This is a genomic window from Pseudomonas sp. Pme6b, from assembly GCF_058129925.1.
This window is the reverse complement of the sequence record NZ_CM176704.1, coordinates 5,327,501-5,383,402: the sequence shown is the minus strand read 5'-3', so window position 1 is coordinate 5,383,402 and position 55,902 is coordinate 5,327,501. Positions and strand designations below refer to the sequence as shown.

The following is a 55,902-nucleotide window of genomic DNA, read 5'->3' as shown; positions in this document are numbered from 1 at the left end:
CCCAGGCTGTTGAAGTCGAACTTCAGTGCATCACCCTGATGCAGGTTGAAATTTGGCTTGTTGCCGAACTGGCCGGTGAGGATCGGGATCAGGTCCTTGTCCAGCTCGACCACATCCAGCTGTGCGCCGCTGTTGAGCAGCCCTTCGGTCAGCGCGCCCTGGCCCGGTCCGATTTCCAGCAGCCGGTCTTCAGGTTTGGCACGAATGGCGCGCAGGATTTTGTCGATAACGCCTGCGTCGTGCAGGAAGTTCTGCCCGAAACGCTTGCGCGCCCGGTGTTGGTATTGCTCGGTCATGAATGGGTCTCGGCCATCTGGTAGGCGGTTTGCAGTGCAACGTGCAGGCTGCCGGTGTCAATGTTCGCGCTGCCAGCCAGATCCAGCGCCGTGCCGTGATCGACAGAAGTGCGGATAATCGGCAGGCCGAGCGTCACATTGACTGCTGCGCCGAAACCTTTGTATTTCAGCACGGGCAAGCCTTGATCGTGGTACATCGCCAGCACTGCGTCGCAGTGCTCCAGATATTTGGGGGTAAACAGAGTGTCGGCAGGCAGTGGGCCGCGTAAGTCCAGGCCCTCGCTGCGCAGGCGCTCCAGAGTCGGTTCGATGATGTCGATTTCTTCACGGCCCAGATGCCCGCCTTCGCCTGCATGAGGGTTGAGGCCGCAGACCAGAATACGCGGGCGGGCAATGCCGAACTTGTTCACCAGATCGGCATGCAGGATGCGTGTCACGCGCTCCAGTCGGTCTGGCGTGATGGCATCTGCCACTTCGCGCAACGGCAGGTGCGTGGTCACCAGCGCCACGCGCAGGTCGCCGGTCGCCAGCATCATCACCACCTGTTCGGTGTGAGTCAGTTCAGCGAGAAATTCGGTGTGTCCGGAAAACGCGATACCGCCGTCGTTGATCACGCCTTTGTGCACCGGGGCGGTGATCATGCCGCTGAACAGCCCATCCAGGCAGCCCTGGCCCGCGCGAATCAGGGTTTCCAGGACGAATGCAGCATTGGCCTTGTTCAGCACGCCGGTTTCCACCGGAGCGGCCAGTGGCGTATCCCAGACGTACAAACTGCCGGCAGGCGCAGGCAGGTCGGGAAGCGTATCAGGGGTGACGTCAAGCAGACTGACCGCCACACCCAGTTGCGCGGCCCGCTTAAGGAGCAGGTCACGGCTGGTGATGGCGATCAGGGGGTATGGCTGAGGCTGCGTGGCGAGCAGCAGGCAAAGGTCAGGGCCTATGCCGGCCGGCTCACCGGGTGTCAGGGCGAAACGCTTGGGTTTCACTGCGCAGCCTGGGTCGCGCCAGGGAGTTTGATTTCAACGTAGGCTTCGTCACGGATCTGACGCAGCCAGGTTTGCAGCTCTTCGTCGTACTTGCGGTTACGCAGTACGTTCAACGCCTGCTGTTCACGCGCCTGATCGGTAGCATCCGTGGAACGACGACCGAGAACTTCCAGAACGTGCCAGCCATAAGCGGTCTTGAACGGTTTGGACAATTCGCCTTGTGGCGTCTCGTTCATGACCTGACGGAATTCCGGAACCAGAGAGTTCGGATCAACCCAGTTCAGATCGCCGCCATTGAGTGCCGAGCCTGGATCTTCCGAAAAGCTTTTCGCCAGTTCGGCGAAGTCTTCGCCATTCTGGATGCGGTCGTAGATTTTCTCGGCAAGACGCTTGGTCTCTTCTTCGTTACGGATTTCGCTTGGTTTGATCAGGATATGACGCACATGCACTTCATCACGCATTTGTGCCTGCCCCTGGCCGCCACGTTTTTCCAGTAACTTGAGGATGATGAAACCGCCCGGCGTGCGCGCTGGAGGCGTCACGTCGCCGACAGGCATTGCGCTGAGCATGTCACCGAATGGCGGTGGCAGTTGCGCAGCCTTGCGCCAGCCCATGTCGCCGCCTTCCAGTGCGTTTTCGCTGGAGGAGGTGGTGGCTGCGAGTCGGGTGAAGTCAGCACCTTTCTTCAGCTGGTCATAAATGCCCTTGGCTTTGACCGCAGCAGCCTGGATGGCATCCGAAGAGGCGCTGTCAGGCGTTGCGATCAGAATGTTGGCCAGGTGGAACTCTTCAGACAACTGAGCCTTGCCCTGATCGGAGGCGAGGAAGTTTTTCACTTCCTGCTGGGATACCTGGATACGTTCGGCCACCCGGCGCTGACGCACACGGCTGATGATCATTTCCCGGCGCACCTGCTCGCGTGCATCGTTATAGGACAAGCCGTCATGAGCCAGTGCGGCGCGGAATTGCTCTACGCTCATGTTGTTGCGCTGGGCAATGGTGCCAATGGCCTGATTCAGCTCGTCGTCGGAGACACGAATACCGGACCGTTCGCCCATCTGCAACTGCAGGTTTTCCAGGATCAGACGATCCAGAACCTGTGGTTGCAGGGCTTCTGCAGGCGGCACACCAGAGCCACGCTTGGCAATGGTCTGCTGAACTTCACGTACACGCTGGTCCATCTGGCTTTTCATGATCACATCGTTGTCGACGATAGCCACGACACTGTCCAGAGGTTGAACCGCAGCATGCACTGCACCGCTCAGGAGTAACGCGCCCAGCATCAGCGGGCGCAGACAATCAGAAAGCTTGGTCTTCACGTTCACGATAACCTTGAATGCCTTTGTCGAGGAAGCTGTCTACCTTGGCGCCAGTTACACCGCCGAGCCCCTTCAACACGATTTGTAGGAATATGCCGCGGTCGCCTTTCTCGTTCTGAGGCGCTGCCTGACTGAACTCGTCGTAGTCGACCCAATAGCGGTTGACCAGACGCATTTTCCAGCAGCAGTTGTCGTACTCGAACCCGCCGAAAGCTTCGATGGTGCGCTCACGGTTGTAGTCATACTGCCAGCGGCTGATCAGGCTCCACTGCGGCACGATTGGCCAGATGACCGAGAAATCGTGCTGCTGGATCTTGTAGTAGTCCTTCACGTAGTTGGCATCGCCCGGACGTCCGTAGTCGCCACCGCCCACGATCCAGCGGCCAGTGCTTTCGTCGTAACGAATCTGGTCGTTGCGATAGCGATAGCCGAGGTTGACGATCTTGTTCGGGTTGTCTTCAGGCTGGTAATGGAACATTGCGCTGCCCGAACGGGTGCTCTTGCTGTCCGGATCCCAGTTGAAATCGGAGTTGAAGCGCCAGTCGCGGTTGAAGCGGTATTCGTATTCCAGCGCGTAAGGCGAAACGTTGGCGCGCGCATCATCACGATCAGCGAACACTACGCCAGGCAACTGCACCTTACGGTCTTCGAAATACAGCGCCTGACCGATGCTGAAGCGTTGACGTTCAAAGCCGTTGCTTTCAATCCAGCGGTTGGTGATACCCAGCGACAGCTTGTTCTCGTCGCCGATGCGGTCGGAACCGGTGAAGCGGTTGTCACGGAATAGCGAGGCATAATTGAATGTACTTTCGCTGGTGTCGAATACCGGGATGTCGGTCTGGTCTTTCTCGGGTACATAGAGATAGAACAGGCGCGGTTCCAGGGTTTGACGGTAATCCTTGCCGAACCAGTTGGTGTTGCGGTCGAAGTACAGGCCGCTGTCGACGCTGAAGATCGGCACGCTGCGGCTTTGACTACTGCTGTATTCCTCGCCAGCCAGAAGCGAGCTTTTGCCCTGACTGTCCAGGTCCAACGCGTACTGGGTGTAGACGTACTTAAGCTTCGGTGTCAGGAAACCATAGGTCCAGTTCATTGGCAGGCTGACGGACGGCGCCAGATTCAGGCGGTCCCCGTTTGCCCGGGCAAGGCCGGTGATGTTGTTGTCCAGGCGTGTCTCGGAGTTGCCATCTTCATCGATGAACGCGCCGCTGCGCAGATCACGTTCGAAGCGAACGGCTTCAGTCTGATAATCAAACTTCAGACCACCCGGGTTGTAAGGCAACGTACCGTTGAGCGTCAACTGTGGCAGGCGGTTGTAAGGCGTAACGTTCGCAACCGTAGCCAGCTTGTAAGCCTGAGCGTTGAGCACTGCCGAGTAGCTGTCGCCACGGTAGGTCAAAGAGCCCTGCTGGTTGAGGAAGTCCGTCCGTTTAACGCCGATCTGATCGGTTTCCAGATCCTGGAAGTAATACGGGTCGCTGATGTCGGTGTAATCAACCTGGGTCAGCCAGCGCGTATCAAGCCCGCCCTTGTGCTGCCAGTTGATCATCCAGCGAGTCTTGTCGTAGTCCGACTGCAGCTTGCGGTCGTCGTTCTCGTCGTTCAGGTACGCGCCGCCAAACTGGCCTTCGCTGCCTTTGGTCAGGTAGCGGAACTCGCCTTCCATCAGCAGGCCGCGGTCGGCCATGTAACGCGGGTACAACGTGGCGTCGTAGTTCGGTGCCAGGTTGAAGTAGTACGGAGTAACGAGTGTGAAACCGTTATCGCCGCCTGCCGCAATGGTCGGCGGCAGGAAGCCGGACTGGCGACGGTCGTCGATCGGGAAGTAGATATACGGCGTGTACAGAACCGGTATGTCCTTGACCCGCAGGGTAACGTTGGTCGCTGTACCAAAGCCGGTGGCCGGGTTCAGCGTGATGTTGTTGCCCTTGAGCGTCCATGCGTTACTGTTCGGCTCGCACGAGGTGTAGGTACCGTCCTTGAGCCGGATGATCGCGTTTTCTGCACGCTTGGCATACAGGGCGTTACCGCGAATGTTCGACTTGTGCAGGACGTACTCGGCATTGTCGACACGGGCTTCGCCGGTATCGAGTTGCAGCTCGGCCTTGTCACCGACGATCAGCGCGCCGTTGTCGCGCAGACGGACATCGCCGTTCAGCTCGCCACGGTTTTCGGCCTGATGCAGTGCTGCCTCTTGAGCCTGTACCTGCATGCTGCCCTGGCGCAACACGACATCACCTGCCAGCGTCGCGACCTGCGCTTCCTGTTCGTAACGCGAAGCCTTGGCTCCGACGAACATAGGCGCGTCTTTCATCGGCGTCTTGTCGTCCATGCCTGGGCGGATCGGCTCGACGTAGGCACCCGAGCAATACGGACCGGTCTCGGCCAGTTGTGCTGCGGTGAGCTTTTCGCGAGGAACCCAATCAAGGTGGCTGTAGTCAGCACTACGCGACCTGAGACCTTTGCCCTTGGCTTCGGTAACCAGTTGCGTACCTGCAACCTGCTCACCCGAAGAGGTGCCTTGCGAGGTAACTGTGCCGTTGGAACTGACCGACGTCGTGTCATGCACGGGGCGCGGAGGCAGATCCACTGCAGCAGCATTGGATTTCGGCGCACAGTTCCAGGCACCCGAAGCAGAGACTGAGCAGTCATACTGTTCCGCGGCGACCACGAACTGAGTGGCCAGAGGTTGCATCGCCAGCAGACTGCCGGTTACGAGCAACGGAAATTTTTTACGAAACGCGGGGGATTTCAATGCCATCTTATTAGTCCGGGCTTCCTGCGCGCCATCTGCCCGCGGGGGGGCCGCACGCCTCTCGATGGGCTGAAAAAGATTCCGGATAATAAAGCATGACCCGCTTGACGGCTAGCGCCGTCGGAGACCCTTGTAATGTCAGATCAAGATATACGCCTGCAATCCCTGAAAGTTTGGCTCGATGAGCAGTTGCCAGCGCTGTTTGCGGCACAAAATTGGGGCGCTGTACCCCCGGCCACATTGACTGCGGCCAGTAGTGACGCAAGTTTTCGTCGTTATTTTCGCTGGGAGGGCGCTGGCCGAACTTTTATTGTGATGGACGCTCCGCCACCGCAGGAAAACTGCAAACCGTTTGTGGATATCGCTCATTTACTGAAAAAGTCGGGCATTAATGTTCCAGAAATTTATGCCGAAGACCTGAAGCAAGGCTTTTTGCTGCTCAATGATCTTGGCCGTCAGACATATCTGGATGTGATTGACGCTGACAATGCCGATGCCTTGTTCGCCGATGCAATCCAGGCGCTGCTGGCCTATCAGCAATTGCCGATGGACGCGCCGCTGCCCAGCTATGACGTCGCGTTGCTGCGCCGTGAACTGGAGCTTTTCCCCGAGTGGTACGTGAAGCGCCACCTGGGTATCGAGATGGACGAGGCGCAACTGAGCGATTGGCAGCAGGCCTGCGAGTTGTTGATCAACAGCGCTCTGGCGCAGCCCAAAGTGCTGGTGCATCGCGACTACATGCCGCGAAACCTGATGATCAGCGAGCCCAATCCAGGCGTGCTGGATTTTCAGGACGCTGTCTACGGCCCGGTCACCTATGACGTGACCTGTCTGTTCAAGGACGCGTTCCTGAGCTGGCCACAAGAACGCGTCAGCGACTGGCTCAGAATCTACTGGGATCAGGCGCGTGCCGTTGGTATCCCGGTGCAGGAAGATTTTGCCGCCTTTGAGCGCGCCAGTGATCTGATGGGTATTCAGCGCCATTTGAAGGTGATCGGTATTTTTGCCCGCATCTGCCACCGCGATGGAAAACCGCGTTATCTGCAAGACGTCCCGCGCTTTTTCGCTTATATAGAGGCAGTTTTGTCGCGTCGCCCCGAGCTGGCTCAACTCGGGCAGTTGCTCACCAGTCTGCAGCAACCGGTAGAGACCGCTGTCTGATACGCCAGCGACGGCCTGAAAATGGCTATTTTGAAAGAAACCTGATTGTGTTGAAGAGGACTGCATGAAAGCCATGATTCTCGCCGCCGGTAAAGGCGAGCGAATGCGCCCGTTGACCCTGCACACGCCCAAACCGTTGGTGCGTGCCGGGGGGATGCCGTTGATCGAGTACCACCTGAACGCCTTGCGCGCAGCCGGGTTTCACCAGCTGGTCATCAACCATGCCTGGCTGGGGCAGCAGATCGAGGATTATCTGGGCGACGGTCAGCGTTTCGACCTGAGCATCCGTTATTCTCCCGAAGGCCAGCCGCTGGAAACAGGCGGCGGGATTCATCGGGCCTTGCCATTGCTGGGCGTTGAGCCGTTTGTGGTGATCAATGGGGATATCTGGACGGACTATGACTTCAGCGCTTTGCGCGTGCCGCTAGCCGGTCTCGCGCATCTGGTGCTGGTCGATAACCCGGCACATCACCCCACTGGCGATTTCTCGTTGGTCGACGGTCAGGTACGCGATGACGATTCGGCAGGTCAGCGGCTCACCTACAGCGGTATCGCTATCCTGCATCCACAGTTGTTTGCCAACTGTGAGCCCGGTGCGTTCAAGCTTGCGCCGTTGTTGCGTGAGGCCATGCATCAAGGCCTGGTAACGGGAGAGCACCACAGAGGGCGGTGGGTCGATGTCGGCACGCACGAGCGTCTGGCTGAAGTCGAGCAGTTGCTTGCGGAGACCCGCTGAATGCTTTGGCCTGGCACGTTGATCGGCGCGGGTGTCGGCTATGCAATTGCCAGCATCCCGGGCGCAATGCTGGGTGCTCTATTGGGGCAGGCGCTGGACCGGCGCCTGAAGCTGCAGAGCTGGGCGCACCTGCGCGAGCGTCTGGGAGGGCGGGCGGCGATACCCGCCGATGGGCTGCTGTTTGTGTTGCTGGGCCGTCTGGCCAAGAGTGACGGACGTGTCCTGGCCAGTCATATTAATCAGGCCCGTACCGAAATGCGCCGTCTGAACCTGAACGAGGCGGATCAGTTGCGCGCCATCAACGCCTTCAAACGCGGTCGTGACGGTGCCGACGGCCTGCGCAGTTATTTGCGCGGTCTGCACGGGCAGCCGGACACCGCCGAGGAGTTGTTGTGTGCCTGCTGGCGCATGGCCTGGGCGGATGGCAAGGCTTCCCGGGTCGAGCGTGAGTTGATCGGGGTATGGGGCATGTGGCTGGGTTGGACAGGCCCACAAGTCGAAGCGCTGGCTGCCGATCACGACCCGATGAAGCGTTCGCCGGTCAGTAGTGGTGATGACTACAAAAGCGCGATGACGCTTCTGGGAATAAAACCGGACACCGATCCTTTAAGCATCAAGCGCGCCTACCGTCGGCTGCTCAGTCGGCATCATCCTGACAAGGTTGCCGGTTCGGGTGCCAACCCTCAGCAAGTGCGGGTGGCTGCCGACAAGACCAGCCAGCTGCATAACGCCTATCGGGTGGTAAAGGCCCGACGCGGGTTCAACTGAGCCTGCTGTGCGTCGGGCGCTCGGGGTGAAGCTTATTTTTCTTCCTTGGCGTCTATCCAGCCACGAACCCTGCGGAACAGTTGTTCTTGCTCGGTATCTTCATTGCCCACGATATTGATCAGACCAATCTGCGTAAAACCGGGGCCTTTGGCGCGTTTGCTGGCCTGCAGACGTGCTTTGGCGGCCTGGTCCGGCGAGTTTTTGTAGATGAAGTCGGCGGTCTTTATTTTCAGCTGAGGCACCATGTCCAGCAGCGAAGGCGCAGCATTGACCGGCTCGCGCGCAGCAAGCATCACCAGCTTTTGCACGGCAGGCGATGTGCGTTCATTGAGGAATCTGGCTGCCCAATAGGCACCGCTGCTATTGCCGATCAATACGATGCTGCGAGCCTTGTTCTGCTGCGCAAAGCTGATCGCGCTTTCGATCCGCGCGAAGATGCGCTCGGCCTGAGCCTTGTTGAGTTCCTCGTCGGCAGCTGCCTTTGCGGTTGCTGCGGCAGCCAGAGCCTCGGCTTCAGCTGCCGGGTCTTGCGCTTTCGCACTGGCGTCCTTGGGGGATTCCTTGGGTTTGGCAGCGTTCGCGTCGGTCGAGGCGGCGTCGGGCTCGCGTGGCACCAGGCTGTTGTCTATCGCATCCGGCAGGGTGATGCTCAGGCTTGACCAGCCGACATCCGGAAATTTTCTGCGCAGCGGGCCGACGGCATCCGGCCAGTCCGGTGACTCGGCGTCGCCAGGCACAATGATCACCGCGCCCTGGGGCTCGTCACTGTTTGCAGGCTTCCAGAGCGCGAGAAAGCTTTCGTCACCCGCCTGAAGTTGCTGCTGATCCTCGCGAGGCAATTGACGCTCCAGCGCTATCGCGTCTTCCTGCGAGCGGCTGAGCAGCGGTGCCCGTTCTACCGGCGCTTCGGCAGCCGCGTCCTTGGCCGGGGCCGGATCGGCTGCGAGCACAGGCAATGCGCAAGGCAGGACCAATGACAGAAACAATGCAGGAAACGTTGCGCGAAAGGTGTAGGACATCGGATATTCCAAGCCAGAAACTATCCCGGCAGCCTAATGGGTTGATCGGCTTTTGTCAGGCCTGAGCCTGCGCGGCATATGGCCGTCATACGAACACACGAGAGCGACACATTGATGATTGGTCTTCTGCGCACCGGCTTTATCGGCTGCCTGGCTTTGCTCTTGATGGTTCAGATGGCGAATACGCAGGCCGACGAGCCACAAACGCCTGAACCTGCGCAGTTGAGTTCAGCACAGCGTAGCTGGCTCGATCAGCATGGCCCGTTGCGGATTGGCCTGGTACTGCGCGCGCCTTACGCCCAGTTCGATCAGCGTTTGCAGCAGTTGTCCGGAGCCAATGTTGACCTGATGAATGCGCTGGCTTCGACGCTGCCGGTCGAGTTGCTGTGGCGAAACTTTCCTGATCAGGCGGCGCTTGAGAAGGCCTTGGCCAATGGTGAAATCGATGTTGCGCCTGGCTTGATGCAGACCCCGGCGGGCCTGCGTCTGTGGTTGTTTTCCGATCCGTATCTGCGTGTTTCGCAACTGTTGATCGGCGAACGCGATGGCAGCACTGCCGTGGACCTCGAGAAACTCGACAGCTTTTCGCGGGTTGCTGTACGCATGCCAGGCCCTGCCGCCGATTACCTGCGCAGCAACTTTCCGCACCTGAACCTGCAAGGCGTGCCGCTGGAGCGTCAGGCGCTGCAATTGTTACTCAGTCAGCAGGCACGGTATGCCGTGGTGGACGAGGCGCAGCTCAGCCGTTTGCTCCGCGAGCCGGAGTTTGCCGGGCTTGCGATAGTGGGGGATATCGGGCTGCCGCAATTGTTGCGCGTGGCTTCACGCCGTGACATGCCGGAGCTGGCCGCCATTGTCAGCGAAGCGTTGCGCGCGATTCCTGCCAAAGAGCTGGAGCAACTGCACGCGCGCTGGATGCCACTCACCCCATCGCATTTCATCGAGTCGACCAAGCTCTGGAAAAACCTGTGCATTCTGCTGCTGGTAATGTTGCTGGCCTGTTTCGCCATCGTGGTCTGGCAGCGTCGCCAGCAGCAGGCGCAGGAGCAGGAGTTGCTTTGCGCGCGAGAAGAACTCGCCCGTCGCGTCGAGGGGGAGGAGGCGCTGCGTCTGGCGCAATTCTCCATCGACCAGAGCACTGTCGGCATCCTTTGGGTCAATTGGGACAGTCGTGTGCGTTACGCCAACCGGGCGGCGGAATCCATGCTCGGCTACGCGCCGGGACAGGTGGTCGAGCGCCCGTTGATTGATTTCGAGCCCGGTCTGCACATGGACCGCTGGCTCAACCTGTGGAAAAACGCGCGTTCCCGCGAAGACAGCCCGCAGGTGTTCGAGGCCCATTGTCTGCGCGCTGATGGCAGTCTTCTGCCTGCCGATGTCTCGTTGAGCTTCCTGCGCTTTCACGAGGCGGAATACCTGGTGGTGTTTCTCAGCGACGCCAGCGAACGACGCTGTGCGCATGATCAGTTACGTGAATTATCAGCGCATCTGGAAAGCGTGCGTGAAGAAGAGAAGGCGCGTATTGCTCGCGAGGTGCATGACGAGCTGGGGCAGATGCTGACGGTGCTGAAGCTGGAAACATCAATGTGCGAACTGGCCTATGCTGACCTGGACCCCGGCCTTGGTGAGCGACTGGACAGCATGAAGCGTCTCATCGCTCAGCTGTTTCAACTGGTGCGTGATGTTGCCACGGCATTGCGGCCACCGATTCTCGACGCCGGCATTGCGTCGGCCATCGAGTGGCAGGCACGCCGTTTCGAGGCGCGCACGCAAATCCCTTGCCTGGTGCAGGTGCCGGACAACCTCCCGGTGCTTAGCGATGCCAGAGCCACTGGCATGTTCCGGATTCTCCAGGAAGCGCTGACCAACGTCATGCGCCACGCCCAGGCGCACACGGTGGAAATCAGCCTGACGTTGCAGGATGGCATGATGTGCATGAGCATCGCCGATGACGGGCAGGGGTTTGTCGTCGAGTCGGGCAGGGTGGTTTCATTCGGTCTGGTCGGGATGCGCGAGCGGGTGCTGATGCTCGGCGGCAGACTGGAGCTGGACAGCGATGCCGGTGAGGGCACAACCTTGCGCGCCTACATCCCGTTGGACCCCGTCGCACAGGAGCGAAGCCAGTGATTCGTGTTTTGGTAGCCGAAGACCACACCATCGTGCGTGAAGGGATCAAGCAGTTGATTGGTCTGGCCAGAGACCTGCAAGTGGTCGGTGAGGCCAGCAATGGCGAGCAGCTGCTCGAAACCTTGCGTCATGTGGCCTGCGAAGTGGTGTTGCTGGATATCTCCATGCCCGGCGTCAATGGTCTTGAGGCGATTCCGCGAATTCGCGCACTGGCCAGTCCGCCCGCCATTCTGGTGCTGTCGATGCACAATGAAGCACAGATGGCGGCACGTGCGCTGAAAGTCGGCGCCGCAGGTTATGCCACCAAGGACAGCGACCCGGCGCTGCTGCTGACGGCAATTCGTCGGGTAGCGGCAGGCGGGCGCTATATCGACCCGGACCTCGCCGACCGCATGGTCTTTGAAGTGGGCCTGACCGATAGCCGGCCTTTGCACTCATTGTTGTCGGAGCGCGAGTTCTCGGTGTTCGAGCGCTTGGCGCAGGGCGCCAACGTTAACGACATCGCCCAGCAACTGGCACTGAGCAGCAAAACCATCAGTACCCACAAGGCGCGGCTGATGCAGAAAATGAAACTCAGCTCACTGGCCGATCTCGTCAAATACGCGATGGAGCACAAACTGCTCTGAGTCTGAAAACGACACTCCAGCTGAGTGTCGGGTCGGTGCCTTACTCACAACTATCGTGCGACGCTCCGCGTCGGCATGCCGTTCTGGACGCTCCGCGTCCTCTTTTGTGACGCAGAGCGTCACGCACTGCATTCCCACGCTGGGGCGTGCGCAACGATCAGGCTCACTCACATACTCAATCGCGCCATCTCTGTAGGGCAATCCCTACCCCTGGCCTTCCAGCCAGCCTAGGCGATTCTCTCCCGGCTGCCGATTTGCGGGGCATTCAGGCTGCTCTAGGCTTGAGCCCACGCAGACAAAACAAAGGTGTGGGTAATGAGCGACGTCGATACAAGCGCTGGAGCAAATGATGTTCTGGTCAGCTTTCGTGGTGTGCAGAAGAGCTACGACGGCGAAGCACTGATCGTCAAAGACCTTAACCTGGATATTCGCAAGGGTGAGTTCCTGACGCTGCTCGGTCCGTCCGGCTCGGGCAAGACCACCAGCCTGATGATGCTGGCCGGTTTCGAAACCCCGACTGCCGGCGAAATTCTTCTCGGCGGGCGCGCTATCAACAATGTGCCGCCGCACAAGCGCGATATCGGCATGGTGTTCCAGAACTACGCATTGTTTCCACACATGACGGTGGCCGAGAACCTGGCGTTCCCGTTGTCGGTGCGTGGCATGAGCAAGACCGATGTTGGCGAGAAAGTGAAAAAGGCGCTGGGCATGGTCCAGCTGGACACCTTTGCACATCGTTACCCGGCGCAGTTGTCCGGTGGCCAGCAGCAGCGTGTGGCGCTGGCGCGTGCGCTGGTGTTCGAACCGCAACTGGTGCTGATGGACGAACCGCTCGGCGCGCTCGACAAACAGCTGCGCGAGCACATGCAGATGGAGATCAAGCACCTGCATCAGCGTCTGGGTGTGACCGTGGTCTACGTGACCCACGACCAGGGCGAAGCCCTGACCATGTCCGACCGGGTAGCCGTCTTCCATCAGGGCGAGATCCAGCAGATCGCACCGCCCCGCAGCCTGTACGAAGAGCCGAAGAACACCTTCGTGGCCAACTTCATCGGTGAGAACAACCGCCTCAATGGACGTCTGGTCAGTCAGGATGGCGACCGCTGTGTCGTCGAGCTTGAGCGCGGCGAAAAAGTGCATGCGCTGGCGATCAACGTCGGCCAGCCTGGCGGCCCGGTGACCCTGTCTATCCGCCCTGAGCGCATCAACCTCAATGGTCGCAGCGAGAATTGTGCAAACCGTTTTTCCGGCCGCGTGGCCGAGTTCATCTACCTGGGCGACCACGTTCGCGTGCGTCTGGAGGTAGCCGGCAAGAACGACTTCTTCGTCAAACAGCCGATTGCCGAACTGGACCCCGGCCTGAGTGTGGGCGACGTGGTGCCCATCGGCTGGCAAGTCGAGCACGTTCGCGCGCTCGACCCCTTGAAGCAAGTGCATTGATCTACCGATAAAAGCAATAACAGAGGCGACCTGATCGCCCATCCCAATCGCTTACCAACACTGCTCGTGGAGAAAAGAACCTATGTTGAAGTCTTTGAAGTTCACCGCCATCACGTTGGGCCTGATGTGCGCCGCGCAGGCCATGGCTGCCACCGACCTGACCGTCATCTCCTTTGGCGGTGCCAACAAGGCCGCTCAGGAAAAGGCGTTCTACGCGCCGTGGGAAAAGGCCGGTAACGGCAAGATCATCGCCGGTGAATACAACGGTGAAATGGCCAAGGTCAAAACCATGGTCGACACCAAGAGCGTTTCCTGGGACCTGGTAGAAGTCGAATCGCCGGAACTGGCCCGTGGTTGCGATGAGGACATGTTTGAGGAGCTGGACCCGAAACAACTGGGCAATGCCGCTGATTTCGTGCCTGGCGCCATCACCACCTGCGGTGCCGGTTTCTTCGTCTGGTCCACCGTGCTGGCCTACAACGCCGACAAGGTCGCCACAGCTCCAAACGGCTGGGCCGATTTCTGGGACACCAAGAAATTCCCAGGCAAGCGCGGTCTGCGTAAAGGCGCCAAGTACACCCTGGAATTCGCCCTGATGGCTGACGGCGTTGCGCCGAAAGACGTTTATAAAGTGCTGGCCAGCAAAGACGGCCAGGACCGCGCGTTCAAGAAGCTCGATGAACTCAAGCCAAACATTCAGTGGTGGGAAGCAGGCGCACAGCCGCCGCAGTACCTCGCTTCCGGCGACGTGGTGATGAGCTCGGCCTACAACGGCCGGATCGCTGCTGTGCAGAAGGAAAGCAACCTCAAGGTCGTGTGGACCGGTGGCGTATATGACTTCGATGCCTGGGCCATCCCGAAGGGCTCGAAAAACGCCGATGCCGCGAAGAAGTTCATCGCCTACATGCTGAGCCCCGAGCAGCAGAAGACCTATTCGCAGAATATCGCCTACGGCCCGGCCAATACCCAGGCGGTCAAGCTGCTGGACAAGGAAACCCTGCAGAACATGCCGACCACGCCTGAGAACATCAAGGATCAGGTGCAGATGGACGTAGCGTTCTGGACCGACAACGGCGAATCCCTTGAGCAGCGTTTCACTGCCTGGGCTGCCAAGTAAACAGGCTGCATCACGTCAGATCCGGGCGCTCTCTGCTGTAGGGAGCGCCCTCTCGTTGAAAGATTCCGGAGTTCGCTATGGCCATCGCCGTGCCCCTGACTGAAGGCGCCAGCCCTAACTTGAAGCAACGTCTCGCTCGCGCGGAGCGGGTCAACCGCTGGAAGGCTCAGGCATTGATCGCTCCGCTGGTGATTTTCCTGTTGTTGGTGTTTCTGGTGCCCATCGCCGCGCTGCTCTACAAGAGTGTTGGCAACCCGGAAGTTGTGACTGCACTGCCGACCACTGTGGTCGACGTGCAAAAGTGGGATGGAAAAGGGCTGCCGCCCGAGTCGGTCTACAAGGCAATGAGCCTGGACCTGGCCGAAACACGCAAGAATTCCACGCTGGGCGATCTGTCCAAGCGTTTGAACATGGAACTGGCCGGTTATCGCAGCCTGCTGAGCAAGACCGCCCGCGCGCTGCCGTTCAAGACTGAGCCGGCCTCTTATAAAGAAGCGCTTGAAGGGCTGGACGAGCGCTGGGGTGACCCGGCCTATTGGCAGGCGGTACGCCGCAATACCAGCAGCATTACCCCGTATTACCTGCTGGCGGCGGTAGACCATCGTATCGACGATCTCGGCGAAGTCGCCCCGGCGACCCCGGACCAGGCGATCTATCTGGATATCTTCGCCCGTACCTTCTGGATGGGCCTGGTGATTACCGCGATCTGTCTGGTGCTGGCTTATCCGCTGGCTTACCTGCTGGCCAGCCTGCCTGCGCGGCAGAGCAACCTGCTGATGATTCTGGTGCTATTGCCGTTCTGGACCTCGATTCTGGTACGTGTGGCTGCCTGGATCGTGTTGTTGCAGTCGAGCGGTCTGATCAACAGCGCGTTGCTGGCGATGGGCATTATCGACAAGCCGCTGGAACTGGTCTTCAACCGCGTCGGCGTGTACATCTCGATGGTGCACATCATGCTGCCGTTCATGATCCTGCCGATCTACAGCGTGATGAAGAACATCTCCCCGACCTACATGCGCGCTGCGATTTCGCTGGGCTGCCACCCGTTTGCGAGCTTCTGGCGCGTGTACTTCCCGCAGACTTACGCCGGGATCGGCGCCGGCTGCCTGCTGGTGTTCATTCTGTCGATCGGCTACTACATCACCCCGGCCTTGCTGGGCAGTCCGAACGACCAGATGGTCAGTTACTTCGTCGCCTTCTATACCAACACCAGCATCAACTGGGGCATGGCCACCGCGCTCGGCGGGTTACTGCTGTTGGCGACCATCGTGCTGTACCTGATTTATAGCTGGCTGGTCGGCGCCAGCCGCCTGCGTCTGAGCTGAGGAGTGTCACCATGTTGAACCCCTACACATCGCCGATCGAACGCATCTGGTATTACGCCCTGCGCATCATCTGTGCGCTGGTGCTGCTCTTTCTCGTGTTACCGGTGCTGGTCATCGTGCCGTTGTCGTTCAATTCAGGCAGCTTTCTGGTCTATCCGCTGCAAGGGTTCTCGTTGCAGTGGTATCAGGACTTCTTCAACTCCGCCGAGTGGATGCGCGCACTGAAGAACAGCATGATCGTTGCCCCGGCCGCTACGTTGTTGGCGATGGGCTTCGGCACGCTGGCGGCGATCGGCCTGACCCGTGGCAACTTTCCCGGCAAGGCGCTGGTCATGGCGCTGGTGATTTCGCCGATGGTGGTGCCAGTGGTTATCGTCGGTGTCGCCAGTTACCTGTTTTTCGCGCCACTGGGCCTGGGCAATAGCTACACTTCGCTGATTCTGGTCCACGCGGTACTGGGCGTGCCGTTCGTGATCATTACCGTGTCGGCCACTTTGCAGGGTTTCAACCACAATCTGGTACGCGCTGCCGCCAGCCTCGGCGCATCGCCGCTGACTGCATTCCGTCGTGTGACCCTGCCGTTGATTGCGCCAGGGGTGATTTCCGGTGCGCTGTTCGCCTTCGCGACCTCGTTCGACGAAGTGGTGGTGACGCTGTTCCTCGCCGGGCCGGAGCAGGCGACCTTGCCTCGGCAGATGTTCAGCGGCATTCGCGAAAACCTCAGCCCGACCATCGCTGCCGCCGCGACCTTGCTGATCGGCTTCTCCGTGCTGTTGCTGCTGGTACTGGAGTGGTTACGCGGGCGCAGTGAAAAACTCCGAACGGCTCAATAACCGGGCGCCGCAAGTTTCAAGCTGCCAGCCAAGGCGAATCCATTGGCGTGCAGCTTGAGGCTTACCGCTCCAGGCGAAGCTTGGCGTACAATCCGCGCACCGTGATTCTGCTCAAACAGGTGCGTCATGCAGCCCTTCGTTATTGCCCCATCGATTCTTTCCGCTGACTTCGCCCGTCTGGGTGAGGAAGTCGACAATGTGCTGTCCAGCGGCGCCGACTTCGTTCACTTCGACGTGATGGACAATCATTACGTCCCGAACCTGACCATTGGTCCGATGGTGTGCAGCGCGTTGCGCAAATATGGCGTTACTGCACCGATCGATGTGCATTTGATGGTCAGCCCGGTGGATCGCATCATCGGTGATTTCATCGAGGCCGGTGCCACCTACATTACCTTTCACCCGGAAGCGACCCAGCACATTGATCGTTCGTTGCAACTGATCCGTGAAGGCGGCTGCAAGGCGGGGCTGGTGTTCAACCCGGCAACTCCGCTGAACCTGCTGGAGTACGTGATGGATAAGGTCGACATGATCCTGCTCATGAGCGTCAATCCGGGTTTCGGCGGGCAGAAGTTCATTCCCGGTACGCTCAACAAGCTGCGCGAAGCGCGGGCGTTGATCGATGAGTCGGGCCGTGACATCCGTCTGGAAATCGACGGTGGCGTAAACGTCAACAACATCCGTGAGATCGCAGCGGCAGGTGCTGATACCTTCGTTGCCGGTTCGGCCATTTTCAACGCACCGGACTACCGGGAAGTGATCGAGAAAATGCGTGCAGAACTGGCAGCATCCCGCGCATGAGCGGCTTTGAGCAGCTATTTGCAGGCAAGTTGCCCAAGCTGATCATGTTCGACCTGGACGGGACCCTGGTGGACTCGGTCCCTGATCTGGCAGTAGCGGTGGATACCATGCTGGCTGAACTTGGCCGGCCAATAGCCGGGCTTGAGTCGGTCCGCGCCTGGGTCGGCAATGGCGCACCGGTGCTGGTACGCCGCGCGCTGGCCAACCACCTCGACCACAGTGGCGTCGATGATGAACTGGCTGAGCAGGGTCTGGAGATCTTCATGCGTGCCTACGCTCAGAAGCACGAGTTCACCGTGGTCTACCCCGGCGTGCGTGAAACCCTGAAATGGCTGCAGAAGATGGGCGTCGAAATGGCCCTCATCACCAACAAACCGGAGCGCTTTGTCGCGCCGCTGCTGGATGAGATGAAACTGGGGCGTTTCTTTCGCTGGATCATCGGTGGCGACACCATGCCGCAGAAAAAACCTGACCCTGCCGCGCTGTTTTTTGTAATGAAAATGGCGGGTGTGCCTGCCTCGCAAGCGCTGTTCGTTGGCGATTCGCGCAGTGATGTACAGGCTGCCAAGGCGGCCGGTGTGGCCTGCGTCGCGCTGAGCTATGGCTACAACCATGGGCGGCCGATTGCCGAGGAAAACCCGGCGATGGTCATCGATGATCTGCGCAAACTGATTCCCGGTTGCCTGGACATGGACGCTGAGATACTGTTGCCCGACATCAAACGTCCCTCCCCAAGAGAATCCATCGTGGTGGTCACTCGCAAGCTCTGGATGAAAGTCATCAAGGCCCTGGCCCGCTGGCGTTGGCGCGCCTGACTTGATCCTGGCCGGCCTGCCGGCACGTTTGCCTGACTGACCGTTTTTCCTCAAACCACGAGGTTGCTCATGAACCGTGAAGAATTCCTGCGTTTGGCCGCCGAAGGCTACAACCGCATCCCGCTTGCCCGCGAAACCCTGGCCGACTTCGATACGCCGCTGTCGATCTACCTCAAGCTTGCCGATCAGCCCAACTCCTACTTGCTGGAGTCGGTTCAGGGCGGCGAGAAGTGGGGGCGCTATTCGATCATCGGCCTGCCATGCCGCACCGTGATGCGCGTTCATGGCCATCACGTCAGCGTGACCCACGATGGCGTCGAGATCGAAAGCCTGGATGTCGAAGACCCGCTGGACTTCGTAGAGACCTTCAAGGCGCGCTACAACGTACCGACGATTGCCGGGCTGCCACGCTTCAACGGCGGGCTGGTGGGCTACTTTGGCTACGACTGTGTGCGTTATGTCGAGAAGCGTCTGGCCAACTGCCCGAACCCTGACCCGCTGGGCGTGCCGGATATCCTGTTGATGGTTTCTGACGCGGTCGTGGTGTTCGACAACCTGGCGGGCAAGATGCACGCCATCGTGCTGGTCGATCCGGCGCAGCAGGATGCCTACGCACGTGGCGTCGCGCAGCTTGATGAACTGATGCACAAGCTGCGTCAGCCGATCACTCCGCGTCGCGGTCTGGACCTGGACCGGCCTCCGGCTGCCGACCCGGTGTTTCGCTCCAGCTTTACTCAGGGCGATTACGAGGCTGCGGTCGACACGATCAAGCAGTACATCCTCGCGGGTGACGTCATGCAGGTTGTGCCGTCGCAACGCATGTCCATCGATTTCAAGGCCGCGCCCATCGATCTGTATCGGGCGCTGCGCTGCTTCAACCCGACGCCTTACATGTACTTCTTCAACTTCGGCGACTTCCATGTCGTCGGCAGTTCGCCGGAAGTGCTGGTAAGGGTCGAGGACAACCTGATTACGGTGCGTCCAATCGCCGGTACTCGCCCTCGCGGTGCCACCGAAGAGGCCGATCTTGCGCTGGAAGAAGACCTGCTGTCCGATCACAAGGAAATCGCCGAGCACCTGATGCTCATCGATCTGGGCCGTAATGACGTTGGGCGGGTGTCCGAGATCGGTACGGTCAAACTGACCGAGAAGATGGTTATCGAGCGTTATTCCAACGTGATGCACATTGTTTCCAACGTCACCGGTCAATTGAAAAACGGGCTGACGGCAATGGACGCACTGCGGGCGATTCTGCCGGCTGGCACGTTGTCCGGTGCGCCGAAAATTCGCGCCATGGAAATCATCGATGAGCTGGAGCCGGTCAAGCGCGGTGTCTATGGCGGCGCCGTGGGGTATATGGCCTGGAATGGCAACATGGACACGGCTATCGCGATTCGTACTGCGGTTATCAAGAACGGCGAACTGCATGTACAGGCCGGTGGCGGCATTGTTGCCGACTCCGTGCCAGTGCTGGAATGGGAAGAAACCCTGAACAAACGCCGCGCCATGTTCCGCGCCGTGGCCCTGGCCTCGCAGACTGCCGAGGGTTGAGCAGGCTTGCTGCTCTGGTAATGAACGGTAATTAGAGAGCTATCGTTCCTCACGCTCCAGCGTGGGAATGCCTTGGGTGACGCTCCGCGTCACAGATTTGCACCGCGCCGCAGTTCTCAGGAGAGGACGCGGAGCGTCCAGAACGGCATGCGACGCGGAGCGTCGCACGATAGCCGAGATCATCGTTCCTCACGCTCCAGCGTGGGAATGCCTTGGGTGACGCTCCGCGTCACAGATTTGTACAGCGCCGCAGTTCTCAGGAGAGGACGCGGAGCGTCCAGAACGGCATGCGACGCGGAGCGTCGCACGATGGCCGAGATTATCGTTGGATCATCGTTCCTCAAGCTCCAGCGTGGGAATGCCTTGGGTGACGCTCCGCGTCACAGATTTGCGCCGCGCCGCAGTTCTCAGGATAGGACGCAGAGCGTCCAGAAAGGCATGCGACGCGGAGCGTCGCACGATAGTGAAACCCTGAAAAAGCGCCACGCACGATAGTGAGGCTGCCCGGCGGACTCTCTAGAAACTCATACTCAACGCAACATTCACGCCTTGCTGGGTCACGTCGTCGTTCTTGCGCCAGTTGTAGTTGCCGCGCAGTGTCAGGTCTTGGGTCAGCTTCTGGCTGACGCCCAGCGTTGCCCGATTCAGGTCGCGTTGCGGTGTGTAACCTTCCAGCGTGAAACCCACTGACTGGACGCTGTTGAGCGCCATGGTCACGTTCTGCTGATCGGTCTCGAACTCCCGTTCATGGGCAACTTCTCCCCATACCTGTGTGCTCGGTGTCACCTGGAACTTGCCCTGCACACCCACGCCTGCACGCCGCGACTTGCGGGTCTGGTCGCTGAAGGTCAGTGCCGTCGAGCGATCACCTTTTTCCGAGTAGCCATCGACATCGATGTGCGCGTAGTCGGCGCTGACAAAAGGCGACAGATGCCAGCGGCTGGAAGCCCCCGCGATGTCGAAGCCGACTCGACCGCTGGCCGCCCACATCTCACCGTCGGTATCGCCTTTTTCCTGACCCTCGCTGACCCCCAGTGCGAACTTGCGCTCGGCATTTTCGTAGTCCAGCTTGCCGCCTGAAACCGCCAGATCACCCCACCAATGGTTGGCCTGATACTGCAGAAACGCGGTGGCGATGTAGCTGTTGAGTTTGTAGTCCGAGTCCCTGGGGCCTGCCTCAAGATTCTGCCGATACGCTCCGGCAACAACGCCAGTGCGCCAGTTTTCGGCAAATCGGTAGCTGCCGCCTATGGTCAGGTTGTAGCCTCTTCCATCAGCATCGGCCGAGCTGTCCTGCGCGTCGAAGTCCATTTTCTGACCACCCGCCGCAAGCACGCTCTGCCACTGGCCGACACCTTGCCAGTTGCCCCAGTCGCTCAGCCACTGCGCGCGAATCTCGTCCTGATGCATCCGCAGCGTGCCATTGGCCATTTCCGGCAGCAGGGAGACTTCCCAAGGGGCCGAAAGCAGCGAGTAGGCGTAGTCGGCCAGCAACCTCTGTCCGGCCTCGGTCGGGTGCACGCGATCGTTGAAGAACAGCCGGTTCGGATTCGGCGTCGCACTGGACCTGCCGTTGGTGGTGCTTTCCCGGCAGCTATTGCCGCTGAAGCAGGTACTGACCAGGTTCTCGTTGGGATCGAACCCGAAGCGTGCCGGTTCAGCGAGGACTTCATTGATCAGCAATGGAACATTCAGTGGAATGATCTGGGCATTGATCTGCGCCAGTCGGCTGACCAGCTGCTGATTGAAGCCCGTGCTGAGTGCGGAAGTTGCCGAAGCCAGTGGCGAACCGCTCAAGGCTGGCGTTTTACCGATATCCGGCAGCAACCAGACCATGATGTAGCGCGCACCGGCCTGTTGCAGGGCTTGCGCGCTGTCAGCCAGCTGATTGGCGGCTTGCGCTGCGCTGCTGGCACTCACCACGCGACCCTGCAGGAAGTCGTTGCCGCCTCCGGTCAGGTAATAAAGCGCATTGGGGTCGGCGCGAAAACCGTTTGCGGGCAGGTAGCCGGTCCGGCTGCGCAGCAGTGTGCCGGTGTTCGGGTCGACAACGGTGGATTGCGAGTTGATCGACTCAAGAATCTGGTCGGTCCGATAGCCGCCGACTGCCCAGTTATTGCCATCCGGGGCACCCAGCGCAGCATTGACTGGCGACGTGGAGGCCGCCAGATCTCCTGCCGGAACACCGAGCATTCTGCCAATCAGCGTCGATGAGTTCAGATTGAACACTTCACCGCTGCCGTCCTGATACGTGGGGCCGACACGATTGGTGAACCTTAGCGTAGAGCCCCTGGGCCCTGCGGTATCCGGAAACTGCCCGGCATCGGCCAGACTGTCACCGAACACCACCATGGTCGAATAGGGCGCGGCAGCAGCGGTGCCGCAGGCAACCGATAACAGGCAGGCCGCGAAGGGCCAGCGCCTCGATGTCTTGGTCATGAACGGATCCCGATTGTTTTTGTTTTGTACCGGAAACGTAGCAAGATTTTTCATGGCTGCAAAGTTTGATGAACATTATCGCGCTGCGGCGGTGCTTTTTTGACCTCAGGCAGCCCTGTTGGTCACGATGGCGCTCAGATAGTTGGCCAGGTCATGCAGGTACACGAAGGGGTGACCCTGACGACTGCCGCCTGTGCGGCTGACCTTCAAGTCGATGCGTCCTGCGTTGATCTTGCGCAGCAGATTTCTGTCGCTCGACAGGTGCGAAAAATAACGCTCTCTGACGGCGCTCAGCGAAGGGCACGGCGTGGCGAATTCTTTGCGAAGTTGATCCAGTATTTCGTTCATTCCATGACTCCCTGTGGTTTGCATGTGAGGACTCCCGAGATGGGGTGCAGACAAACAATACGATATGTAGCGCGTCGTGACAATACAGTTTGTATTTTAAATACGATTTGTATTGTTCGTCTCACAGGGAATCAATGTACCAGGACACGCGAGCAGTGCCGTTTTCAGGGTTGCGGGTGACGCTGATACCTTCGGCCTCGCTGATCTGATCCATGATGCGCTCCCAGTGAGCCACCGATTCGCCAGGCTCCCTGATCAGCAGGACCTGATGCTCGATCTGCGCCTTGTCACTGGTGATAGCGTCCTGAATGCGCTGTGCCAAGGCCAGGTAAGCGTCATGTTGCGAGGTGTCGGGGAACTGCTTGAGCATGAGTGAACTCCTTTTTACTGTATGTGCATACAGTAATTGAGGGGTGTTTCTCACGCAAGCTACAAATGTTTCCTACACGGACACCTGCCCGGGACGAAACAGTGGCGCATGAAAAAGCCCCGGTTCTCGGGGCTTGGACGTGGCATGCCGGGTCAGAGACGCATCGTCATCTGCCTGATGACACCGATCAGTTTGCACTCCTCGGTCACCGCAAGGGTCGGGTAGGCGGGGTTCAGCGGCTTGAGAAAGTAGCGTCCGGCGTCTTCGACCAGTTTTTTGAACGTGGCCTCGTTACTTTCCGGCAGTTTGGCGATCACCAGCTTGCCGGCAGTGGGCTCGACTCCGGTGTCGACCAGAATCAACATGCCTTCAGGAATGCTCTGGCCTGCGGGTGCGGTCATCGAATCGCCACGGACCACCAGCCAGAAGGCTCTGCCCTTGGCTTTATAGTCGCTGATCTCGAAGGTGTCCGAATAGCCGGCAGGGTAGGGCTCGACGGCTTCACTCCAGCCACCGGCCTCTACCCAGCTGATGACCGGATAGCGATAGAAACGCGAGGGCTGCACCGTGGGCTCCACGTTGTGCATGCCGGGCTCGCTGGCCGGAATGGAGGTGGTGAGAATCGGCAGGCCGAGCTCGGTCAGGAACCGATTGATGACCTCGATCTTCGGCTCACGCTTGCCATTCAGCCAATGCCCTACCGCGCCGGGCGTCACGCCCATCCGCTCAGCCATCTCTTCCTGGCTGATCTGCTGGGTTTCCATGACCTGTCTTGCGACTTCATACCATTTTCTGTTCATGCGTCGAATCATACAGGCTGTAGGGTGTTGAGCAATATACATAATGTAATGCTTCGTTGTGTCATAAAAATACAGAATGTATTTTAAGGCCTTGGTTCTGCGCAGCGAAAGACGCTGCGCAGCGTTTCAGAAAGGTCCTACAGGAGAGACACGATGATCGAGAAAATAGAAGCCGTAATGCAGCATTGGGGGGAACAGCGCATGCGCATTGGCCTGGGCGGCGGACTGAGCAGCCCGATGGCCGGGATCATGGAATGGGGCGCGTACATTCCGCGTCGCACACCCGGCTCGCGCGCACTGGTGGGTAATGGCAGCGGCCTGGACTATATAAGCAGCGAAGTCGAGGCGGCTGTGGCGCAGCTTTCGCGCAGCCCTGCAAAGAGCCGCGGGCCTGAACTGGCCCAACTGGCGACATTGCGTTATGTCGAGTCGTTGCCGGTGCGCGAGCAGATGCGTCTGGTGGGCATCAATGAAGGCGCAGACCGCACCTATCGCAACTGGATCAACAAGCTTCACCAGCAAGTGCTGGCAATTCTCGCTGAGCGCAGCGCTTCCAGAAGCAACAACGCCGTCGCCGACAAGGCTGCGCAAGGGTAAATGAAGACACGGTTTCACGCCGTTTATCCGGGTCGATTGCACAGCTGTGGCCGAACTCGTGTTGAACTCCGGTCAAACTCGACCCACCCCGAAACTGCCCCTTCCCAGCCTTTCCGGAGGGGGGTAAAAAGGTCCCACGATATGCGATTTGCGCCTCAGGGCAGCAGCCGGAAACAGGCTGAACAACAGCCACAACCGGTCACTCGCGACCCATCTCAAACCCCGCCTCGGCGGGGTTTTTCATTGGGTCAGGCACACGGAGGCCAGTGCAAATGTTGAAGGACTTTCGATGCGGGCAGTGCAAGAAGCTGCTGGCCCGCATGGGTGAGTACACAGAGCTCCAGATCAAATGTTCCCGCTGCGGAACGTTGAATCATGTGAAGGCCGCGAGCCTCGAGTTATCGTCGTTGAGCGACAGAGGTACAGCAGCGTCGTTGCTGCCTCGCGGTGCTAACCAGAGGTATTAATCATGTCCAATAGCAGTTCTGCTGTCAGCCAGCTCAAGAATATTCCGCTGGTAGGTATCAACCTGGGTTCAGTGGCTAACGCCGGGCAGATCGTGCCTGGCGAGGCAGGGACTCATTATCAGTGGCCCAATCGTGGAACCATCACTACCTGGGTCAAGAACCGGGGCGTGCGTCTGATCCGTTTCCCGTTCGAACTTCAGCGCGCTATTCAGCTGTCGACTCTGGACGGCCTGCCAGGTCAAGGGGCGAACCTGAATACCGACTTCGTGAAGCGCTGGAAAGAAATGCTTGGCTGGATTCGTGAAGACTCTAATGGCGAGGCCAGAATCATTCCTGATCCGCACCACTACATGCGTTTGAATCGCTACGAAACCGATGCAAACGGGAACCTGACCGGGCGCATTCTTCCTGCCGCGGAGGCCGGTAATCAGAACGGCTGGAAGGCAACCGAGTCGGTATTGATCAAGGATGGGAACGGTGTCAACGGCACTTTCTGGAGCGCCGTTCACCTGGCCAACTTTCACCAGAAGCTGGTCACCGAATGCGACGATCCAATGGTGCTGGGCTGGGGGTTGGGTAACGAGCCGTATTCGAATACTACGGTGGGTGCCAAGGACTACATTACGTTCCCTGCTCTTGAGGCACTGTACATCAGCACGATGAATACCGTGCTGCAGGCGTTGCGCAACAGCTCGAAAAAGCCGGTGTTCATTTGTGGGCTTGAGTTTGCAAGCGCCAGAAACTGGGCCACCGTCTCTGCCAACCTTCAGTCGAAGATCGTCGACCCGGCCAATGCAATTGTCTGGGAAGCCCATGCTTACGGCGATTACGATAAAAGCTCCAGCGGTGCCTACGCCAATAACAACGACCTGATCTCGCCGACCGTTCTGCGCGATGAAATCGTGGGTCCGTTTCTGACCTATGCCAAGACCAACAAAATGGCCGCATTTATCGGCGAAACAGGGATTCCGCCAACGGCTGCCGGTCGCACCGCGCTGAAAAACCTGCTCGATAAAGCGAAGGCGGAAAAAGTGCCAGTGACACTGTGGGTCACAGGGCCAGGCACCGATGGCGAAAAGATGAGCCTGGAGGCCAGCAATCAGGCGGAGACCGTCGCACTGGTCACACCATACTTTGCCGAGCGCATTGCCCTGTGGGGTTATGCACAGGCATGACGGTGCAAGTCATTCCGTTCTGACCCAACAACGGAGCCCCGCATCAAGGGGCTCTTTCCAGTTTATTCAGGCTTTCGATTTTCGAGGGCCTTGAGAGTCCACCACCCTATTACGGAGCACCAATGGACCCAACCGACCTAGGCCCAGGCACAGCTACCTGGCTGGGCGGCACGGGCACAATTCTGCTTGGCGGCTTTCTTTGGCTGCGCAAGTTTCTTTCCAGAGATGCAACAGACCGGGCGATGGACAACGCGGACATCGGTACGGTGCGCCGCCTCAATGAGCTGCTCGACTCCGAGCGCCAGGCGCGCAAGGAAGCCGAAGCGCGGGCTGATTAGTTCGCCAAGGAGCGCAACGAGCTCGCCGCAGCGGTTGGGCGGATGGAGGGCAAGATCGAAGCCCTGACCAGCCACATCGTTCAACTCACCGACAAGGTCACCACGCAAAGCGCCGAAATAGCCCGGCTGCGATCCCAACTCGGAGGTGCAAACGATGCACAGATGCGCAATTGATTTCATCGCTCGCCATTGGTGGCGGCGTCTGGAGGTCTGGCTGATTTCCGTGCTGCTGATCGCTGGCTGCCTGATGCTCGGTTTTCAGGCCGGGCAGTGGTCGGCGAATGCCGAGCATACGCAGCAGCTGGCCGAGGTTCGCAATGCCTACGACGCAGCGCTGGGCAAGCGCGACCGGTGCCTGGACAGGCTGGCCGAAACCACCACCCAGGCGGCAGACAAGGTCGAAAGTGCTGCATCAATTGCCAATCAGACCGCTCACACGGCCAGCCGTGCTGCAGACAAGGCTGATGAGGCGTTGGGCAAGGCGAACCAGTAGGCGTTTCCCACGCCGCAATCAATCTTCAACACACGCGGAACCCCTCATGAAGATAACCCCGATAGTTGCCCACTTGCAGGCGACCTGCCCGAGCTTTGCCGGGCGAATCAGTGCCGGTATCGACTGGGCGGCGGTCGCCCTCGGTGATCAGCTCGCCCACCCGTCGGCGTACGTGATTGCCACTGGCGATCAGTCCACCGCCAACGATTTGCAGAACGTCATTCGCCAGAACATCACCGACACGATCGATGTCGTGGTGGTGCTCGATGGCGGTGATAAGCGCGGGCAGGAAGCCAGTGAGCAACTGCACACCCTGCGCGCTGAGTTGTGGCGAGCGCTGGTGGGCTGGAACCCGGATCAAGATTACGACGCGATGCAGTACACCGGTGGCGCGCTGGTGCAGATCAGCGGCGACCGGGTGACGTATCGCTTCGGGTTTGCAGCGCAGTTTCAACTGGGCCGCAACACCTCCGATCAGCCTGCCGAGACCTGGCATGAAGCGTATCTGGACGGTTTGCCCGGATTTACCGGCGCCACCCTCGAGATGGACTGCGTTGACCCCGCAGATCCGAACCTGAAATCCCCCGGCCCTGATGGCCGTATCGAAGCGAAATTCACAATAGAGGTAACCCCATGACTCAACGCATCACTGTAGTACCGGCCGAGGGCCGCACTGTGCCGGATCCGGAGGCGGGCGATTTGCTGCCCGTCGAAGGTCGGCAGGTGACCTTCAACGCCTGGTGGCAGCGTCGTCAGAACGACGGCGATATCACCCTTCAAACCGAGCAATCCACCACCACCCATCAAGCCTTCACGGCTTAACCAAGAGGAAGCCAAACAATGGCTATCAGCTTTAACAACATTCCATCCGATGTTCGCGTGCCGCTGTTTTATGCGGAGATGGACAATTCGGCCGCCAACAGCGCGTCGGCCAGCATGCGTCGACTGATCGTTGCGCAGGTCAACGACGATGTGTCCGGCCCCGAACTGGGTTCTCTGGTGCTGGTGCCAAGCGTGGCGCTGGCGAAAAACATCGGCGGTCAGGGCTCCATGCTGGCCTCGATGTATGAAACCTGGCGCAAGGCGGACCCCACCGGCGAAGTCTGGTGCCTGCCGCTGCTCAATACCGAAGGCGCCAAGGCCGGCGCGAAAGTCACCCTCAGCGGGGCGGCGACCGAAGCCGGTTTGCTGAATCTGTATGTCGGCGGCATGCGAGTGCAGGCCACTGTCGTTAACGGCGCAACCGCTGCCCAGGCGGCCACGGCACTGTCGGTGAAAATCAACGCCACACCTGATCTGCCGATCACCGCGGCTGTCGAAGCGGGTGTGCTGACCCTTTCCTGCAAATGGAGCGGGGCAAGCGGCAATGACATCCAGCTGGAATTCAATCGCCAGGGCAAGACCAATGGCGAAGTCATTCCTGCCGGCCTGACGGCGGCAGTCACCGCCATGACTGGTGGCGTAGGTACGCCTGATCAGCTCAAGGCACTGGCTGCGCTGGGCGATGAACCGTTCGAGTTCATCTGCATGCCCTGGACCGACACCGCCACGCTGGATGCCTGGAAAGCGGCAATGGATGATAGCACCGGTCGCTGGAGCTGGGCGCGTCAGTTGTACGGCCACGTTTACAGCGCCAAGCGCGGCACGGTCGGTACGCTGGTGGCCGCAGGTCAACTGCGCAACGATCAGCACATCACCCTGCAGGGTGTCGAAAACGGTGTGCCGCAACCGGTCTGGCTGCAGGCCGCTGCCCTGGCTGCGCGCACGGCGGTGTTCATTTCTGCCGACGCCAGCCGTCCGACCCAGAGCGGCACCATGCCTGGTATCGATCCGGCTCCGGCCAGTCAGCGTTTCACCCTGACCGAGCGTGAGTCGCTGCTGCGTTACGGCATCGCCACGGCGTACTACGAAGGCGGTTACGTACGCATTCAGCGTTCGATCACCACCTACCAGAAGAACGCTTACGGCCAGGCTGACAACTCGTACCTGGACAGTGAAACCATGCACCAGTCGGCGTTCATCATCCGTCGTCTGCAAGGCATCATCACCAGCAAGTACGGTCGCCATAAGCTGGCCAACGATGGCACGCGCTTCGGTGCCGGCCAGCCGATCATCACGCCGAGCACCATCCGTGGCGAGTTGATTGCGCAATACGCACGTCTTGAAGAAGAGGGTCATGTGGAGAACGCCGAAACGTTCGCCCAGCACCTGATTGTCGAGCGTGATAGCAATGACCCAAGCCGCGTGAACGTGATGTTCCCGCCTGACTACATCAACGGCCTGCGCGTGTTCGCGCTGCTCAACCAGTTCCGCTTGCAGTACGACGAAGCGGCATAAGCCTAACCAACCCTTTCAAGCCCGCCTCGTGCGGGTTTTTTCATTCTGGAGATAAACAACATGGGTCAGAAAGTTGCGGGTACCTGCTACATCAAAGTGGATGGCACCCAATTGACTATCAGCGGCGGCGGCGAAGCGCCTCTGATGAACATCAAGCGCGAGACCGTCGTGCCTGGTTACTACAAGGAAACCGAAAAGGCCGCCTGGTTGAAACTCACCGCCGTGCATACCGCGGATCTGCCGCTCAAGCTGCTCACTACCGGTGTGGACATGACCATCACCTGTGAATTCAAGAACGGCAAGACCTACGTCCTGTCCGGCGCCTACCTGGTCGATGAGCCGAGCAGCAAGGCTGACGACGGCACCATCGAACTGCAATTCGACGGCAATCAGGGGAGCTGGCAATGAGTGAAGTCATCGACCTGGCGAGCCCGATCGAAGCGCACGGCGAAACCCTTTCGCAACTGACCTTCCGGCGCCCTACGGCGCAGGAAGCGCGGGCCATCAAGGCTCTGCCGTACAGGATCGACAAGAACGAGGAAGTTTCCCTGGATCTGGACGTGGCGGCGAAATACATCGCCGTCTGCGCCGGCATCCCGCCCTCGTCGGTCAATCAGATGGATCTGTGCGACATCAACACGTTGAGTTGGAAGGTCGCGAGTTTTTTCATGGCAGCGGCATCAGCAACCTTGAAGGACTGATCGCCGTCGTTTACGACCTCGCGTACTTCTGGAAGACCGATCCCGAACTGATGATGTCCAGGGAGCTGGACGTCATCACCGAATCGATCTTGCAGGCGCAACGCATCAACCAGATCCTGCAGGGGGAGTGATGGCAGACACTATCAGAACGCTGATTACCGGCGTCGACCAGCTGTCTCCAACGCTGGCAACTATCCGCAACAATGTCAAAGGCCTCGAGACCAGTCTGGGGGCCATAGACCTTGGCAAGGCAGTCACGGACAACGCTTTGGCGGGGCCTTTGATTGCCGGGGTGAAGGCAGCGATCGGTTTCGAGACCAGCATGGCCGGCGTGAAACGCTCGGTAAGCTTTGAAACACCGCAGCAGTTCCAGCAGATGGGGTCCGATATTCTGGACCTCAGTGAACGGCTGCCGGAAAGCGCCAATGGCATCGCGGCGATTGTTGCTGCCGGTGCCAAGGCCAATGTACCGCGTGAAGAACTGACCGGGTTTGCCAGCGATGCCGTGAAAATGGGTGTCGCATTCGATCAGACGGCGGCCGAGTCGGGCGACATGATGGCTTCGTGGCGGTCATCGTTTCAGATGACTCAGCCGCAGGTCGCGGCGTTGTCCGAGAAGATCAACGTGCTCGGCGGCAACAACCTGGAAAAGAAAATCGCCACCATGGTCACTGCAATGGGCCCGCTCGGGCCGGTTGCGGGGATGGCCTCCGGGCAACTGGCGGCCATGGGCGCAACCCTGGCCAGCGTCGATGTGCCGGCCGATGTGGCCGCCAGCGGCATGAAGCGTTTCATGCAGTCGTTGACCGAAGGGGGCGCGGCGAAAGCCGGGGCGTTCGAGGCGTTGCAGCTCGACGTCAACCAGCTGACCCAAGGCATGCAGAGTGACCCGTCCGGGACCATTGAAAAGGTTCTGACGGCGGTTTCCAGTGTTGACCCTGGCAAGCAGTCGGATGTCATCACGCAATTGTTCGGCGCGGAATCGCTGGGTGCTATCACGCCACTGCTGGCCAATCTGGATGTGCTCAGGTCCAACCTGGCCAAGGTCGGCGAGGGCGTGCAGAACAGCGGAACTATCGAGAAGGAATTCGCCGACAACTCGCAGACCACGGCCACTGCCATCAAAGAGATGACCAACCGTGTCGATCGTCTGGGCATCAACATCGGCAGTATGTTTCTGCCGGCGATGAACGAAGCAATGGCCGTGATCGGGCCGATGATTTCTCAGGTCGCCGCGCTGGCGGCCGAACACCCTGGCGTGATCAAGGGTGTGGTGGCCGCTGCGATTGCGTTCGGTGTATTGCAAGTTGCGGTCATGACCGCGACGACCGCCATGAGCGTACTTAGCGCAGTGATGGGCCTGTCACCGCTGGCCCTGATCGTGCGTGGCCTGGCGCTGGCGGCAGGTCTTCTGATTGCCAACTGGTCGACCGTCGCGCCTTATTTTCAAGCTGTCTGGGAAGCGATTCGTGGGCCGGCCATGGCGCTTTGGGACGTACTAAAGGCGGTATTCGCCTGGACGCCGCTCGGTATGATCGTCGCCAACTGGCAACCGCTGTCCGAGTTCTTTGCTGCGCTTTGGGACGTTATCAAGGCGCTGGCAACCCCGTTTTTCGACTTCCTGCAGACGCTGTTCGCCTGGACGCCGTTGGGCATGGTCGTGGCCAACTGGCAGCCAATCTCCGAGTACTTCGCCGGGCTATGGGAAACCATCAAGGCCGAGGCGCAGCCGTTTACCGATGTGCTGGCAACGCTGTTCAGTTTTTCGCCGCTGGGCATGGTCATCGAGAATTGGCAGCCGATCAAAACCTGGTTCGCAGGTCTGTGGGCGGACATCAAGCCATTCATCGAACCGATCATGAGCTGGTTTGGTGGCGACACTGATAAGACCGTCCTGCAGCGGGCAACCGAGAAGGCCAATCAGTTCGCGGAAGAACAGCGGATACGCAACGCAGGGCCGGGCGGCGGGACCGGTGCATTTCTGGCGGCCGGTGCCGTCGACAACGTTCGCATGAGTCAGCAGTTGCTCAATCAGGCCACTGGCGTGCCGTCGACCAGCCAATTGCTCGGCGTACCCACCCCGCTGGCGCCCGGCAGCCTGTTGTTGCAGCAGGGCGCAGGCGGGGCCGGTCCGCGACTTGAAGGCGAGCTCAACATTCGCTTTGAAAACGCGCCGCCGGGCATGCGTGCCGGGCAAGTGCAAACCAACCAGCCGGGTTTGACGATATCGCCAAACGTCGGTTATCGAACCCTCGGCGCAGGAGCCGGATCATGAGTACATGGCGTGACAGCCTGCTGCCAGCGTCTTTTCGGGGCGTCGGTTTTTTCATTGAAAAAGCCGTCGTCCCGGCAGGCCGCAAGGGGCAGTTGCATGAGTTTCCACAGCGCGACGAGCCTTATTTCGAGTCGCTGGGCAAACAGTCGAAAGTTCATACGCTGACGGGGTTCATTGTCGGTCCCGACTGTTTCGAACAGCGAGACAGACTGCTGCAGGCACTGGAGCAGGAAGGTGCCGGCGAGCTGGTACATCCCTGGCTGGGTCGCGTGCAGGTTCAGGTTGGCGAGTGCGGCGTCACACACAACCTGAACGAAGGCGGACTCGTCCGACTGGACCTGAAATTCTATCCGGCCAACCCGCTCAAGTTTCCCGTGTCGACGCTCAATACGCGACGGCAGTTGCTGGGCGCGTCCGAGAGCCTGCTGGATTCGGCGCTCAGGCGCTATCGCTCGGTGATGGCCACAGTGGACGCGGTACGTATCAACATTCAGGCGCTGCGCAGCGCCCTGTCGGGTGTGTTCGCGACCATTCAGCGGCAGTTCGTACCGTTTATGGCGATCTATTCGGATGTCACCGCGCTGGTGCATTCGCTGGTCAATGCGCCGTTGACGGTCAGCACGCTGTTTACCACGTTCTTTGCCAGTTTCGACGGGGACAGCCAACGAGCCAGAAGAGCGAGCGGCACCAGCAGCTCCGGCAGCTCGGTCACCGGCAGTTCAGCAAGCGATTCCGCGAGCGGCAACGGTGGGGCGTCTTCTGTTGAAACGGTCGATTACCGGTCTGTGATTTCCGAGGCCACACAACAGGCAGAGGCGGTGTCCGGTATCAATCTGGTCAGCCAGGGCAGCGGTCGTGATACCAGTGTGACGGCTCAGGCCACTGCCAACCTGGTTCAGGATGCGCTGTTGGTCAAGGTGGCGAGAATCGTCGCGAGCATGCCGATTGCGACGACGGTCACGCCGCTCAACGTGGTGCCCTCGCTTGATCAGCAGGTGACGCAAGCGCTGCAACGCGTGGATGTGCCGGTTGCCGATGACGTCATCGAACTGCGCGACACGCTGAGTTCGGCCATCTGGGAAGCGTCGTTGAAAGCCGATCCCGAACATTACCTGGCGCTCAACACGTTGCGTCAGGCGTTGATCAGGCACCTCAACGCGGTGGCGGCCTCCGGTGTACGTCTGGTGGACATGAAGGTCTCTGAGCCTTTGCCCGCGCTGGTGCTGGCCTATCGCCGATTCGGTGACGCCAGCCGGGCGCAGGAAATGGTGCAGCGCAATCGGCTGGCCCACCCGGGTTTCGTACCGCCAGGCACGCTGAAGATCGCACAGGAGTGACCCATGATCGACCCTAACGTTGTCACCCTGACGGTTGACGAGCACGACTATGCCGGCTGGAAGTCGGTGGAAATCTCTGCCGGGATCGAGCGTCAGGCGCGCAGCTTTGACGTGAGCATTACCTGGCAGTGGCCGGGCACTGAAATCTCGCATCCGATCACGCCCGGCGCAGCGTGCGAAGTACGTATCGGCGGCGAGTTGATTCTGACCGGCTGGGTGTTTGCCGCGCCGATCAGCTATGACGGCAAGCAAATCACGCTAAAGATTTCCGGACGCTCGAAAACCGCCGACCTCATCGACTGCTCCGCCATCAACAGGCCGAGCCAGTGGAAGGAGGTGGGGGTGTTGAAGATCGTTGAAGCGCTGGCTGCTCCTTATGGTTTGTCGGTGATCAGCGAAATACCGGAGACCTCGAAGATGGCCGATCACACCATCGAGCCTGCCGAAACCGTGTTCAAGTCCATTGACCGGCTGCTGACCCTGTTCCGGATTTTTTCCACCGATGACGAATACGGCAATGTGGTGCTGGCCAGGCCGGGTAGTCGCGGGCAGAGCGCAGACGCGCTCGAACTCGGCAAGAATGTGTTGAGCGCCGTCATCGCGCGGGACTTTTCCGGGCTTTTTTCCGAATACCGGGTCATTGGTCAACAGACCGGTAATGACCAGACGTTCGGCAAGGAGTCGTCGGAGGTCTCGGCAGAAGTCACGGATGACCGGCATGACGACCCTGCGCGTAAAAAGCGTCTTCGCGTACTGGTCGTTCATGAGGATGCGCCGATCACACCGAAGCTCGCCTTGAGTCGCGCCAATTGGGAGCGTGGTCAGCGGGCCGGCAAGGCACTGCTCACCACCTACAAGGTCCAGGGCTGGCGGCAGTCCAACGGGGCGCTCTGGCGGCACAACACCATGGTCCGGGTGATTGATCCGGTCATCGGTTTCACGAGCCGCAACATGCTGATTTCAGCCGTGACCTACTCGCTGAGCGACCAAGGCACGATCACCACACTGGTGGTCGGTCCGCCTGAAGGTTTCCAGGCCGAGCCAGGTGACCCCAACAAGCGCAGCAAGGTGCAGGTCAATCAGGACGCTTACTCCTGGCTGTTGCCCATCGACGAGGAAACAACCTCATGAGCTTACTCAATCGCATGCTGGTGCGCGGCACGGTGGTGCTCGCCAGGGCCAGCAGCAAAATGCAGGCGCTGCAAATGCGCCTCACCGCCGGAGAGGTCAAGGACGACATGGAGCACTTCGAACCCTATGGCTTCACCAGCAACCCGCTGGCCGGCGCCGAGGGCATCGCCGCCTTCATTGGTGGCGACCGGTCGCACGGTCTGCTGCTGGTAGTGGCCGACCGGCGCTATCGCCTCAAGGGCCTGGAGTCGGGCGAAGTAGCGATCTACACCGACGAGGGCGACAAGATTCACCTCAAGCGCGGCAAGGTCATCGACATTGAAACCGACACCTTGAACATCAAGGCCGCGGTAGCGGTGAACTTCGACACACCGCAGATCACCCAGACCGGAAAGATTGTTTCCAAAGGCGACCAGCTTGCCGCTGGCATCAGTCAGATCAGCCATCTGCACGGCAACGTGCAGGGCGGTAATGGCCAGAGCGGGCCGCCCGTTGGAGGTGCCGGATGATTATCGAAGGCTCTCTGCAAGCGTCCTTGCTGCGCTCGGTGGTCATCAGCCTGTTCACCTGGCGTCGCGCCGAAGCGGACGATCCGTTCGACGATGCCGAACGTTTTGGCTGGTGGGGCGACACCTACCCGGCACAGGCCAATGACCGCATCGGTTCCAGGCTGTGGCTGCTGCGCCGGGTCAGGCTGACTGCCCAGACCCAGCGCGATGCCGAGTTCTATGCCCGCGAAGCGCTCGACTGGCTGATCGAAGATGGCCAGGTCAAGCACATCAACATCCTTACCGAACAGGTTCAGAGCAACCGCCTGAACCTGGGCGTCGAGCTGGTCGTCTCGGACGGTCAGCTCGTGCGTTTCAACCCTTCTGAACAGTGGCAGGTGATTTATGCCGTTTGAAACACCTACGTTACCGGCGCTGATCAACCGAACTCAGGTCGACCTCGCCGACGAAGCGCTGCGTCAGTCCGATGCTCGGGTATTGTCCCGTGCGCACAGCGGCGCGGCCTACGGGCTGTACGGCTATCAGGACTGGATCGCCGACCAGATTCTGCCGGACACCGCCGACGAGGAGACCCTTGAGCGGCAAGCCATCCTGCGTCTGAGGCAGCCACGCAAGGTTGCCCAGGCCGCCACTGGCTCCGTGCGCTTTACCGCTGCTGCCGGTGCGGTGCTGGATGTCGACACGGTTCTGCAATTTAGTGACGGGCGCTTCTATCGAGTGACAAAAGGCGTCACCACGGTTGCAGGCAACAACACAACCACGGTCGAAGCAGTGGATGCAGGCGTGCTCGGTAATGCGGATGCCGGTCTGGCGATGACCGCTGTGCAACCGGTCGAAGGCATCGACAGCAGGCATCGACAGCACCTTCACCGTCATTGCCGACGGACTTTCCGGCGGTATCGCGCAGGAAAGTATCGAGTCGTTGCGTGCTCGTGTGGTGCGTTCCTATCGGGTCATTCCGCATGGCGGCAATCAGGACGACTACGTGACCTGGGCGCTGGAAGTGCCGGGCGTAACGCGCGCCTGGTGTGTGCGTCGCTTCATGGGGCCGGGCACGGTGGCGGTGTTCTTCATGCGTGATGATGAGGCTGACCCGATTCCTGACGCCGAGCAACTGGCTGCGGTGGCTGCTTACATAGAGCCGCTGCGTCCGGTTACTGCCGATGTATATGTGTTGGCGCCGGTGCAGAAGCCGGTGGTTTACACCATCCGGCTCACACCGGATACCTCCGCCGTGCGGGCGGCGGTCGAAGCGCAACTGCTGGACCTGCACAACCGTGAGGGCGGACTGGGCGAAACCCTGTTGCTCACGCACATCGCCGAGGCCATCAGCCGCGCGACAGGCGAAACCGATCATGTGCTGGTTTCACCCGTGGCCAACGTTACTGCTGCGGCCAACCAGTTGCTCACATTCGGGGGTATTCAATGGTCGTCATAAGAACTGCCGAACATTACGCCGGACAACTGCAGGCGCTGTTGCCACCCGGTCCCGCGTGGGATCCGGAGCGGGTGCCGGAATTGCAGCAGGTGATTGCCGGCCTGTCCCGCGAGTTCGCACGCATCGATGGCCGCGCGTTCGACCTGCTCAACGAGATGGACCCTGCAACCGTCAGTGAATTGGTACCGGACTGGGAGCGGGTCATGAACCTGCCGGACCCATGTCTGGGGCTCAAACCCTTGTTCGCAGACCGACGCTTGTCAGTGCGCCAGCGGCTGGTAGCAACAGGAGGGCAGAACGCAGCGTTCTACATCGACATTGCCGTCAGCCAAGGCTACCCCAACGCCACCGTGACCGAACACCGAACGCCCCGTATGGGGCGTTCGCGTTTTGGCCAGGCGCACTTCGGCACCTGGAGCGCGCAATTCATGTGGACCCTGAACACCGGCGGGCGCCAGCGCCTGGGCCGACGCTTCGGGGCCAGCTACTGGGGCGAGCGGTTCGGGGTGAATCCCGGGCTCGCCATCGAATGTTTGATCCGTCGAGCAGCACCGGCGCACAGCGTCGAATTCGTAAACTTCAACTGAGGAACACAATGTGGATTATCCCAAGAGTGTGCCGGGCGTAGGCTTGGCAAGCGGCAAGTTTGTAGATGAAAACCCGGTTACCGGCATGCCCGGCTCGCTTATTCCCGCGCAGTGGGGTAACTCGATCACGCAGGAAATTTTGAATGCGATGGCGGCCGGTGGTGAGCAGCCTGATGAAACCAGAACAGACCAGCTCGCAACCGCAATTACGCAGATTGGTTCGCAGGTCAGGCAGGCTTATAAAGGTGCAGGATTTGGCTACACGGATTCCGAAACTCTTCTACCCGGAGCGGCGGGGCATTGGCACAGAATCAATGCCGGTGGTATCACGCTGACGTTGCCCTCCAAGGCGAACGTAGTGGTGGGTAAGTCGATAACCTTTCATAACGCATCGCCAGCAGCGGCAACGATCAAGGCCAATGGTGCTGAGGTCATCTCTCTATTCGGTGCTGGCAGCAATACGTTGAAGCTCAATGCGGCGGAGTGGGTAGAGCTTGTTTTTAACCCTGATGCGATCTACATCACCAAGCGCGGCAAAATTACGGAGGTAAAGGAGGTCGACTCTCAAAAAGTGTTCTCTTTCAATACCGATACAGTTTTTACAAGAGACCAGATGGAGTTGCTGCTACTGGATGCTACTGGCGGCAATCGTGCGTTCACACTGCCCTCCTCAAACGCGGCACTAGGCGTCAAAGACGTCATTGTTCGCAGGATAGACAGCAGTGGCAACCGGCTGACCGTTAATGCAAGTGCCGGGGAAAAGATCAGGTTCCATACCCATTTAAATGCTGCGGGTTATTCCTTTCTGGTTCTTATGGGGGCTGGCGACTGGTGGCACCTGCGCAGCGATGGTGCTGGAAGTTGGTGGCCAATAGGGCGATATGACAGCACTCCTTTGGGACGGCCTGTTTTCGAGACAACGACATTGTTCAGCCCAGGAGGATATGGAGCGTTGAACGGTGGGCTTCTCAATCGTGCCGACTGGCCGTGGCTTTGGGATCATGCGCAAAAGTCGGGGATGCTTTACACCGAAGCAGCTCGTACCGGCAAGGAAGGTGGGTGGACCAGTGGCGACGGCGCTCTGACCTTCCGAGGGCCTGAAGGCCGAGGCGAGTTCCTGCGGGTACTGGATGAGTCTCGGGGCGTCGATACGTCGCGTGTCGCCGGTTCTTGGCAGGACGGCACTTGGCTCAGGACGGTGGCTCAGGAGTGGAGCGGGTCAGATGTAGAGACTGGCACCTACCTGCTGGGCAGCGGTCATGCGCAGGCAGATGGGCGCTTGAACTCTACAGGCCCGGGTGGCTTGTTGCCGCCAGGCGCACTGGTCCCGGCTGGCGGTTCGGCCTACCTGGCAGAAACAACAGACAACGGCGTTGTGGCGACTGTAATGAGAGACCAGCAACCGATGAATAACTGGATTCGTTTCCGTAGCCGCAACATGGCCTATCCCGGCCGTATCAAACTGATCTGAGGACGTTATGCCTACTTACTTGATAGATGACTCTGGGGCCTTGATAGGGCCTGTTGAATTACCGATTGTTCCTTGACTGGGCGAGCAAACGCCCAGCAATGCTGTAAGCATGACCGAATTGCTCAGCGAACCGAACACAGGATTTGCCTGGACACTGATAAACGGTGAGCTGCAGCAGGTCATAGATCGCCGTGGCTTGATGTATCGAATAAACGACGGCTCGGTAGAGGAGTGGAGCAGCCTCGGTCTGCCGCCTGAACGGCTTACCGCCAAACAATGGCCCGGCAAGTATTACGTTTGGCGAGAGGGTGAATGGGTTCTTGATACCGAAGCGCAGAAGACCGCTTTGGCGTCCGCCGCTCTGCTGGTTCGTGACCAGCGTTTGCAGCAAGCAGCTACACGTATCGCCCCGTTGCAGTATGCCGAAGAACTGGGAGATGCTACCGAGGCCGAGAAGGCAAGTTTGCTCGAATGGAAACGCTATAGCGTAGAACTGAACCGGATCGAGCAAACCCCGGATTACCCTCTCCAGGTCAAATGGCCTTCACCGCCCTCCGATGCAACTGCCCTGTAAACATGACCGCGAGAGCGGTTTTTTTGCCCGTTGCCTACTGAACAGCTAGCCCCGGTAGGGCGCGAGTACAGACGAACTGCCCCGCTCTGAGGGGGAGTTGTTTTATTCGCCATTTAATCTCGCTTTTGAACAGGAGAGCTTTATCGGCTCATGGGGTGGGCTAGTCCCGCAAGCCCTTGGGAGGATCAATGCCTCTTGGCCCGCAACAACAACTCAACATCATCCCTGACGCCGGCCCCACCGCCGGCGTTTTAGTTCCTGTCCTTAAACGAAACAGGAGGTCCGCCGACACCCGCAAGCGTCAATCATTCATAAACCCATACTTTCTCAATAGAAAATCAAAGGTATTCCTATGTACACAGTAATAAGCGCTCGTGATCCACGTTGGTCCGATATGACACACACATACATACATTAATCTGTGGGTGTTGTTTGCAGAGTTTAAAGACACTTACGGCGAGGTGCCTTTTAGTGCATCTCCCAACGACTCCGCTGCTCATGGAGTCGATCTGTTTAACCGTGCCCTCGCCGGTGAGTTCGGCCCGGTTCTCGAGCCGACCGAGGAGGCGGTCTTGCAGCAGGTGACGAGTCAGCGAAATAACTTGTCAAGTAACGCTACCTATCGAATCCACTCGCTGCTGGACGAACTGGATATTCTTCAAGACGCCATAGCAATGAATCTGGTGACCGAAGAGCAATTGAAATCCGTGCCAGCAATAAACGCTGAGCTGTACGCGTTCCGTCTTTATCGCGTGCGGCTTTCCCTGATTGATACATTGCCAGGTTATCCAAGGAAGTTCGACTGGCCCGTAGCTCCTGCGCAGCCTTTTGTGTATGTGCCACCTTCTGAGTAGTTGGCCATTTGGTAGGGCGAGCGCGAAAACGAATTGCATCCGACGCCGGCTCTGAAGCTGGCGTTACTGTTTATGCTTTCGATATCGCCGCGACCAGCCGACATGACTGCTGCTAACGACTCAGGTAACGACGCCTCGCAATGATGGGGCGTTTGTTACCCCTAATGCGCGTCGCTTTTGAGTCACGAGAGCTTCGTCGATTGGGGACACTGACGAGCTTCATAAGCAAGGCAGGAGTAACCATGCCTATCAACCAGCAACAACTACTGCAAATCCTCCCCAACGCCGGCCCTAAAGCCGGCGTTTTTGTTCCTGCTCTCAACATCGCCATGGCCCGCTACACCATCGACACCCGGCTGCGTATCGCCGCGTTCATCGCCCAGATCGGGCATGAGTCCGGGCAGCTTCGTTATGTGCGCGAGCTGGGTAGCGACAGCTATCTGGCCAAGTACGACACCGGGCAGTTGGCGCTGCGTCTGGGCAACACGCCAGAGGCAGATGGCGACGGTCAACTGTACCGAGGGCGCGGGCTGATTCAGGTGACGGGGCGGGCTAACTACGAAGCGTGCGGGGAGGCGCGGGGGCTGGACTTGTTGCGCCAGCCGCAACTGCTTGAACAGCCGGAGCATGCCGCCATGTCGGCAGCGTGGTTCTGGGACCGTGCCAACCTCAACGCGCTGGCAGACAAGGGTGATTTTCTGATGATCACCCGCCGTATCAACGGAGGCACCAATGGCCTGGCAGATCGGCAGGCGCTTTACCAGCGGGCATTGGAGGTGCTGCCGTGAAAGTGCTGGATATGCGATTCCTGATCCTCGCATTCGTGCTGGGGTCAGGGCTGGGTACATGGGCCGCTTGGCAGTGGCAGGCGGCTCACTATGGTCTGCAACTGTCTACGCAAACGCTGGCTTGGCAGCAAGAGCGCGAGCAGGCGGCGCTGGCGGTCGTCGACTGGCAGAACGCTGAACAAGCACGAAGACGGGCGCTGGAACTCCGTCTGCAAGATAACGATACAACCATTCATAAGGAACTGAGCGATGCACAGACTTCTCAGGCCCGCTTGCGTGATCGTCTGGCTACCGCTGATTTGCGGCTGTCAGTCCTCCTTGCCAGCCCCACCGGTGGCGATGGAATGCCAACCGCCTCCGGTTCCGGCGGCGTGGTTCATGGAAGCTCGCGAGGCGAACTTGACCCAGCGGCTGCTGGACGAATTGTCGCCATCACCGACTACGGCGATCAGGGATTGATCGCTTTGAAGGCCTGCCAGGCCTACGTGCGCGAGATTGCGCACTGATGTTCCCTCCGGCACCCCACCTTTGGCCATCGTGCCCCTGCCTGAAACCCGCCTCCGCAAGGAGGTGCGGCCCTCTTTTCAGCCTTTAACCGCTTTTCAATCGGCGCAGCCCGGTACATTCATATTGCACCGGTCGGTTCGGTACGCTAATGTCCCGAAACGTACCGATGAGACCCCTTCCGTGACGACTGTCAGCAAACTCTTGATGCGCGTTATCAAGGCTCACGCCCGTTGGCGTTGGCGCGCCTGACTATTTCCTTGCCGGCCCTGCCGGACCCGTACCTGTATGCCTTCGATATGTGATGCCTTTGCCTCTGTCACCCCCAGCGTTGTGGCTGAAGAGGGGACGCATGGGCGAAGTGGAATCCGGAAGGCCTGAATCAAGTCAGTAAATCAAAAGGTTGATAGCAAAATGCTGCTGATGATCGATAACTACGATTCGTTCACCTACAACGTCGTGCAGTACCTCGGTGAGCTGGGGGCCGATGTCAAAGTCATTCGTAACGACGAACTGACCATTGAACAGATCGAGGCCCTGAACCCCGAGCGCATCGTGGTCTCGCCTGGCCCGTGCACACCCAATGAAGCCGGTGTCTCGCTTGAAGTGATCAAACATTTCGCGGGCAAACTGCCGATTCTGGGTGTGTGCCTGGGGCATCAGTCCATCGGACAGGCCTTTGGTGGCGATGTGGTGCGTGCGCGTCAGGTGATGCACGGCAAAACCAGCCCGGTGGTGCATCAGGACGGCGGTGTGTTCGAAGGCCTTAATCATCCACTGGTGGTAACCCGCTACCACTCGCTGGTGGTAAAAAGCGATACCTTGCCCGAGTGCCTGGAAGTGACCGCCTGGACTGCGCTGGAAGACGGCTCGGTTGACGAGATAATGGGCCTGCGTCACAAAACGTTGAACGTGGAAGGGGTACAGTTTCACCCTGAGTCGATTCTGACCGAGCAGGGCCACGAGCTGTTCGCCAACTTTCTCAAGCAGAGCGGCGGCCATCGTCAGGGCTAAGGATTTTTTATGACTACCCCCATGAACATCAAAAGCGCGCTGAACCGCGTGGTCAACCAGCTGGACCTGACCACTGACGAGATGCGCGACGTCATGCGCGAGATCATGACCGGCCAATGCACCGAAGCGCAGATCGGTGCGTTTCTGATGGGCATGCGCATGAAGAGTGAAACCATCGATGAGATCGTCGGTGCTGTTTCGGTCATGCGTGAGCTGGCCAGCAGTGTCGAGCTGAAAACACTGGATGGCGTTGTAGACATCGTTGGCACTGGCGGTGACGGCGCAAATATTTTCAACGTGTCCACGGCGTCGGCTTTTGTCATCGCCGCTGCTGGCTGCACGGTGGCCAAACACGGCAACCGCGCCGTGTCGGGCAAGAGCGGCAGCGCCGACCTGCTGGAAGCCGCCGGGGTTTATCTGAACCTTACGCCTGTTCAGGTGGCTCGCTGCATTGACAGCGTGGGCATCGGTTTCATGTTCGCCCAGTCTCATCACACGGCCATGAAGCACACTGCCGGGCCGCGCCGCGAGCTGGGTCTGCGCACACTGTTCAATATGCTTGGTCCGCTGACCAATCCGGCGGGCGTTCGCCACCAGATCGTCGGCGTGTTCAATCAGGCGTTATGCCGGCCGCTGGCCGAAGTGCTGCTGCGGCTGGGCAGCAAGCATGTGCTGGTGGTGCACTCGCAGGACGGCCTGGACGAGTTCAGTCTGGCCGCGCCGACCTTCGTTGCCGAGCTGAAAAATGGCGAAGTGACTGAATACTGGGTACAGCCCGAAGACCTGGGCATCAAAAGCCAGAGTCTGTACGGCCTTGCCGTGGAAAGCCCGGCGGCTTCGCTGGAGCTGATTCGCGATGCGCTGGGACGTCGCAAGACCGAGAACGGTCAGAAAGCCGCGGAAATGATCGTGCTTAACGCCGGCGCCGCGCTCTATGCTGCCGATCATGCGACCAGCCTGAAAGAGGGTGTGGCCTTGGCACACGATGCCCTGCACACCGGCCTTGCGCGGGAAAAGCTGGAAGAGTTGGGTGCCTTCACGGCAGTATTCAAACAGGAGAACGAAGCATGAGCGTGCCAACCGTACTGGAAAAGATTCTTGTCCGAAAGGCCGAGGAAATTGCGGCCCGTCGAGCAATTGTCAGCCTCGCCGAACTTGAACAACAGGTCGCCAGCGCCGGTGCGCCACGTGGCTTTGCCAACGCGCTGATCACTCAGGCCAGGTTGAAGCTGCCTGCCGTCATCGCAGAAGTCAAAAAGGCGTCTCCAAGCAAAGGCGTTATCCGGGAGAATTTTCTGCCGGGCGAGATCGCCAGAAGTTATCAGGCGGGAGGCGCGACCTGTCTTTCAGTGCTCACTGATGTCGATTTCTTTCAGGGTTCCGATGCCTATCTTCAGGAAGCGCGGGCGGCGTGCAATTTGCCGGTGATCCGCAAGGATTTCATGATCGATCCTTATCAAGTGGTCGAGGCTCGCGCGCTGGGCGCTGACTGCATTCTGCTGATCGTGTCGGCACTGGAAGACGCGCAAATGGCTGAGCTGGCCGACGTTGCCAAGCGTGTCGGGCTGGACGTACTGGTCGAGGTGCACGACGGCGACGAGCTGGAGCGCGCACTCAAGACGCTTGATACACCGCTGGTGGGTGTCAACAATCGCAACCTCCACACCTTTGAAGTGAGCCTGGAAACCACGCTGGAGTTGCTACCGCGTATCCCGCGTGATCGCTTGGTCATCACCGAAAGCGGCATTCTCAATCGTGCGGATGTCGAGCTGATGGAAATCAACGATGTCTATTCGTTCCTGGTGGGCGAGGCTTTCATGCGCGCCGAACACCCGGGCGCCGAGTTGCAGCGGCTGTTCTTTCCGGAGCGCAAGCTTGCGGCGAGCGGCCCGTCCATCGACTGACTGAACTGAACACCACGCTGAGGTCCGGCATGCAAGACTCGATCATCGACATCTGCGTCGAACAAGGCTTGCAGGCCGAGCAGGACCTTCTGGCGGCTGTGTGCTCCGGCGCTGCCGATCATGGGTTGCTGTTCTGGCGACCTACTGATCGGGCGCTGGTCATGCCGCGGCGCATGAGCCGCTTGCCGGGTTTTGTCGAGGCCAGCGAGACTCTGGCTGACAATGGATGGCCCGTGTTGTTGCGTGAAACCCGTGGTGAGCCGGTGCCACAATCCTCTTCCACGGTGAATATCGCGCTGGTCTATGCACAGCCCGCTGCTGATGTTGATCGTGACCGCATAGAAACCGCCTACCTGCGCTTGTGTCAGCCGCTGCTCGACCTGCTGGTCGAATTGGGCGGCCAGGCTTCATTGGGCGAAGTGGCAGGTGCATTCTGTGACGGCCGCTTCAACGTCAACCTTGATGGTCGCAAGATGGTCGGAACAGCCCAGCGCTGGCGGCAGAGTCAGGGCGGAACGCGTCCTGTGGTGTTGGCCCACGGCGCATTGCTGCTGGATGATGAACGTGTACAGATGGCGGGAGCGGTCAACCGCTTCAACGAGCTTTGTGAGCTTGAGCCACGTATCCGGGCCGAAAGCCACGTTGCCTTGCACGAAGTGTTTCCGGATGTCGACGTTCTGCCGCGTCTGGCGCAGGCCTATCGGCAGCTACTCGCTGAACTCTGATTGGCAGAGGTTCAGCGCGTACCGTACACCACCATCGTTTTTCCCTTGACGTTGACCAGGCTCTGCTCTTCCAGGGCCTTGAGCACGCGCCCGACCATCTCTCTTGAACAGCCTACGATGCGTCCGATCTCCTGGCGGGTAATCTTGATCTGCATCCCGTCCGGGTGGGTCATTGCATCTGGCTGCTTGCACAGCTCAAGCAACGTGCGAGCTACTCGCCCGGTGACATCGAGAAACGCCAGATCACCGACCTTGCGTGTGGTGTTGCGCAGGCGCTCGGCCATCTGACTGCCCAGCGCGTAGAGAATTTCCGGCTCCTGGCGGGTCAGCTCGCGGAAGGCGCCGTATGAAATCTCGGCCACTTCGCATTCGGTCTTGGCTCGCACCCATGCGCTGCGCACGGATTCGCGTCCCGGCTGCTCAAACAGACCCAGTTCACCAAAAAAATCCCCGCTGTTGAGATAGGCGACGATCATCTCGCGTCTTTCGTCATCTTCGATCAGAACCGTGACTGAGCCTTTCAAGATCAGAAACAGCGACTCAGAGCGATCACCCGCATTGATGATGTTGCTTTTGGCGGGGCAGCGGCGGCGTTCCGCATGGGGCAGCAGCTTGTCGAGACTGTTTGCTTTGGGCGTAAAAGTTATTGCGACCATGCGTGACTTCCGAAATAAGGTGTATGGCCAAATGGCATACCTGTAGGTATCGGCTGCGCCTGCATTCTCACCAGCTTTTCCAGACGTGTAGGAAGCTATTTGCGAATATTCCTACGCGTTTCCTACAAAAAGCATTTTCCCAATGCGTCCAGGCAGCGTTTGGCGCTGTGCTAAGCTGGCGACCCCTTTTTTACAGTGGAGTCCTGGCGATGAAGGCACGCATTCAATGGGCTGGCGAAGCCATGTTCCTCGGCGAATCCGGCAGCGGTCATGTAGTAGTGATGGACGGCCCGCCTGAAAGCGGTGGCCGCAACCTGGGTGTACGCCCGATGGAAATGGTGTTGATCGGTCTGGGCGGCTGCAGCAACTTTGACGTGGTGAGCATCCTGAAGAAGTCGCGCCAGCCAGTGGAAAGCTGCGAGGCATTTCTTGAAGCCGAGCGCGCGGATGAAGATCCGAAAGTGTTCACCAAAATTCATCTGCACTTCGTCGTCAAGGGTCGCGGCCTGAAAGAAGCTCAGGTCAAACGGGCTATCGAGCTGTCGGCGGAGAAGTATTGCTCTGCTTCTATAATGCTCGGAAACGCGGGAGTGGAGATCACTCACGATTATGAAATTGTCGAGTTGACCTGAACGCCAGACATCCAACGATCATAAAAACGGCGCACACTCTGGCAGACGGCTTCGGACGTCTGCATAATGCGCCACTTTTTCAGGGCGCAGCATGTACTGGTTTTCTGCTGCCGGCCCGAACAGACAACCAAAATCGCCAACGCGAAGAGGTGTTAACCGTCCTACGCAGATGAGCCGGACTCAACTGACGGGCATGCTTGATCACGCGGCTGGCGCCGCACCCATATAGAGAGTTTTTAACGGTGAAAAGCAAACTCAAGCTCCACGGGTTCAATAACCTGACAAAGACCTTGAGCTTCAACATTTATGACATCTGCTATGCGGAAACCCCGCAGGACCAGCAGGCGTATGTCGAATACATCAACAGTGTGTACGACGCAGAACGCCTGACGCGGATTCTGACTGATGTTGTCGATATCATTGGTGCCAACATCCTGAACATTGCACGTCAGGATTACGATCCACAAGGTGCCAGTGTGACCATTCTGATCTCCGAGCAGCCGGTGACGCCTACCGAAAGCCAGATCGAAGAGTCGCCAGGTCCACTGCCGGAAACCATCCTGGCGCACCTGGACAAGAGCCACATCACGGTTCATACCTACCCGGAAATTCACCCGGTAGATGGCATCGCCACGTTCCGCGTGGATATCGATGTGTCGACCTGTGGCGTTATTTCACCGCTCAAGGCGTTGAATTACCTGATTCACAAGTTTGAGTCGGATATCGTGACCGTCGATTATCGCGTGCGCGGCTTTACCCGTGACGTGGAAGGCAAGAAGCACTTCATCGATCATGAAATCAACTCGATCCAGAATTACCTGTCCGAAGACACGCGCAACGGTTACCAGATGACCGACGTGAACGTGTATCAGGAAAACCTGTTCCACACCAAGATGCTGCTCAAGCAGTTCGAACTGGATAACTACCTGTTCGGAGACGCGACCAGCAACTTGTCTGCCGAGCAGCGCGAACAAGTGACCGCCAAGGTCAAACACGAAATGCTGGAAATCTTCTACGGCCGTAACGTAGCCGTATAAGCCCGGATTCCGGACATTAAAAAGGCGCCTGATGCAGGCGCCTTTTTTATTCGTCCTTATCCGTCCTGATGCGTCGTCAGATGCGATAAGTCGACTTGGTCATGACCTTGGCCAGTACGCTCATGCCAAACTTGACCGGTGCCGGGAAGCGAAAGCCGCCTGCTTCCAGCGCTGACTCGGCATGGTGTTCTTCATCATTAAGCATCTGTTCCAGAATGGCCCGCGACTTTCCGTCTTCGCTCGGCAATTGCTCAAGGTGCTCACTCAAGTGCTTGCAGACCTGATCCTCTGTCGCCGCGACGAAACCCAGGCTGACCCGGTCGCTGATAACGCCAGCTACCGCACCGATCCCGAATGACAGTCCGTAGAACAGCGGGTTCAGCACGCTGGTATGGCTGCCAAGCTGATGAATGCGCTGTTCGCACCACACAAGGTGATCGATTTCCTCTTCAGCCGCATGCTCCATCGCCTTGCGCACCTTGGGCAGCTTCGCTGTCAGCGCCTGCCCCTGGTACAGCGCCTGGGCGCAGACTTCACCTGTATGGTTGATGCGCATCAGGCCTGCAACGTGGCGTGTGTCGACGTCGCTCATCTTGTGATCGGGCTGGACAACCGCAGGGGAGGGGCGCTGCGGATGTGCGCTCAATGGCAGCAATGTGCGCATTGCGCTATCGGCTTGCAGTAAAAGACGGTCGAGGGGGGAATAGTGACGTTCGGTAGCCATGGGCACCTCCGGAAGATCATGTGGGCAGTTTACCCGAATCGGCCGCAGGCAGCAGGGGCTTGTGTCGACCGGCCAGCGAACATAACGGCCGCTGACCGGCTGCAAAGCCCGGAAACGCGGGATCAGCCCGGCGGCCAGTTCATCTGACGCTGACCGAGTACATGCATGTGAATGTGATAAACGGTCTGTCCGCCCAGATCATTGCAATTCATGACCACGCGGAAGCCTTCTTCACAACCCAGTTCAATAGCCAGACGCTGCGCTGTGAACATGATATGCCCCGCCAGGCCTTTGTCTTCTTCGGTCAGATCGTTCAGGGTCCGAATGGGCTTTTTCGGGATAACCAGAAAATGCACGGGTGCCTGTGGGGCGATGTCGTGAAAAGCCAGTACCTGGTCATCTTCGTAGATGATCTTCGCCGGAATTTCCCGATTGATGATCTTGGTAAACAAAGTTTCCACAGCCGTTTGCTCCTTGTCGGTTGATGGTCGTCGCAGGGTATCGCTGTGCAGCAGTGCGCCTGAGTGTACTGAGCGAGACGCCGCTCGCCCAGTCGTTTGTCTGTCAGCGTGGGCAGTACTTCCTGTTGATGTAGCCGCTGATCTGGCGGGCCAGCCAGCGCGAGACCAGGCGCGGGCTGAACGTCCATAGGCGGGTGCTGAAGCCGGGGATGATCACTGCACGGTCCTTTGCCAGTGCGCGAACGGTATACAGGGCCACTTCTTCGGGGCTCATCAGGTTGTCGACATTGACCTGCAACTGCGCGGTACGGAAAAAAGCCGTTCGGGTCGGGCCGGGGCACAACACCGAGACCTTCACCCCGGCCTTCTTCACTTCCTCGCGCAGCCCCTCGGAAAAATGCAGCACATACGCTTTGCTCGCGTAGTAGGTGCTCATCCACGGCCCTGGCTGGAAAGCCGCCACCGAGGCGACATTGAGTATCTGCCCACCGCCCTGAATGGCCATGAGGTTGCCGACCGTATGGCACAGGCGCGTCAGAGCGAGGATGTTCAGGTCGATCAGGTCCTGCTCGGCGCTCCAGTCCTGCGCCAGAAAAGGTCCGCACGTGCCGATGCCCGCTGCATTGACCAGCAGGTCAATCTGATGCGCGCCGTCTTCCAGCTCCAGCAGGAAGCCCGAGAGTCGCAGCGGTTCGCCCAGGTCGCATGCACGAAACAGCACTTCCACGCCAAAACGCTGAGTCAATTCCAGTGCAATTGTTTCCAGCAGGTCGCGCTGACGGGCGACCAGAATCAGGCTGCGACCACGGCGTGCCAGCGCTTCGGCCATCGCCAGGCCTATGCCGCTGGACGCGCCGGTGATCAGGGCGTAACGGGTCATGCATTTCTCCATTGAGCATATTGCGCCCGGCAGTCTGCCGAACCGTGAGCAGTCTATTACGTGTCACTGTGTTTCTTTGAACTCTTTGTTGACATCCACCGGCACGATCAAGGCACTGTCCTGGTCTTGTTCATCGTCGTACGGGAGGGATTGCTCGTACTCGTCGGTCTGCAATTCCAGCTCGTCGCGCAGCATGCCTGCGCCTCCGGCAGTGAGGCCGATCAGAATAATCGGTAGCAGCAACAACCACAGAACGGCCAGCGTCTTTACGCCTTTCGAGTTCGGCGGTGGCGGTCGGCCGAACTGATTGGGGCCTTTTGTACCCGGCAGCAGGACCATGAGGAACGGGAAGACGCTGCCTATGAAGGGCACCATCGTCAGCAGTAAAAGCCAGCCCGACCAGCCCAGGTCGTGCAGCCGTTGTATACCGATCTGTGCACCGATGACTGCAAACACCACGAGCACCACTGCGCTCAGCAGCCCGCCAGCGACCAGTGACTCGTTCATCGTCAGCAGGCACACGGCAACCAGCGCCAGTGCCGCTGCGCTCAATACCAGGCTCCAGGCCAGATAGCGCAAACGCCCGATGCGCCCGTTTATGCTCAGGACTTTTAGAGTCGAATGCTCTGGCTGATCACCGCCAACCTTTGCTTTGGGCGGCGCATAGGGCGATATTTCCAGATGCGCGGGTTTTTGTGGCGGCGCGCTGGCTATTTCATTGAGGCTCAGGCTGATGTCACTGTCAGGTTCGATGCGTGCTTCGACGCCTGCGTCATTAAGTGCCTTCAGGTAGCGCTCAGCATTCGTATGGGTCAGCCCGCGCTTGAGCGCAACGGGCTGGCCGTTGAACAACTTTTGCACTGCGCGAGCTTCACTTTTGAACAACCCCGCAAGGTTGGCCTTCGCGGTATCAAGCTCGACGCCTTCACGCACCTGTCCTTCAAATATAATCTTGAAGAGGGAATCGGCCATACAGGGCTTCCTTGTCTTGTGGTTGGGGACAGTACCGGGCGCTTGCGTTACACATTGCGTAAAGCCGAGCGCCCTGGTGTGTTACTGGAGAGGCCGAATGCTTTCCGGTCAGAAGGGTTTGACGATGACCAGAATGACGATAGCGATCAGGATCAGCACAGGAATCTCGTTGAACCAGCGATAAAACACATGGCTGCGGCCATTTTCACCACGGGCAAAGCGTTTCATCTGTGCGCCGCAGACGTGGTGATAGCCGATCAGCAGGACAACCAGTGCGAGCTTGGCGTGCATCCAGCCCTGACTGAAATAGCCGCTGACGTCAAAGCTGATCAGCCAGCCGCCGAAGACCAGCGTTGCGATCATCGCCGGGGTCATGATGCCTCGGTAGAGCTTGCGTTCCATCACCATGAAGCGCTCGCGGCTGACCGTGTCCTCACTCATCGAGTGATAGACGAACAGTCTTGGTAGATAGAACAGGGCTGCAAACCAGCAGACCATTGAAATGACATGCAGCGCTTTGACCCATAGATAGAGCATTTTTGATTATTCCCAGGTTCACGGTGGCCGAATAGTAGTGTCTTGTGCGTCCATACGTCACGTTGTCGGTTGTCGCAGAGGCGATAGGCTCCTATTATCGACCGCTTTCCAGTTGTTTCGTTGAGGGCAGGTTATGGTCAAGGTCGGTATTGTCGGCGGCACGGGTTACACCGGGGTCGAGCTGCTGCGTCTGTTGGCACAGCATCCGCAGGCAGAAGTAGTGGTCATTACCTCGCGCTCGGAGGCCGGCATGCCAGTCGCCGAGATGTACCCGAACCTGCGAGGTCACTACGACGGCCTGGCTTTCAGCGTACCTGACGTGAAAACCCTGGGTGCCTGTGACGTGGTGTTCTTCGCCACGCCCCACGGTGTTGCTCATGCACTGGCCGGTGAACTGCTTGCGGCAGGCTCCAAGGTGATCGACCTGTCTGCCGACTTCCGTCTGCAGGACCCGGTCGAGTGGGCCAAGTGGTACGGCCAGCCGCACGGTGCTCCGCAGCTGCTGCAGGATGCGGTTTACGGATTGCCGGAAGTCAATCGCGAACAGATCAAGAATGCTCGGCTCATCGCCGTGCCGGGTTGCTATCCGACAGCTACACAATTGGGTTTCCTGCCGTTGCTTGAGGCGGGCATTGCCGACAACACTCGCCTTATTGCCGACTGCAAATCCGGCGTGAGCGGTGCCGGACGTGGCCTGAGCATTGGTTCTCTGTATTCGGAAGCCAATGAAAGCTTCAAGGCTTACGCCGTGAAGGGCCATCGTCACCTGCCTGAAATCACTCAGGGCCTGCGTCGCGCTGCGGGCGGTGATATCGGCCTGACGTTTGTTCCGCATCTGGTGCCGATGATTCGTGGCATTCATTCCACCCTCTATGCGACAGTCGCTGATCGTTCGGTGGATCTGCAAGCGCTGTTCGAGAAGCGCTACGCCGACGAGCCTTTTGTGGATGTAATGCCCGCTGGCAGCCATCCCGAGACCCGCAGTGTGCGCGGAGCCAACGTTTGCCGCATCGCGGTACACCGTCCGCAGGGCGGCGATCTGGTTGTCGTGCTGTCGGTTATCGACAATCTGGTCAAAGGCGCGTCAGGTCAGGCGGTTCAGAATATGAACATCCTGTTTGGTCTTGATGAGCGCGCCGGTTTGTCTCACGCGGGCATGATGCCGTAAGCACTGCCGCCGTCCAGCAAATAGTTGACCGATTTTCTAGGAGAAGCGGATAATGCCGTCATTACGCATTACGACGGCTAACGCCGGGAGATATCTGACATGAGTGTCGAATCCTTCACGCCTACCGCTTTGGAGTTCACTCCGAATGCAGCGCACAAGGTGAAAACCCTGGTCGACGAAGAGGGCAATGATCGTCTCAAACTGCGTGTATTCGTTACAGGTGGCGGTTGTTCAGGTTTTCAGTATGGCTTTACGTTTGATGAAGACGTGGCCGACGATGACACTATCGTCGAGCGCGAGGGCGTAAGTCTGGTTGTCGATCCGATGAGCTTCCAGTACCTGGCTGGCGCAGAGGTCGATTATCAGGAAGGGCTTGAGGGTTCGCGATTCGTGATCAAAAACCCGAATGCTTCCACGACCTGTGGTTGTGGCTCGTCGTTCTCGATCTGATTGAAGCTTGTTGTAAACAAAAACGCCGCTCATTGAGCGGCGTTTTGCGTTCAGGCACGAGGTCAGGCGGGGTAGATCGCGCCCAGAACACGTCTGCCTTTAGCGCCGGTTACCGTTGGGCGGTTGGCCGGTACGCCTTCGAGGCAGCAATGAGCCAGCCAGGCAAATGCCATGGCCTCAACCCAGTCAGGGTCCACGCCGAACTTCTCGGTACTGCTGACCTCGGTGTCAGGCAATAGCTCTGCAAGGCGTTTCATCAGCGCCTTGTTATGTGCGCCGCCGCCACAGACCAGAAGCTCCTTGGTGATCGCTTGTGCCGATTGCAGGGACTCTGTGATGGTCAATGCAGTCAGTTCCAGCAGCGTGGCTTGCACGTCTTCAGGTGTCAATGTTGGCAGCTGGAACAGATGATGGTGCACCCAACCCAGGTTGAACACTTCCCGACCGGTGCTTTTTGGGCCTTTGGTCAGGAAAAACTGATCGCTGAGCAGCTTCTTGAGAAGCGCTTGATCAACCTCGCCGCTCGCCGCCCATGCCCCGTCCTTGTCGTAGCTTTCATGGCGCTGGGATTGTATCCAGGCATCCAGCAGCACGTTGCCTGGACCGCAATCGAAGCCTTCGACCGGGCGATCGGATTCGATCAGGCTCAGATTGCTGAAGCCGCCGATGTTCAATACAGCGCGGTGGTCTTTGTTATCGTCGAACAGTGCTTCGTGGAAGGCGGGCACGAGCGGCGCACCCTGTCCGCCTGCGGCGATGTCGCGACGACGAAAATCGCTTACCACGGTGATTTCGGTCAGCTCTGCCAGCAGCGCCGGGTTGCCGATCTGAATGCTGTAGCCGCGAGCAGGTTCATGACGAATAGTCTGGCCGTGGCTGCCAATGGCGCGAATCTGAGCAGGCACCATGTTTTGATCTTCCAGCAAGGTCTGCACGCCCTGTGCGACCAGCCTGCACCACTTCTGCTCGGCGATTGCTGCACGTGCAAGCTCATCGACGCCACTGGAGCAAAGCCCCAGCAGTTCGGCATGCAGATCTTCCGGCATCGGGATGTAGTGAGTAGCCAGAAGCCTTGAGCGGTCATCCTGCTTCAAAAGGGCGATATCAATCCCATCGAGACTGCTGCCGGACATCACACCTATATAGAAGAAGTCCATGGATTACCTTTTATTCGAGGCCAGCGTGGTGGCCTTTTCCTGATCCATGCGCGCCATCAACGGCTGGCTTTGTTGCATGAACCGCTGTTTTTCGGATTTGGCGATCGGATCCGCCATCGGAAGCTTCTGGCCCAGCGGGTCTACGTGAACGCCATTGACCTGAAATTCATAGTGCAAGTGCGGGCCGGTAGACAAGCCGGTAGTTCCAATATAGCCGATTACCTGGCCCTGTTTAACGGTTCCGCCGGTTTGTATGCCTTTGGCAAAGCCTTGCATATGACCGTACAGCGTGCGGTAGGTATCGCCGTGCTGGATGATGACGGTATTGCCGTAACCGCCGCGACGGCCAGCGAGCAGAACCTTGCCGTCGCCGGTTGCCTTGATCGGCGTACCGCGTGGCGCCGCATAGTCGACGCCCTTGTGCGCACGGATCTTGTTGAGGATAGGGTGTTTGCGACCCATCGAGAACATGGAGCTGATGCGGGCAAAGTCTACCGGGGTGCGGATGAATGCCTTGCGCATGCTGTTGCCGTCGGCCGTGTAGTAATTGGTATTGCCTTGCTTGTTGGTGTAACGAACGGCGGTGTAGGTCTTGCCGCGGTTTGTAAAGCGAGCGGACAGGATATTACCTGTGCCGACGCTTTTGCCGTTGACCACTTTCTGCTCATACACCACGTCAAACTCGTCACCCTTGCGGATGTCCTGCGCGAAGTCGATGTCGTAGCCGAAGATGTTGGCCATGTCCATTGTCATGCTATGAGTCAGGCCAGCGCGCTGCGCGGATTGCGAAAGTGAGCTGTTGATCACGCCATGCACATACGCATTGCGCACATTGGGCTTGCTGATCTCGCGATTGAAAACGAAGCCGGAAGCCGATTTCGACAGGCTGATGGTCTCGAGCTCGCTGAGTTTGGTATGCAGTTGCTTGAGCTGGCCGTCCGGCGATAGTTCGAACTGCAGGGTTTGCCCGTTCTGCAGCTTGGTGAACTGTTTGGCCTGCTTGTCGCTGGCCAGTACTTCATGAACGGTAGCGGCTGGCAGCCCGACTTTTTCGAACAGAGTCGAAAGCGTGTCGCCCTTGCTGACGATCACTTCCCGATGGTTAGGGTCTTTGGCTGGTGCCGGCTTTTCTGCGTCAGACTGTGCTGTGGCGGTGTCTTGAGCCTGGTCATCGGCATTGTCGATCTGGGCAAATGGCGATTCAGTGGTTTCAGGTGTGGCTTGAGCAGCGTCTGGAGCGTCTTGATCTTGTACGTCCTGATCCGGCATCTCCAGATCAAGGGAAAGGTTCGTTCGTTTGGCTTCAACTTCGCTGGAAGGGAAAACCAGGAGAGCCAGGCTCAACAATGCGGCAATGCCGCTTGCAGCGAGCAGGTGACTCTTCGGATAAAGCGGGGGCGCTTTAGGCGGTGTGTCTTTCATAGGTAATTTGACTTTGAAAAAGGTGAAATGGAAAAGATGAATGACATGATGAAGATGAAATAACTGTATAAAATATAACCAAAACCTGCTCGAAGCAACCCTTCCCGCGTATCAGTCACTGATTCGCAGGCGAACGCTGGGCAAAACTTGTAATTGGGCTCTGATCTTGTAAGGTTGGTTCCCTTTGAATTGGGGGCTGAAATGAAGTCGGTTGAAGAGCAGCTGGCGCTGATCAAGCGCGGTGCGGATGAACTCCTGGTCGAGGCCGAACTGGTCGAGAAGCTGAAGCGTGGCCAGCCACTGCGTATCAAGGCTGGTTTCGACCCGACAGCGCCCGATCTGCACCTTGGGCACACGGTGCTTATTAATAAGCTGCGCCAGTTTCAGGATCTGGGGCATCAGATCATCTTCCTGATCGGTGATTTCACCGGCATGATCGGCGACCCGAGCGGCAAAAGCGCCACGCGTCCGCCGCTTACTCGTGAGCAGGTTCTCGACTACGCCGAAACCTACAAGTCTCAGGTTTTCAAGATTCTCGATCCGGCCAAAACCGAGGTGGCGTTCAACTCCACCTGGATGGACAAGCTGAGCCCGGCTGACTTCATTCGATTGTCTTCGCAGTACACGGTCGCCCGTATGCTTGAGCGTGACGATTTCGACAAGCGCTATAAAAGCAACCAGTCCATCGCCATCCACGAATTCCTTTACCCGCTGGTGCAGGGTTACGACTCAGTGGCCTTGAAGGCTGACGTCGAACTGGGTGGTACTGATCAGAAATTCAACCTGCTGATGGGGCGCGAGCTTCAGCGCGCTTATGGGCAGGAGCCGCAATGCATTCTGACCATGCCGCTGCTGGAAGGCCTGGATGGCGTGAAGAAGATGTCCAAGTCGCTGGGCAACTACGTTGGTATTCAGGAAGCACCGGGCATTATGTACAGCAAGCTGGTATCGATTC

The 55,902-nt window shown here is 58.9% G+C and carries 58 protein-coding genes and 3 pseudogenes (2 of these 61 only partly in view); 44 read left to right on the top strand and 17 right to left on the bottom strand.

The window, feature by feature from the left end; all coding sequences use genetic code 11:
• The 4 genes in view from rsmA to AC4ANE_RS24535 are tightly spaced (each overlapping or abutting the next) and all read right to left on the bottom strand, a layout consistent with a single transcriptional unit that may run on beyond the window.
• Positions 1-296, bottom strand: the start of a protein-coding gene (rsmA, locus tag AC4ANE_RS24550) for a 16S rRNA (adenine(1518)-N(6)/adenine(1519)-N(6))-dimethyltransferase RsmA (protein ID WP_002551889.1). It extends 511 nt beyond the left edge of the window; the window shows 296 of its 807 coding nt (coding positions 1-296); the start codon lies at positions 294-296; its stop codon lies beyond the left edge, outside the window.
• Complete coding sequence (gene pdxA, locus AC4ANE_RS24545; RefSeq protein WP_002551890.1) at positions 293-1,282, bottom strand: 4-hydroxythreonine-4-phosphate dehydrogenase PdxA; 990 nt, start codon at positions 1,280-1,282, stop codon at positions 293-295. Before pdxA ends, rsmA begins: the two co-directional genes overlap by 4 nt.
• The gene (locus tag AC4ANE_RS24540) at positions 1,279-2,601 is read right to left on the bottom strand and encodes a peptidylprolyl isomerase (protein WP_002551891.1); all 1,323 of its coding nucleotides are present in this window, start codon (positions 2,599-2,601) and stop codon (positions 1,279-1,281) included. The genes pdxA and AC4ANE_RS24540 overlap by 4 nt, the downstream gene beginning before the upstream one ends.
• A complete protein-coding gene (locus AC4ANE_RS24535) occupies positions 2,582-5,362 on the bottom strand; it encodes an LPS-assembly protein LptD (RefSeq protein WP_002551892.1) in 2,781 nt (926 codons plus the stop codon). The genes AC4ANE_RS24540 and AC4ANE_RS24535 overlap by 20 nt, the downstream gene beginning before the upstream one ends.
• Before the next feature lie 129 nt (positions 5,363-5,491).
• On the opposite strand from AC4ANE_RS24535, the gene AC4ANE_RS24530 reads away from it, so the two are divergent.
• The 3 genes from AC4ANE_RS24530 (at position 5,492) to AC4ANE_RS24520 (ending at position 8,021) form a co-directional block, all read left to right on the top strand.
• Complete coding sequence (locus AC4ANE_RS24530) at positions 5,492-6,517, top strand: aminoglycoside phosphotransferase family protein (RefSeq protein WP_002551893.1); 1,026 nt, start codon at positions 5,492-5,494, stop codon at positions 6,515-6,517.
• Positions 6,518-6,581: 64 nt separating this feature from the next.
• On the top strand, positions 6,582-7,253 hold the full coding sequence (murU, locus tag AC4ANE_RS24525) for an N-acetylmuramate alpha-1-phosphate uridylyltransferase MurU (protein ID WP_002551894.1): 672 nt from the start codon (positions 6,582-6,584) through the stop codon (positions 7,251-7,253).
• Positions 7,254-8,021 carry a TerB family tellurite resistance protein gene (locus AC4ANE_RS24520; RefSeq protein WP_460408561.1) on the top strand — a complete coding sequence of 256 codons (768 nt, stop codon included), beginning with the start codon at positions 7,254-7,256 and terminating at the stop codon, positions 8,019-8,021.
• 32 nt (positions 8,022-8,053) lie between these two features.
• On the opposite strand, the gene AC4ANE_RS24515 is transcribed toward AC4ANE_RS24520, so the two are convergent.
• On the bottom strand, positions 8,054-9,040 hold the full coding sequence (locus AC4ANE_RS24515; protein ID WP_002551896.1) for an alpha/beta hydrolase family protein: 987 nt from the start codon (positions 9,038-9,040) through the stop codon (positions 8,054-8,056).
• Between the two features lie 78 nt (positions 9,041-9,118).
• Here AC4ANE_RS24515 and AC4ANE_RS24510 point away from each other — a divergent pair, with 78 nt between their 5' ends.
• The 9 genes from AC4ANE_RS24510 (at position 9,119) to trpE (ending at position 19,675) form a co-directional block, all read left to right on the top strand.
• Positions 9,119-11,167, top strand: coding sequence for a sensor histidine kinase (locus AC4ANE_RS24510; protein WP_460408560.1), 2,049 nt, complete (start codon positions 9,119-9,121; stop codon positions 11,165-11,167).
• On the top strand, positions 11,164-11,793 hold the full coding sequence (locus AC4ANE_RS24505) for a response regulator (protein WP_002551898.1): 630 nt from the start codon (positions 11,164-11,166) through the stop codon (positions 11,791-11,793). Before AC4ANE_RS24510 ends, AC4ANE_RS24505 begins: the two co-directional genes overlap by 4 nt.
• A gap of 315 nt (positions 11,794-12,108) precedes the next feature.
• The gene (locus AC4ANE_RS24500; RefSeq protein ID WP_002551899.1) at positions 12,109-13,233 is read left to right on the top strand and encodes an ABC transporter ATP-binding protein; all 1,125 of its coding nucleotides are present in this window, start codon (positions 12,109-12,111) and stop codon (positions 13,231-13,233) included.
• A gap of 82 nt (positions 13,234-13,315) precedes the next feature.
• On the top strand, positions 13,316-14,350 hold the full coding sequence (locus AC4ANE_RS24495) for a polyamine ABC transporter substrate-binding protein (protein WP_002551900.1): 1,035 nt from the start codon (positions 13,316-13,318) through the stop codon (positions 14,348-14,350).
• A 77-nt stretch (positions 14,351-14,427) separates the two neighbouring features.
• Positions 14,428-15,675 carry an ABC transporter permease gene (locus tag AC4ANE_RS24490; RefSeq protein ID WP_002551901.1) on the top strand — a complete coding sequence of 416 codons (1,248 nt, stop codon included), beginning with the start codon at positions 14,428-14,430 and terminating at the stop codon, positions 15,673-15,675.
• Between the two features lie 11 nt (positions 15,676-15,686).
• Positions 15,687-16,508 (top strand): ABC transporter permease, encoded by an 822-nt coding sequence (locus AC4ANE_RS24485; RefSeq protein WP_002551902.1) that lies wholly within the window; start codon positions 15,687-15,689, stop codon positions 16,506-16,508.
• Between the two features lie 126 nt (positions 16,509-16,634).
• Positions 16,635-17,309 (top strand): ribulose-phosphate 3-epimerase, encoded by a 675-nt coding sequence (gene rpe / locus AC4ANE_RS24480; protein ID WP_002551903.1) that lies wholly within the window; start codon positions 16,635-16,637, stop codon positions 17,307-17,309.
• Positions 17,306-18,124, top strand: a complete 819-nt coding sequence (locus AC4ANE_RS24475) for a phosphoglycolate phosphatase (RefSeq protein WP_002551904.1) — start codon at positions 17,306-17,308, stop codon at positions 18,122-18,124. Before rpe ends, AC4ANE_RS24475 begins: the two co-directional genes overlap by 4 nt.
• 69 nt (positions 18,125-18,193) lie before the next feature.
• Positions 18,194-19,675 (top strand): anthranilate synthase component I, encoded by a 1,482-nt coding sequence (gene trpE / locus AC4ANE_RS24470; protein ID WP_002551905.1) that lies wholly within the window; start codon positions 18,194-18,196, stop codon positions 19,673-19,675.
• 516 nt (positions 19,676-20,191) lie between these two features.
• Here trpE and estP read toward each other — a convergent pair.
• The 4 genes from estP to AC4ANE_RS24450 form a co-directional block, all read right to left on the bottom strand.
• Complete coding sequence (gene estP / locus AC4ANE_RS24465) at positions 20,192-22,114, bottom strand: esterase EstP (RefSeq protein ID WP_031597874.1); 1,923 nt, start codon at positions 22,112-22,114, stop codon at positions 20,192-20,194.
• Positions 22,115-22,219: 105 nt separating this feature from the next.
• Complete coding sequence (locus AC4ANE_RS24460) at positions 22,220-22,462, bottom strand: pyocin activator PrtN family protein (RefSeq protein ID WP_031597872.1); 243 nt, start codon at positions 22,460-22,462, stop codon at positions 22,220-22,222.
• Between the two features lie 121 nt (positions 22,463-22,583).
• Entirely contained in the window at positions 22,584-22,832 is a 249-nt protein-coding gene (locus tag AC4ANE_RS24455; protein ID WP_002551908.1) for a DUF1654 domain-containing protein, read from the bottom strand.
• Positions 22,833-22,984: 152 nt separating this feature from the next.
• Complete coding sequence (locus AC4ANE_RS24450) at positions 22,985-23,596, bottom strand: LexA family protein (protein ID WP_031597869.1); 612 nt, start codon at positions 23,594-23,596, stop codon at positions 22,985-22,987.
• 189 nt (positions 23,597-23,785) lie between these two features.
• Between AC4ANE_RS24450 and AC4ANE_RS24445 the strand changes: the two genes are divergently transcribed.
• The 27 genes and pseudogenes from AC4ANE_RS24445 to AC4ANE_RS24315 all read left to right on the top strand — a co-directional run bounded on the left by AC4ANE_RS24445 (position 23,786) and on the right by AC4ANE_RS24315 (position 44,851).
• Positions 23,786-24,229 carry a hypothetical protein gene (locus AC4ANE_RS24445; RefSeq protein WP_002551910.1) on the top strand — a complete coding sequence of 148 codons (444 nt, stop codon included), beginning with the start codon at positions 23,786-23,788 and terminating at the stop codon, positions 24,227-24,229.
• A 272-nt stretch (positions 24,230-24,501) separates the two neighbouring features.
• Positions 24,502-24,696, top strand: coding sequence for a Com family DNA-binding transcriptional regulator (locus AC4ANE_RS24440; RefSeq protein ID WP_031597867.1), 195 nt, complete (start codon positions 24,502-24,504; stop codon positions 24,694-24,696).
• Between the two features lie 2 nt (positions 24,697-24,698).
• A complete protein-coding gene (locus AC4ANE_RS24435) occupies positions 24,699-25,871 on the top strand; it encodes a cellulase family glycosylhydrolase (RefSeq protein ID WP_002551911.1) in 1,173 nt (390 codons plus the stop codon).
• Positions 25,872-25,993: 122 nt separating this feature from the next.
• Positions 25,994-26,383: pseudogene (locus tag AC4ANE_RS24430) on the top strand (chemotaxis protein).
• The gene (locus AC4ANE_RS24425) at positions 26,364-26,702 is read left to right on the top strand and encodes a hypothetical protein (protein WP_002551912.1); all 339 of its coding nucleotides are present in this window, start codon (positions 26,364-26,366) and stop codon (positions 26,700-26,702) included. The pseudogene AC4ANE_RS24430 and the gene AC4ANE_RS24425 overlap by 20 nt, the downstream one beginning before the upstream one ends.
• A gap of 46 nt (positions 26,703-26,748) precedes the next feature.
• Positions 26,749-27,339, top strand: a complete 591-nt coding sequence (locus AC4ANE_RS24420; RefSeq protein ID WP_002551913.1) for a phage tail terminator protein — start codon at positions 26,749-26,751, stop codon at positions 27,337-27,339.
• Positions 27,336-27,524, top strand: a complete 189-nt coding sequence (locus AC4ANE_RS24415) for a DUF2635 domain-containing protein (protein ID WP_002551914.1) — start codon at positions 27,336-27,338, stop codon at positions 27,522-27,524. The genes AC4ANE_RS24420 and AC4ANE_RS24415 overlap by 4 nt, the downstream gene beginning before the upstream one ends.
• 18 nt (positions 27,525-27,542) lie before the next feature.
• The gene (locus tag AC4ANE_RS24410) at positions 27,543-29,039 is read left to right on the top strand and encodes a phage tail sheath subtilisin-like domain-containing protein (protein WP_005733282.1); all 1,497 of its coding nucleotides are present in this window, start codon (positions 27,543-27,545) and stop codon (positions 29,037-29,039) included.
• Positions 29,040-29,099: 60 nt separating this feature from the next.
• The gene (locus tag AC4ANE_RS24405) at positions 29,100-29,447 is read left to right on the top strand and encodes a phage tail tube protein (RefSeq protein WP_002551917.1); all 348 of its coding nucleotides are present in this window, start codon (positions 29,100-29,102) and stop codon (positions 29,445-29,447) included.
• The gene (locus AC4ANE_RS24400) at positions 29,444-29,740 is read left to right on the top strand and encodes a phage tail assembly protein (RefSeq protein ID WP_002551918.1); all 297 of its coding nucleotides are present in this window, start codon (positions 29,444-29,446) and stop codon (positions 29,738-29,740) included. Before AC4ANE_RS24405 ends, AC4ANE_RS24400 begins: the two co-directional genes overlap by 4 nt.
• Entirely contained in the window at positions 29,686-29,871 is a 186-nt protein-coding gene (locus tag AC4ANE_RS24395) for a hypothetical protein (RefSeq protein WP_103356788.1), read from the top strand. The genes AC4ANE_RS24400 and AC4ANE_RS24395 overlap by 55 nt, the downstream gene beginning before the upstream one ends.
• Positions 29,871-32,015 (top strand): phage tail tape measure protein, encoded by a 2,145-nt coding sequence (locus AC4ANE_RS24390; protein WP_002551920.1) that lies wholly within the window; start codon positions 29,871-29,873, stop codon positions 32,013-32,015. Before AC4ANE_RS24395 ends, AC4ANE_RS24390 begins: the two co-directional genes overlap by 1 nt.
• Complete coding sequence (locus AC4ANE_RS24385; protein ID WP_002551921.1) at positions 32,012-33,352, top strand: DNA circularization protein; 1,341 nt, start codon at positions 32,012-32,014, stop codon at positions 33,350-33,352. The genes AC4ANE_RS24390 and AC4ANE_RS24385 overlap by 4 nt, the downstream gene beginning before the upstream one ends.
• Before the next feature lie 3 nt (positions 33,353-33,355).
• Positions 33,356-34,483: a phage baseplate assembly protein gene (locus AC4ANE_RS24380; protein WP_002551922.1), complete on the top strand. Its 1,128-nt coding sequence runs from the start codon at positions 33,356-33,358 to the stop codon at positions 34,481-34,483.
• Positions 34,480-34,992, top strand: a complete 513-nt coding sequence (locus tag AC4ANE_RS24375) for a phage baseplate assembly protein V (RefSeq protein ID WP_002551923.1) — start codon at positions 34,480-34,482, stop codon at positions 34,990-34,992. The genes AC4ANE_RS24380 and AC4ANE_RS24375 overlap by 4 nt, the downstream gene beginning before the upstream one ends.
• A complete protein-coding gene (locus tag AC4ANE_RS24370) occupies positions 34,989-35,387 on the top strand; it encodes a phage GP46 family protein (RefSeq protein WP_002551924.1) in 399 nt (132 codons plus the stop codon). The genes AC4ANE_RS24375 and AC4ANE_RS24370 overlap by 4 nt, the downstream gene beginning before the upstream one ends.
• A pseudogene (locus AC4ANE_RS24365) lies at positions 35,377-36,430 on the top strand (baseplate J/gp47 family protein). The gene AC4ANE_RS24370 and the pseudogene AC4ANE_RS24365 overlap by 11 nt, the downstream one beginning before the upstream one ends.
• The gene (locus AC4ANE_RS24360) at positions 36,418-37,017 is read left to right on the top strand and encodes a YmfQ family protein (protein ID WP_044423919.1); all 600 of its coding nucleotides are present in this window, start codon (positions 36,418-36,420) and stop codon (positions 37,015-37,017) included. The pseudogene AC4ANE_RS24365 and the gene AC4ANE_RS24360 overlap by 13 nt, the downstream one beginning before the upstream one ends.
• 10 nt (positions 37,018-37,027) lie before the next feature.
• Complete coding sequence (locus AC4ANE_RS24355) at positions 37,028-38,488, top strand: hypothetical protein (RefSeq protein WP_044423920.1); 1,461 nt, start codon at positions 37,028-37,030, stop codon at positions 38,486-38,488.
• 7 nt (positions 38,489-38,495) lie between these two features.
• Positions 38,496-39,062 (top strand): annotated as a pseudogene (locus AC4ANE_RS24350) (tail fiber assembly protein).
• A gap of 425 nt (positions 39,063-39,487) precedes the next feature.
• Positions 39,488-39,916 (top strand): tail fiber assembly protein, encoded by a 429-nt coding sequence (locus AC4ANE_RS24345; RefSeq protein WP_082301225.1) that lies wholly within the window; start codon positions 39,488-39,490, stop codon positions 39,914-39,916.
• Between the two features lie 242 nt (positions 39,917-40,158).
• Complete coding sequence (locus AC4ANE_RS24340; protein WP_002551931.1) at positions 40,159-40,704, top strand: glycoside hydrolase family 19 protein; 546 nt, start codon at positions 40,159-40,161, stop codon at positions 40,702-40,704.
• On the top strand, positions 40,701-41,210 hold the full coding sequence (locus tag AC4ANE_RS24335) for a lysis system spanin subunit (RefSeq protein WP_005733294.1): 510 nt from the start codon (positions 40,701-40,703) through the stop codon (positions 41,208-41,210). Before AC4ANE_RS24340 ends, AC4ANE_RS24335 begins: the two co-directional genes overlap by 4 nt.
• A 412-nt stretch (positions 41,211-41,622) precedes the next feature.
• Positions 41,623-42,222: an aminodeoxychorismate/anthranilate synthase component II gene (locus AC4ANE_RS24330; protein WP_002551940.1), complete on the top strand. Its 600-nt coding sequence runs from the start codon at positions 41,623-41,625 to the stop codon at positions 42,220-42,222.
• 21 nt (positions 42,223-42,243) lie between these two features.
• On the top strand, positions 42,244-43,293 hold the full coding sequence (gene trpD / locus AC4ANE_RS24325) for an anthranilate phosphoribosyltransferase (RefSeq protein ID WP_005733295.1): 1,050 nt from the start codon (positions 42,244-42,246) through the stop codon (positions 43,291-43,293).
• Positions 43,290-44,126 carry an indole-3-glycerol phosphate synthase TrpC gene (trpC, locus tag AC4ANE_RS24320; RefSeq protein WP_002551942.1) on the top strand — a complete coding sequence of 279 codons (837 nt, stop codon included), beginning with the start codon at positions 43,290-43,292 and terminating at the stop codon, positions 44,124-44,126. The genes trpD and trpC overlap by 4 nt, the downstream gene beginning before the upstream one ends.
• Positions 44,127-44,155: 29 nt before the next feature.
• Complete coding sequence (locus tag AC4ANE_RS24315; protein ID WP_002551943.1) at positions 44,156-44,851, top strand: lipoyl protein ligase domain-containing protein; 696 nt, start codon at positions 44,156-44,158, stop codon at positions 44,849-44,851.
• Positions 44,852-44,862: 11 nt separating this feature from the next.
• Here the strand turns inward: AC4ANE_RS24315 and crp are convergent, their stop codons facing one another.
• A complete protein-coding gene (gene crp, locus AC4ANE_RS24310; protein WP_005743964.1) occupies positions 44,863-45,507 on the bottom strand; it encodes a cAMP-activated global transcriptional regulator CRP in 645 nt (214 codons plus the stop codon).
• A 209-nt stretch (positions 45,508-45,716) separates the two neighbouring features.
• Here crp and AC4ANE_RS24305 point away from each other — a divergent pair, with 209 nt between their 5' ends.
• Both AC4ANE_RS24305 and speD read left to right on the top strand, forming a co-directional pair.
• Positions 45,717-46,139 carry an OsmC family protein gene (locus tag AC4ANE_RS24305; RefSeq protein WP_002551945.1) on the top strand — a complete coding sequence of 141 codons (423 nt, stop codon included), beginning with the start codon at positions 45,717-45,719 and terminating at the stop codon, positions 46,137-46,139.
• Positions 46,140-46,381: 242 nt separating this feature from the next.
• Positions 46,382-47,176, top strand: coding sequence for an adenosylmethionine decarboxylase (gene speD / locus AC4ANE_RS24300; protein WP_002551946.1), 795 nt, complete (start codon positions 46,382-46,384; stop codon positions 47,174-47,176).
• A 76-nt stretch (positions 47,177-47,252) separates the two neighbouring features.
• Here the strand turns inward: speD and coq7 are convergent, their stop codons facing one another.
• The 5 genes from coq7 to hemJ form a co-directional block, all read right to left on the bottom strand.
• Entirely contained in the window at positions 47,253-47,900 is a 648-nt protein-coding gene (gene coq7 / locus AC4ANE_RS24295; RefSeq protein WP_002551947.1) for a 2-polyprenyl-3-methyl-6-methoxy-1,4-benzoquinone monooxygenase, read from the bottom strand.
• Between the two features lie 122 nt (positions 47,901-48,022).
• On the bottom strand, positions 48,023-48,361 hold the full coding sequence (locus tag AC4ANE_RS24290) for a histidine triad nucleotide-binding protein (protein WP_002551948.1): 339 nt from the start codon (positions 48,359-48,361) through the stop codon (positions 48,023-48,025).
• A gap of 103 nt (positions 48,362-48,464) precedes the next feature.
• On the bottom strand, positions 48,465-49,241 hold the full coding sequence (locus AC4ANE_RS24285; protein ID WP_002551949.1) for an SDR family NAD(P)-dependent oxidoreductase: 777 nt from the start codon (positions 49,239-49,241) through the stop codon (positions 48,465-48,467).
• Positions 49,242-49,304: 63 nt separating this feature from the next.
• On the bottom strand, positions 49,305-50,213 hold the full coding sequence (locus tag AC4ANE_RS24280; protein ID WP_002551950.1) for a DUF805 domain-containing protein: 909 nt from the start codon (positions 50,211-50,213) through the stop codon (positions 49,305-49,307).
• A gap of 108 nt (positions 50,214-50,321) precedes the next feature.
• Positions 50,322-50,750: a protoporphyrinogen oxidase HemJ gene (gene hemJ / locus AC4ANE_RS24275; RefSeq protein ID WP_002551951.1), complete on the bottom strand. Its 429-nt coding sequence runs from the start codon at positions 50,748-50,750 to the stop codon at positions 50,322-50,324.
• 133 nt (positions 50,751-50,883) lie between these two features.
• Here hemJ and argC point away from each other — a divergent pair, with 133 nt between their 5' ends.
• On the top strand, positions 50,884-51,918 hold the full coding sequence (gene argC / locus AC4ANE_RS24270) for an N-acetyl-gamma-glutamyl-phosphate reductase (protein ID WP_002551952.1): 1,035 nt from the start codon (positions 50,884-50,886) through the stop codon (positions 51,916-51,918).
• A 99-nt stretch (positions 51,919-52,017) separates the two neighbouring features.
• Positions 52,018-52,368, top strand: a complete 351-nt coding sequence (gene erpA, locus AC4ANE_RS24265; RefSeq protein ID WP_002551953.1) for an iron-sulfur cluster insertion protein ErpA — start codon at positions 52,018-52,020, stop codon at positions 52,366-52,368.
• Positions 52,369-52,430: 62 nt separating this feature from the next.
• Here the strand turns inward: erpA and AC4ANE_RS24260 are convergent, their stop codons facing one another.
• The gene (locus AC4ANE_RS24260) at positions 52,431-53,525 is read right to left on the bottom strand and encodes an anhydro-N-acetylmuramic acid kinase (RefSeq protein ID WP_002551954.1); all 1,095 of its coding nucleotides are present in this window, start codon (positions 53,523-53,525) and stop codon (positions 52,431-52,433) included.
• Positions 53,526-53,528: 3 nt separating this feature from the next.
• Positions 53,529-54,947 (bottom strand): peptidoglycan DD-metalloendopeptidase family protein, encoded by a 1,419-nt coding sequence (locus tag AC4ANE_RS24255; protein ID WP_005743959.1) that lies wholly within the window; start codon positions 54,945-54,947, stop codon positions 53,529-53,531.
• Between the two features lie 201 nt (positions 54,948-55,148).
• Between AC4ANE_RS24255 and tyrS the strand changes: the two genes are divergently transcribed.
• A protein-coding gene (tyrS, locus tag AC4ANE_RS24250; protein WP_010203126.1) for a tyrosine--tRNA ligase crosses the window boundary here: on the top strand, positions 55,149-55,902 show its 5' portion. The gene runs 458 nt beyond the window's last position; only the first 754 of its 1,212 coding nucleotides appear in the window; its start codon is at positions 55,149-55,151; its stop codon lies off the right edge, out of view.

Bases quoted from the DNA above. Each gene is read 5' to 3' on its own strand.
- AC4ANE_RS24535 (WP_002551892.1), bottom strand. From the start codon at position 5,362: ATGGCATTGAAATCCCCCGCGTTTCGTAAAAAATTTCCGTTGCTCGTA.
- AC4ANE_RS24530 (WP_002551893.1), top strand. From the start codon at position 5,492: ATGTCAGATCAAGATATACGCCTGCAATCCCTGAAAGTTTGGCTCGAT.
- murU (WP_002551894.1), top strand. From the start codon at position 6,582: ATGAAAGCCATGATTCTCGCCGCCGGTAAAGGCGAGCGAATGCGCCCG.
- AC4ANE_RS24520 (WP_460408561.1), top strand. From the start codon at position 7,254: ATGCTTTGGCCTGGCACGTTGATCGGCGCGGGTGTCGGCTATGCAATT.
- AC4ANE_RS24515 (WP_002551896.1), bottom strand. From the start codon at position 9,040: ATGTCCTACACCTTTCGCGCAACGTTTCCTGCATTGTTTCTGTCATTG.
- AC4ANE_RS24510 (WP_460408560.1), top strand. From the start codon at position 9,119: ATGGCCGTCATACGAACACACGAGAGCGACACATTGATGATTGGTCTT.
- AC4ANE_RS24500 (WP_002551899.1), top strand. From the start codon at position 12,109: ATGAGCGACGTCGATACAAGCGCTGGAGCAAATGATGTTCTGGTCAGC.
- AC4ANE_RS24495 (WP_002551900.1), top strand. From the start codon at position 13,316: ATGTTGAAGTCTTTGAAGTTCACCGCCATCACGTTGGGCCTGATGTGC.
- AC4ANE_RS24490 (WP_002551901.1), top strand. From the start codon at position 14,428: ATGGCCATCGCCGTGCCCCTGACTGAAGGCGCCAGCCCTAACTTGAAG.
- AC4ANE_RS24485 (WP_002551902.1), top strand. From the start codon at position 15,687: ATGTTGAACCCCTACACATCGCCGATCGAACGCATCTGGTATTACGCC.
- rpe (WP_002551903.1), top strand. From the start codon at position 16,635: ATGCAGCCCTTCGTTATTGCCCCATCGATTCTTTCCGCTGACTTCGCC.
- AC4ANE_RS24475 (WP_002551904.1), top strand. From the start codon at position 17,306: ATGAGCGGCTTTGAGCAGCTATTTGCAGGCAAGTTGCCCAAGCTGATC.
- trpE (WP_002551905.1), top strand. From the start codon at position 18,194: ATGAACCGTGAAGAATTCCTGCGTTTGGCCGCCGAAGGCTACAACCGC.
- estP (WP_031597874.1), bottom strand. From the start codon at position 22,114: ATGACCAAGACATCGAGGCGCTGGCCCTTCGCGGCCTGCCTGTTATCG.
- AC4ANE_RS24460 (WP_031597872.1), bottom strand. From the start codon at position 22,462: ATGAACGAAATACTGGATCAACTTCGCAAAGAATTCGCCACGCCGTGC.
- AC4ANE_RS24455 (WP_002551908.1), bottom strand. From the start codon at position 22,832: ATGCTCAAGCAGTTCCCCGACACCTCGCAACATGACGCTTACCTGGCC.
- AC4ANE_RS24450 (WP_031597869.1), bottom strand. From the start codon at position 23,596: ATGGAAACCCAGCAGATCAGCCAGGAAGAGATGGCTGAGCGGATGGGC.
- AC4ANE_RS24445 (WP_002551910.1), top strand. From the start codon at position 23,786: ATGATCGAGAAAATAGAAGCCGTAATGCAGCATTGGGGGGAACAGCGC.
- AC4ANE_RS24440 (WP_031597867.1), top strand. From the start codon at position 24,502: ATGTTGAAGGACTTTCGATGCGGGCAGTGCAAGAAGCTGCTGGCCCGC.
- AC4ANE_RS24435 (WP_002551911.1), top strand. From the start codon at position 24,699: ATGTCCAATAGCAGTTCTGCTGTCAGCCAGCTCAAGAATATTCCGCTG.
- AC4ANE_RS24425 (WP_002551912.1), top strand. From the start codon at position 26,364: ATGCACAGATGCGCAATTGATTTCATCGCTCGCCATTGGTGGCGGCGT.
- AC4ANE_RS24420 (WP_002551913.1), top strand. From the start codon at position 26,749: ATGAAGATAACCCCGATAGTTGCCCACTTGCAGGCGACCTGCCCGAGC.
- AC4ANE_RS24415 (WP_002551914.1), top strand. From the start codon at position 27,336: ATGACTCAACGCATCACTGTAGTACCGGCCGAGGGCCGCACTGTGCCG.
- AC4ANE_RS24410 (WP_005733282.1), top strand. From the start codon at position 27,543: ATGGCTATCAGCTTTAACAACATTCCATCCGATGTTCGCGTGCCGCTG.
- AC4ANE_RS24405 (WP_002551917.1), top strand. From the start codon at position 29,100: ATGGGTCAGAAAGTTGCGGGTACCTGCTACATCAAAGTGGATGGCACC.
- AC4ANE_RS24400 (WP_002551918.1), top strand. From the start codon at position 29,444: ATGAGTGAAGTCATCGACCTGGCGAGCCCGATCGAAGCGCACGGCGAA.
- AC4ANE_RS24390 (WP_002551920.1), top strand. From the start codon at position 29,871: ATGGCAGACACTATCAGAACGCTGATTACCGGCGTCGACCAGCTGTCT.
- AC4ANE_RS24385 (WP_002551921.1), top strand. From the start codon at position 32,012: ATGAGTACATGGCGTGACAGCCTGCTGCCAGCGTCTTTTCGGGGCGTC.
- AC4ANE_RS24380 (WP_002551922.1), top strand. From the start codon at position 33,356: ATGATCGACCCTAACGTTGTCACCCTGACGGTTGACGAGCACGACTAT.
- AC4ANE_RS24375 (WP_002551923.1), top strand. From the start codon at position 34,480: ATGAGCTTACTCAATCGCATGCTGGTGCGCGGCACGGTGGTGCTCGCC.
- AC4ANE_RS24370 (WP_002551924.1), top strand. From the start codon at position 34,989: ATGATTATCGAAGGCTCTCTGCAAGCGTCCTTGCTGCGCTCGGTGGTC.
- AC4ANE_RS24360 (WP_044423919.1), top strand. From the start codon at position 36,418: ATGGTCGTCATAAGAACTGCCGAACATTACGCCGGACAACTGCAGGCG.
- AC4ANE_RS24340 (WP_002551931.1), top strand. From the start codon at position 40,159: ATGCCTATCAACCAGCAACAACTACTGCAAATCCTCCCCAACGCCGGC.
- AC4ANE_RS24330 (WP_002551940.1), top strand. From the start codon at position 41,623: ATGCTGCTGATGATCGATAACTACGATTCGTTCACCTACAACGTCGTG.
- trpD (WP_005733295.1), top strand. From the start codon at position 42,244: ATGAACATCAAAAGCGCGCTGAACCGCGTGGTCAACCAGCTGGACCTG.
- trpC (WP_002551942.1), top strand. From the start codon at position 43,290: ATGAGCGTGCCAACCGTACTGGAAAAGATTCTTGTCCGAAAGGCCGAG.
- AC4ANE_RS24315 (WP_002551943.1), top strand. From the start codon at position 44,156: ATGCAAGACTCGATCATCGACATCTGCGTCGAACAAGGCTTGCAGGCC.
- crp (WP_005743964.1), bottom strand. From the start codon at position 45,507: ATGGTCGCAATAACTTTTACGCCCAAAGCAAACAGTCTCGACAAGCTG.
- AC4ANE_RS24305 (WP_002551945.1), top strand. From the start codon at position 45,717: ATGAAGGCACGCATTCAATGGGCTGGCGAAGCCATGTTCCTCGGCGAA.
- coq7 (WP_002551947.1), bottom strand. From the start codon at position 47,900: ATGGCTACCGAACGTCACTATTCCCCCCTCGACCGTCTTTTACTGCAA.
- AC4ANE_RS24285 (WP_002551949.1), bottom strand. From the start codon at position 49,241: ATGACCCGTTACGCCCTGATCACCGGCGCGTCCAGCGGCATAGGCCTG.
- AC4ANE_RS24280 (WP_002551950.1), bottom strand. From the start codon at position 50,213: ATGGCCGATTCCCTCTTCAAGATTATATTTGAAGGACAGGTGCGTGAA.
- hemJ (WP_002551951.1), bottom strand. From the start codon at position 50,750: ATGCTCTATCTATGGGTCAAAGCGCTGCATGTCATTTCAATGGTCTGC.
- argC (WP_002551952.1), top strand. From the start codon at position 50,884: ATGGTCAAGGTCGGTATTGTCGGCGGCACGGGTTACACCGGGGTCGAG.
- erpA (WP_002551953.1), top strand. From the start codon at position 52,018: ATGAGTGTCGAATCCTTCACGCCTACCGCTTTGGAGTTCACTCCGAAT.
- AC4ANE_RS24260 (WP_002551954.1), bottom strand. From the start codon at position 53,525: ATGGACTTCTTCTATATAGGTGTGATGTCCGGCAGCAGTCTCGATGGG.
- AC4ANE_RS24255 (WP_005743959.1), bottom strand. From the start codon at position 54,947: ATGAAAGACACACCGCCTAAAGCGCCCCCGCTTTATCCGAAGAGTCAC.